Raw genomic sequence first — 57,671 nt, forward strand, 5'->3', positions numbered from 1 at the left:
GCCTTTGTTCCGAAGGGGACTGATCCGGATTGGATCATCAACTTGGCGAATATCCATCTCTGGCTTGGCGCGCTTTGCTTCTTTCTCGGAGCTGTACTGATGATGCACGAAAGCCGACAGGTCAAAACCCTGGGGAAATCGGCGTGACGATGAAGATCGCATCATGCGTGTCGGGGACGAGATTACATCAACCTCATCAATCAAGTGCTCGCCCGGTTCTTTGCGGAAACTGCTCGGGCGCGCAGTAGGACTTGCTCACGCATTGCTTGAAAGGAACCACCTCTCGAGCCTCGAATGTTGAGCCTCGCTGCGCTGTTTCTGGCGGCGTCCTAAGTGGCCGTACCAGCCTAAGCTGAAGAGCAAATTCTGAGGCGAGTCGAAGCTGGAAATGCTCCGATTGGCGGAGCCTCAGTGACCGTATAGCGGGCGGGGTCGGACGCACCGACATACATTATCGCGGTAGTGAAGAAGGATGATAGTATTTGGGCCTCCAACCCGGTCGGCAGCACGATTTCCGTGCTGGACTGCAAGACCGGTGAACCGCTTTCGCCGGAGACCGGATTCAACTTCGACGGCAAATTGGGTCAGATGCAAGGCGTCGCCATCGCCTCGAACGGAGATGTCTGGACAGTCGACATCGGGCACAGCCAGATCGTCCACATTCCCAAAAGGGAGCCATCCAAAGGGTACATACTAGGCCCAAGGTTGGAGGGAAAACCCACGAACGGTACCTTCAAGTTCAAAAATACGTTCGGCATTGCCATCAATCATCATGATCGTATTTGGGTGGGTGACGGTAGCTCCAATACCGTAACCCGCTGTCCGGCGAACGATCCCAGCAAGGCCGAGGATTTCGAGGTCGGCTGCGGTCCGCATGGCATCGCATCCGACAGCCAAGCCAATGCGTGGGTCGCCAACCTTGTGGGCCATCCGGGCACAGCGGAAAAACTGGCCCTGATCAAGCAGAAGATCGATGCCGAAGCCGATGAGAGGCAACCTTTTCTTGCTATCACCTGTAGGCGTTTGGATTGCAAAACCTTGACCAACTGTCTGACGGTGCAAATGCAATTACATCTGACACTTAACCATCTAACACGGCCCGGCCTTAACCCTTCGGAGATTAACTACCGAACGCCATGACCACGAGGCCGGCCACGATCAGAGACAGTCCCGCCACCCGAGCGTAGGTCAGAGTTTCGCCAAGGATCAGAACAGCCGATGCGGTGACTATGATAAAGCTCATTGCGACGAACGGATAAGCAAGTGAAAGATCAATCCGTTTCAGGGCAAACAGCCACAAAACGGTCCCGACGGCATAAACGGCAAGCCCCGCCATGATCCAGGGAGAGGTTAGGAAACCGATGACCTTTCCCAGGATCGAAGCACCGTCGACAAAGCGTGCCCTCCCCACTCCGGTCTTGAACAAGGTCTGCCCCATCGCAGACAAAGACACGCTCGCAAGGATCAAGGAGAAGGCGCTTGGGGTCATGGTTGGTTTGGCTCCATTGAAACGTGACGTGCGAAGAGAACGAACATTTGAACATTCCCTACCCATTGACCGATACACAGCGCATCGACCAAGCCGCGCCTTGAGTATAGAACTGTTTCGCGTATCAAGCTGACTGTCTCGTCGGCCTCACGACGTATTACGCGCGTTTCATCATGAGATTTGGCAAAATTCTTCGAAGCCGCTGACAGATACTCGGCGAAATCGGCGTTTAAGGTCAAAATCTCTGCCCGCATCGACATGCGCATTGAAGAGGCACGCTTGAGGCACGTCAGGCTCCATAGTACCGCACCCTTCGAGCCCGCCCATGTCCTGATCTTCGAAATCAGCAAAACTTGCACCTGACCGGACCGCAGATTGGTTCCGCGCATCCAGACGTAATGCGACAAATCTGCAGCAATTCTGGTTTGAGACGGCGTCCCCACCGCAGGTGGGGGCGTGTATAAATTTCTATCATCCGCGAGTTCCTATCTCTGTAGGCAAGGGATTGATGCAAAAAGTTTGAGCGACTAACACTAATACCAATTTAATTAACGTCCTAAAATGTGGAACGTCATTTCTTGTTAAACCATCAAACCAAGTTTTTCCTAACCATTTTTTACTGCCTGGCGCTATTCCTGCTGGCTTTTGTCCTACGTGCCCAAGGAGCCGACTATGGCTACTTTCACGGTGACGAAAGGATTTCGGACGCCGCAAAGGTCCTGACAGGGGATCTGGTGCCGGGTCAGCACTTTTATCCACCGCTCATAAATTACGTGAACGGCGTCGCATTCGGCGGTCTTTTCGCAGTCGGCTTACCTCTCGGTTGGTGGGATGGTGTCGGCTCTTTTCGCGCCCAGTATTTCGACGATCCAACGGTTTTCTATGTAACCGCGCGGCTGGTCACGGCTGGCCTCGGGGCGCTTCTCGCCCCTCTCTTCTATTTCTGTGCGCGCCGGCTCGGATTTGGGCAGGTTTCGTCGCTGGTGACGGGCCTTTTCGCGGTCGTCTACCCACTTGCTGTTTACCAATCACATATCGCCAAGGGCGATGTTGCCATGGCGAGCTTTATCGTTGCAGCCATCGCTGCGACGCTGGCGCGCGTTGATACCCAGACGCCTTTTCGCTGGGATGTTCTTTTGGGTGTCGCGGTCGTGCTCGCCGTCAGTTTCAAACACTCGGCGGTCTTCATACTCGCGCCACTGGTATTCGGACATCTTGCGGTACTGGCCTATTACGAGGGGTTGAGCGCCTGTGGAAAAGCCATTCTTCGCGGACTCCTATCTGTTGCAGTTCTATGGCCGCTCCTAAACATCGGCACCTTGCTCGACTTCAAGACGTTTCTGGAATATCAACAAATTCAGTCTGTTATGTCCGTTCGCGGCTCAGATCAACCGCTCAGCGGGCTTGTCACCCTTACTGAACGCGTCCCGCAGGCTGTGCTGGGCATGAACCCGGTTCTCGGGCTCGCGGCCCTTGTGTTTCCAGCGTTTCTCCTGACGCAAATATGTGACCGGCAGTACAAACCACTGTTGATGGTCGTCTGGGGTGCGTTGATGATCGGCACAGCCGCCACCGCCATTCTGGTTGGTCCACGTCAGCCCGAACACCTCTGGATCGGAAATTTCGCCGGTTTCTTGCTCCTTGCCGGATTGGGGCTGATCGGACTGTTTCAAGTCGCGCGCCCCGGCCTACGACACCTCTATGGACTAGTCATCGCCGCCGGCTTGGGGCTTTCGGTTTGGGGTGCGTTGCAACCGATCATACAAGCCCTCGCAGACCCAGTTTATCGTGAAACCGACGCGATTCTGCGCGACCGCTATGCCGATGCACGCGTGCTAAGCATGGCAGATACAGAGATTCCCATCGTACAGGCCGCGCGCGACATGCAGCATGCAAGATGGGATCATCTGGCAGAAAAATACGGTGTGACACTGCCTGAAATGGCCGAGGAGCGGCTGAAAGAGATTGCTTCGCCGGATGCTCAGTTCATTTACCCGATGCCCGTGGCGATGTACGGGCTAGAACATGTAGACGAAGACGCCGAGGGCTACACGGTTCAGGCCCACGCCTGGCCATTGCAGTCAGAGGAATGGCAGTTGAACTACTGGCTGGAGCGCGGATTTAGCGCTGTACTTCTCAAAGATCTGGACTATCTGCGCAACGAAGTCGGCTCTCCACTTATCCGCAACTTCGCGGCCGAGGTGCTGGAGCGCTGTGCGTTCATAGACTCGGTTGCCCCGAGAAAACCATTGTTTCTAGAGCGGGAGGTCAGTGTCTTCGATTGTTCTGAGCTACCGTAAGAATCAATCGGCTTGAAACTGCCTTAGTAGTGCTGTCAGAAAGTCCCGTATCGTTTGGCGTATCAGGCGATCCTAGGAGCACCCCCATCTCGTCTGCACCTTCTTCTGATATTCGTTTTGAAATGATAATTTCATAGATCACGAAAGTTGACGGGCAAGATCACTAACTCGACCTGGGCATTCGGCTCATAACGGAATCCGCACGCTTCTAAGCGTTTTCGCTTCGACGCCAGGAAAGTGATAGCCGGTGGCCTGACGACAGAAGATCGCCGGACTGCTTCAAAGGACTAATGCTCCACATCGTGTCGAAGCGGAGGATACAAGTCTGAAGTCTTTGATTTGGTGTAGCGTGGCGGAGAGACAGGGATTCGAACCCTGGAGACGGTCTCCCGCCTACACACTTTCCAGGCGTGCGCCTTCGACCACTCGGCCACCTCTCCGTGGGGGCGATATGTGCCGGATCATGCGACGCAATGCAAGCTGGAAAACGCTTCCGGAATCAAGTTGCGAGTCCGGAAGCTCTTTCCTCTGTTCCAGCCCTTCTGAACCGGGTTCAAGGCGCCACGCGACGCCAGTCAGGCCGAACGCCGGGATGAGAGAAGCGGGCCCGAGGCATGGACAAAACCCGAAAGGCATGGCACCCAACGGATCAGATCAACTGGAGCACGCGTTCATGTCCGACATCACCATCGTTCCCGGCCCTGACACCAGCCGCGCCTATCGCATGGCGCTTGGGTGTTTTGGCACTGGTGTGACGGTGGTCACCACCGCGACCGACGACGGACCGCTGGCAATGACGGCGAATTCGTTTGCCTCGGTTTCGCTGGATCCGGCCATGGTGCTTTGGTGCGCTGCGAAACATTCAAAGCGCTATCACGCCTTTACGACTGCACAGGATTACTCGATCCACATTCTTGCAGAAGATCAAATGGAGCTGGCGCGTCATTTCTCTCAGATCGGCACTGATTTTTCGCCGACCAACTGGCAACCGGATGACTCTGGCGTACCCATTTTGCAAGGGTGCATCGCGCGGTTCGATTGCCGCCAAACGGCGCTGCATGACGCTGGCGATCACACCATCATCGTTGGCCTGGTCCAGCGTGTAATGCGCCGTCCCGGCACCGGCCTCTTGCACAAATCCGGCCAGTATGGCGGGTTTTCCGGCTTCGGCGACGAGGGTTAATCGTCAAGAGTGCCGTGAATGGCGAACTGATCGATCCCTGCCGCCTGCGCCTTGATCGTACGGTAGGCTTCGCGCACACCTGCTTCGGATAGTTCGCGGGCGACCGTAATCAGCGTGTTCGCATCATGGTCCTCGCACAAGTCGGCCATATGGGCGATTTCGCTTTGCGCAACGCCGCTCGCCTCTTCGACCGAAGGTGCCCCGTAGAGATCGACAAAGTGCTGCGCCAGCGCCTCAGTCAGCGCGGCAACCTCGCCCGGTTCGACCTGCGTGACCGCAACAAATGTGACCCGGCCAAATGTCTCCAGGCCCAGCCAGCCATTGGCAAAGGCCTGCTGTGCCTTGCCGCTCAGATCGGCCTCGGTCCAGTTGGAAAATTCGAACCCGCCGGAAATGCACCACTCACCGGTGCGCGCCGGGTTGTGAAACACGTTCTGGTCGCTCTCATCAAAATGAATGGCCCGTGCCAGCTTCATGCAGTCTCTCCCAACAGGGTACTCATCGGCACCAGATGTGTCGTTTCACCGTCCCGGATCAACATCCCGAACCGTTCGTCGGTGCCGAGGAATGTCCCACTTCGCCCCGCGCGAGTCACCGTCTCGCCGGTTCCGTGCAACAACCCCGACCACGCGGCATGCAGAGGTGCATTGCCCTCGTCACTCCAGCGATTGATCCAGACCAGACAGTGCCGTGTCCAGCTTTCCAAAAGGTGCGTTGGATCGACTTCGGCACAGCCTTCGTCATAGAGCGCGGTCACATCCGGGTTTTCCCCGGGATCGTCTCCGGTTTGAAGGATCGGCACCTCCAACCCGACGATCATCCAGTCAGGTATCTGGTCCACCGCCCCCGCTGCGGCAACGCGCAAACCGCCACAATAAGCGCCGTTGAACCGAATACCGCCGTCCCATTCCAGATGGACAGCCACTTCCGGAGGGGCAAGCGCTCCGAATGCGTTCTGAAACCCGACACCACACAAAGGCAGCATCGCCATTGCGTCCTCTGTCGTCACCTCGGGCGCAAAGACAATCGCCGCCCGCAAACGGTCGGCCTGTACGTTGTGCACAACCGTGCCACCTTCGCAGCCCCGCATCGCCATGGCACGGGCCGTTTCAAACGGATCATCCGCGCCAACGACCGCCACGCCAGCCATCAAGGGTGGAAAGCGTGGTGACCGGGTCATGCAAGCCCCTTGGCGATCAGGTTGCGGGCCACATGGCGAAACGCCTCGGCCTGCGGGCTGTCAGGTTTACTGACGACAATCGGCGCGCCACCATCCGCTGCGAGCCGAATATCCAGATGCAGCGGGATCTCGGACAACAACGGCACACCCAGCTTTTCGGCCTCGGCGACAACTCCGCCATGCCCAAACACATGCTCTTCATGACCGCATTTTGAGCAGATATGCGTGCTCATGTTTTCGATCATGCCAAGGATCGGCGTTTTCAACTGGTTGAACATGTCGATGCCCTTGCGCGCATCCAGCAGCGCCACATCCTGCGGTGTGCTGACAATGATCGCGCCATCAACGGCGAATTTCTGGCTCAGCGTCAGCTGCACATCTCCCGTACCCGGCGGCAGATCTACGATCAGCACATCCAAGGCGCCCCATTGCACCTGCATCATCATCTGCTGCAATGCACCCATCAACATCGGGCCACGCCACACCACCGCCTGATCGTCGTTGGTCATCAGACCCAGCGACATCATCGTAACGCCGTGATTGCGCAGGGGCAGTATCGTCTTGCCATCCGGGCTTGCCGGCCGTCCTGAAACGCCCAACATGCGGGGTTGGCTGGGACCGTAGACATCCGCATCCAGCAGGCCGACTCGCCGACCTTCGACGGCGAGTGCGCAGGCCAGGTTGGCCGCCACGGTCGACTTGCCAACGCCACCCTTGCCCGAGGCAATCGCGATGATCCGGTCCACCCCCGGCACTTTTTGCGGACCCTGCGGTTCCGCTGCCTTAGCCGGTTTCAGATCGGGTGGCGCCTTTTGGCTGTGCGCGGTCATCATTGCCGACACGTTGCCCACGCCGTCCAGCGCCTTGACCCGCGCTTCTGCTTCGGCGCGGACCGGCTCCATCGCCTTGGCATGCGCCGGGTCGATTTCCAGCACGAACCGCACCGCGCCGTCCTCGACGTTCAGCGCCCTCACGATCCCGGCGGACACAATGTCTTGCCCGCTTGCCGGGTCGGTGATCTGTTTCAGTTCGGCCAGAACCGACTCGCGCGTTGCCATCTGTTATTCGGCCCCTTTGATGGTGCCCGTCACCACATGCTCCACATCCAGACCGTCGACGGTCAGAACCACTTTGGCCTCATAGCTCTTGCCCTTGGTATCGCCCGCCTCACGCAAGCCGTCTTCGATCGCCTGCTGGCTGGTCACACCGACCTGTTTCAGAAATTTACGCATCGACATGTTGAAATCGTCGCTCATGGTCTTTCTCTCCATCCGCTACCGGCAATTGACGCAACACACCCTGGCCCCGTAGGATCTGCAAGATGCGTGCGCTGCTTCTTTGCCTCACTCTGCTGCTGAGTTCCAGTCCGGTCGCCGCTCAGGACAGCCTTGGCCTTGCGGTTCCGATCACCGTGGTCGACAGCGGTTTGCTGAAACACATCCTCCCGCGCTTTTCGCTCAAGACGTCCATTCGCGTCACCCCGGATGCATCCGGGCCAATGCTGCTTGCCCCCACCCCGCCCGGCGTGCCGGTGTTTCAGGGCGATGGCGTTACCTATCATCTGCGCATTGCGGACGATCCGCGACAGCAACGATTTCTTGACTGGCTGCTTTCCGACACCGGCAAGACCACAATCGAGAGTTTTCAACGTGACGGGGCTCATCCATTTTCGGCGCAATTTGCGGTAACGGAAGCGGCCAAGGCCCCGGTTGTCGATGGCTATACCACACGCGGCGCAGAACTGTCGCGCCTGCATTGCGGTCGCTGTCACGTGGTTGGTCCCGAAAACCGGATGAACGGTCTTGGCTCCACACCTTCCTTTGCCGTGCTGCGCAGCCTGCCTGACTGGATCGAACGTTTCGAGCAGTTTTTCATACGCAATCCTCATGGTGCCTTTACCCAGATCATCGACGTCACCCCGCCGTTCGATCCGGAGCGCCCGCCGCCTATCGTGCCGGTAGAAATGACGATAGACGATATCGATGCCATTATTGCCCATGTCGCGAGGACGCGCGCCGCAGACCTCGGCGCGCCGCTGGCGCTTCAGTGATCCCGTCGTTTTGACAGATAGTCGTCGGTTGTCCGCACCCGTGGCTTTTCGGCCCCTGCAAACGGATTATCCTTGCTTTGAAATTGCGCGTTCACCCGGCAGTCATCGCACATTTGTATGATGCGCGCCTGCTCTGAGCTTGCGAACATCGGATGACTGTCTGCAAGCTTTTCCATGATCCGCTCGACAGTGGATTTCACACCATAAAGCGCGCCGCATTCGATGCAGGCAAAGGGTTCTTCTTCGTTCAGCACCCGCTGTGACAGCGCCGCCTCGCTGGTATCCATCTGCGGCGTCAATGTGATCGCGTTCTCCGGACAGATCGTACGGCAAATCCCGCATTGCAGGCAGGCATCTTCCTGAAACCGCAGTTGCGGCATATCCGGATTGTCGATCAACGCACCCGACGGGCAAAGCGACACGCAAGACAGGCACAAGGTGCAGGCATCCGTATCGACAAGAACCGCGCCATAGGGCGCCCCATCCGGCAAAGGCAACGGCGCATCTATGTCCGGATTTAACGCCTGCGCCGACAGCCGGGCGATCTGGCGGCGATTGCCAAGTGGCAAGACTGGCGAAGATGTGACCGGTTTCGTTTCGGCCATGTAAAGTGCATCACTCATCAGGTCAGGGTCTGCCTCATCAAGCAATGTCACACGTCCCGGCCCGGCCATGGCCTCTGCCAGCGCTTGCTCTCGCAACAGAGCGTCCCGTTCCGTCGCGGCGCCGATCAGCACATCGACTTTGGCAAAACCATGCGCCAATGCCCCCAGCATCTCCGCATGGCCAAAACCGGATACAACAACTAGTTCCAGCGGGATTACATCAGCAGGCAAACCCCGACCAAACCGTGCCGCCAACCGGATCATTTCGGCGCCATGCGCATCATGCATCAAAAGGCGCGGCGCTGTACCACCCGCCGCCTGAAAACTCTCGGCCAGTGTGCGGACCCGCGACAGAACATGCCCCACCGGCGGATCCTCGTAGGTGATCGCCGTCGATGGACATAATGCAGCGCAAGCGCCACAGCCCGCGCAGATCATAGGGTCGATGGCCACCTGATCGCCATCCGGTGTGATCGCACCGGTCGGACAGATATCCAGACAGTTCGAGCATCCAACCTGCCCGGCGCGGGAATGCGCACAAAGGGTCTCATCCAGCCGGACATACAGCGGCTTTTCAAAGGTTCCGATCAATTGCACCGCTTCGAATGCGACGCTTTGCACCGCCAGTTGATCGCGGGGGTCCGCACGCAGATACCCTTCGCGTTTTTCCGGAGCAGGGGCCATTGACGCATCCCCGGTCACATCGATCACCAGATCGCAGGTTGACCGTGCGCCATCCTGCGGCGCGCTCCATCCGAACGCTCCTCGTCCGCCCGGCGCGATTTGTTGCAGCGCATCGATCAGGATCTCAAACCCTCCGAGCGCTCCGCTCACACGCCTTAGCCTGCCGCGCACCGCGTCAAACGAGCGGCTCACTGGCGGCTCGGCTTCATCGGTAATCAGCACCGTGACCGTCAGCGCATCGGCCAGTTGTTCCGCCAGAGGCAGCGCAACGTCACCCGGCCCCATGATGAAGCAAATCCCTTCAGACACGACATCAAGACTGCGCACCGCTGTCGCTGGCAACAGTGCTTCGGCCACGAGCGCTGCCATTTTCGGCGCGGCATCGGCACCCTGCTCTGACCAGCCTGCCCGGTCACGCAGATCGACGAACCCCGGCGACTCAACCCCGATTTCCTCAGCGAATTCCTCGAACCGGACACGTTCCTGTTGGCAGGCGATGATCGTGTCGCCCTCTTCCATCAGCTTGGCCGCTGACATGATCTGTGTTGTGCAAAGCGCCGTATGAACCCGGGAACAGGCCACGTCACAAACACCCGCAATCGCCTCCGGATCGACGGTTTGCGTGCCCATGCAGTCACACAGGATCAATGACTTGGCCATGAATACCCTCCCCGGCTCCGCGTCGCTGCGCAGCCGAAACCTAGGCCGAGCATGCAGTCGAGGTAAAGCGATTACATCCAGACAACCCGCATCCTGCCAAAGAACAGCCACTAAAATACACCGGTATAAGTTCACCTGTATGGCTGCCGGGCGGAACAGCTACGACTTTGGTCGCAGGAAACCTCCGGACCCCACCCAAAAAACTTGGCGAAGAGCCAATTTTATCCCATACTCGGTGAACGCGCGCGGGAGGAAATGTGTCAAGAACTGCCGGACAAAAGGTTGAAATGCCCCTTGGGGTCGTCGTTCGCAAGACGCCTGGTGTAACCCGCTGGGCCAAGTGGAACTGGTCGGCTGTTGCCGTTCTGCCCGGCGCTGCGCCCGCGCATTGGCTCGAATTGCGCCGCGAGGGAAAGGCTGTCGAATATCATGCGGCTACTCTGACATTGACGCTCTGGGCCACTGACAGCGAATCCTACTTGGCAAACCTTTCTGACAGTTGCCCATCGGTATACGTGGTGATGCGTGACGAGGGCACCGACGATCCGCTTAACATGTTGCTGCTGACGGCCTCGCCATACGAAGGTCAGGACTATGCCGACAATGGCGAAGATATCGTCGAAAAAGTGCCCATGCCCGAGGGGCTGGTCGCCTGGGTGCGGGATTTTGCGCTGACCCATCATGAACACGAAGCCTTTGTGAAACGCCGCCGCGACCACGAGCGGGTTGATCTGAAGCAAGACGGCAAGGGCGACGCACGTATCCGCCAGACCTCAGACGTCTACCGTGCGCCAAACCGGGGGCTGGTATGACCCGCGAGCACGATTTCTGGTCGCGCCGCCGGGCGGCAGTCGAAGCCGAGGCTGGCGCCGAGGCGGAGGCCGAAATCGAAGCGAAACGCGCCGCATTGGAAGCGCGTGAGGATGCCGAGGTCTTGCAAGAATTGAACCTCCCTGACCCTGATACACTCTGCGCTGATGACAATATCAGCGCGTTCATGGACCAACTCGTGCCAGACCGCCTCCGGCGCCGGGCGCTGCGGCGGTTCTGGCGACTCAATCCTGTGTTGGCGAATGTGGACGGGCTGGTTGATTACGGCGAGGATTATACTGACAGCGCAACCGTCGTCGAGAATCTGCAAACGGCGTACCAGGTCGGCAAAGGCATGCTGAGCCACATCGAGGCCATGGCTGCCGAGACCGAAAGCGAGACTCCCGCGCCAATGGACGAGCCCGAAGAAGAGATCAATGTCGCCGCTCTCGCGGAGGAGGCTGCGCCCGCAGCCGACACAGGCAAAGAGGCGGTCCCCATCGGGGACCCCGATGAGCCTGTCACCCAACCGACCCCACACCGCATGCGGTTCGACTTTCCCCAAGAGACCGCGAGTGAGAGAACCTGAATGAACAATGCTGCCGAAACCGCAACCAAAGTTCCTGCCGAAGATCGGTTGCGTGCGGATTTCTACAATTTTCTCGGACTGCTGCTTGCCGGTCCCCCTGATCAAATCGTGCTCGATCAAATGGCGGGCCTCACCGGCGACAGCACCGATCTGGGACAAGCCATCGGAGGCATGGCCCGCGTTGCCAGAGTCACCAAACCGGCGACCGCCGAACGCGAGTTCAACGCACTTTTCATCGGGCTTGGCCGAGGCGAGTTGCTGCCCTATGCGAGCTATTACCTCACGGGCTTTCTCAACGAGAAACCTCTGGCGCAGCTTCGCGCTGACATGGCCGCGCGGGGCATTACCCGCGCGCCGAACGTCTATGAACCTCAGGACAACATCGCCAGCCTCATGGAAATGATGGCAGGAATGATCGTCGGGCGTTTCGGTGCTCCTGCCCCGCTGAACGACCAAAAAACGTTCTGGACGCGCCATATTGGCCCCTGGGCCGGGCACTTCTATACAGACCTTGAGGCTGCCGAACACTCGGTTCTCTATGCTTCGGTCGGTACCGCCGGTCGTGTGTTCATGGAGATCGAGCGCGATGGCTTCAGAATGACTGCGGGTTAGACCCGCCTTTTACCGCCCCTGCACCGGGGCAAACCGCATAACGGACAAGGAGACACTCCGATGCGCAAACCCAAGGAAGACGGCACCAGTCGCCGCAATTTCCTGAAACTCGCCGGAACTGCAGCCCCCGCTGCCGTTGCTGCCGCCGCTCTCGGCGGGTCCGAGGCCGAGGCCGCCGACCTTCCGGTCGACGAGACCCGCATTCAGGACACGGCGCATACCCGCGCCTATCTCGACTCGGCCCGTTTCTGAGGTCGACCACATACCACGATTGCGCCCGGTAATCTAAATCGGACGACATCCCCCAAGGCAGACGGTGGCGTGACGCCCTGACGCCGGATCAGAGACACCCAGCCAGCCACCGCTTTGGCCAGCACGGAAGGAAATGAACATGCTTAGGAAAAAGACCAACGGGGTTGCACGACGCCCCCAGCGGGCAAGTATCCTGTCTGACGTGACAGAAAAATCGGTGGATCGCCGCGCATTCCTGCGCGGATCGGGCCTTGCCATTGGCGGCCTCGCCGCAATCAGCGCCACAGGAGGCACCGTCACCGCCGCCAACGCCCAGACGGCCGCCGGGGCTGCGGTCGAGACGATCAAATCAGTCTGCACCCATTGCTCGGTTGGCTGTACCGTGGTTGCCGAAGTGCAGGACGGCGTCTGGATCGGTCAGGAACCCGGCTGGGACAGCCCATTCAATCTGGGCGGACATTGCGCCAAGGGCGCCGCGGTTCGCGAACACGCCCACGGCGAGCGCCGCCTGAAGTACCCGATGAAGAAAGAAGGCGGTGAGTGGAAGCGCATCAGCTGGGAACAGGCCATCGACGAAATCGGCGACGGCATGATGCAAATCCGCGAGGAAAGTGGGCCCGACAGCGTTTATTGGCTCGGTTCTGCCAAATACAACAACGAACAGGCCTATCTGTTCCGCAAGTTCGCCGCCTATTGGGGCACCAACAACGTCGACCATCAGGCGCGTATCTGCCATTCGACCACCGTTTCGGGTGTGGCGAATACATGGGGCTACGGCGCCATGACCAACAGCTACAATGACATTCACAACAGCCAGGCGATGTTCCTGATCGGCAGCAACCCTGCCGAGGCGCATCCTGTCTCGCTGGTCCATCTGCTCAAGGCCAAAGAGCAGAACAACGCCCCCCTGATCGTCTGCGATCCGCGCTTTACCCGCACGGCATCGCACGCGGATGAATACGTCCGCTTCCGGCCCGGCACCGACGTGGCGCTGGTGTGGGGCATTCTCTGGCACATCTTTGAGAACGGTTGGGAGGACAAGGAGTTCATCCGCACCCGTGTCTGGGGCATGGATCAAATCCGCGAAGAAGTCGCCAACTGGAACCCTGAAGAAGTCGAGCGTGTCACCGGCGCGCCAGGCAGCCAGTTGCGCCGCGTCGCACGGACGCTGGCCAACAACCGGCCCGGCACGGTCATCTGGTGCATGGGCGGCACCCAGCACACAAACGGCAACAACAACACCCGCGCCTATTGTGTGCTGCAACTGGCACTTGGAAACATGGGCACCTCCGGTGGTGGGACCAACATCTTCCGTGGCCACGACAACGTGCAGGGCGCGACCGATCTTGGCGTTCTCTCGCACACATTGCCGGGCTATTACGGCCTGTCGGCGGGGGCATGGGGTCATTGGGCCCGTGTCTGGGAAGAAGACCCAGAATGGCTCTCTGCACAGTTTGCCAGCATTGCTGACAGCGAGGGCAAAGAAACCTCGCTTCAGAACCTGACGGGTATTCCGGTCAGTCGCTGGATCGACGGTGTGCTCGAAGACCCGGACAATATGGACAACCCCGACAAGGTGCGCGCCATGGTTCTGTGGGGACACGCCCCCAACAGCCAGACGCGCGGCAAGGAAATGAAGACGGCGATGGAAAAGCTCGACATGCTGGTCGTGGTTGATCCCTATCCCACCGTCTCGGCCGTGCTGCATGACCGCACCGACGGAGTCTACCTGTTGCCAGCCTGCACCCAGTTCGAGACCCGTGGCTCTGTCACCGCCTCAAACCGGTCCCTGCAATGGCGCGACCGGGTGGTCGAGCCACTGTTCGAAAGCTTGCCGGACGAGGTCATCATGGCCAAGTTCGCCAACAAGTTCGGCTGGGCCGACCGGCTGTTCCGCAATATCGAGATGGAAGACAGCGAAACCCCTGTCGTCGAGAGCATCACCCGCGAGTTCAACAAGGGTATGTGGACTGTCGGCTATACCGGTCAGTCACCCGAGCGGATCAAGCTGCACATGGCCAACCAGCATACGTTCGACCGGACGACGCTGCAGGCGATTGGCGGACCTGCAGATGGTGATTACTACGGCATGCCGTGGCCCTGCTGGGGCACGCCCGAGATGAACCACCCGGGTACACCCAACCTTTATGACATGTCCAAACCGGTGGCCGAGGGTGGTCTTACCTTCCGCGCCCGGTTCGGCGTAGAGCGGGATGGCGACAACCTGCTTGCCGACGGGGTCTATTCCGTTGGGTCCGAGATTCAGGATGGGTATCCAGAGTTTACCTACCAGATGCTCAGGGATCTCGGCTGGCACACCGATCTGACGGACGAAGAACGGCGCGCCATTGGGCGGGCCGCCTCACTGGAAGGTTTCAAGGAAGTCGGCGAGGCCGGGATGTCTCCTTTCCCGTCCGATTACGATGATCGTGTCAGCAGCGTGAACTGGAAGACCGACCTGTCCGGCGGGATCCAACGGGTTGCGATCGCTCATGGCTGTGCGCCCTTTGGCAATGCCAAAGCACGGACAGTCGTCTGGACCTTCCCTGATCCAGTACCGGTCCACCGCGAGCCGCTGTATACACCGCGGCGCGATCTGGTGGCTGATTATCCGACCTACGAGGACCGCAAGTTCTATCGACTGCCAACCATGTATGCGTCGATCCAGAGAAACGACTTCTCTCAGGAATACCCGATGATCCTGACATCCGGTCGGCTGGTTGAATACGAAGGCGGCGGCGATGAAACCCGGTCCAACCCCTGGCTGGCCGAGCTACAGCAGGACATGTTCGTCGAGATCAACCCGAGAGACGCCAATAATCTGGGCGTCCGCGACGGTGCGCAGGTCTGGGTCGAAGGTGCCGAGGGGTCAAAGGTCAGGGTGATGGCCATGGTGACCGAACGGGTCGGAGCGGGTGTGGCCTTTATGCCCTTCCACTTTGGCGGCCACTTCGAAGGCAAGGACCTGCGGGACAAGTATCCGAGCGGGGCCGACCCCTACGTTTTGGGTGAAAGCACCAACACCGCCCAGACCTATGGATATGATTCCGTCACACAAATGCAGGAGACCAAGGCCACTCTCTGCAAGATCTCAGCAGCATAAGGAGTAAGAGACATGGCAAGAGCAAAGTTTCTCTGCGACGCCGAACGCTGCATCGAATGCAACGCCTGCGTCACCGCCTGTAAGAACGAACATGAGGTGCCTTGGGGCATCAACCGGCGGCGGGTTGTAACCATCAATGATGGTAAACCCGGCGAAAGGTCGATCTCGGTCGCCTGCATGCACTGTTCCGACGCGCCCTGCATGGCGGTCTGTCCGGTCGACTGTTTCTACCAAACCGAAGAAGGCGTGGTGCTGCATTCCAAGGATCTGTGCATCGGGTGCGGATACTGTTTCTACGCGTGTCCGTTCGGTGCGCCGCAATATCCACAGGCAGGCAATTTCGGATCGCGCGGCAAGATGGACAAATGCACCTTCTGCGCCGGTGGCCCCGAGGAAAACCATTCCACAGCCGAGTTCGCCAAATATGGTCGCAATCGGATCGCGGAAGGCAAACTGCCGATCTGTGCCGAAATGTGTTCGACCAAGGCGCTGCTGGCCGGTGATGGTGACGTGGTATCCGCAATCTATCGCGAACGCGTGGTTGCCCGCGGCTTTGGTTCGGGCGCCTGGGGTTGGGGCACCGCTTACGATCAAAAGGGCGGCTAGGTCTTTCACTGATTTGGGCGGCCCGTTACCGGGTCGCCCGCGCCCTTTTGATGGGTTTTGAACTGACAATAGGACACGCAACATGCGCTTTCGCCTACTGACGCTGCTTGTCGGCCTGCTTTTGCCGCTATCACTCGCCGCGCAGGATGCGTCGATTCAGCAATTGACCGAGCCCCTGACGGTCGATCCGGGCGCGGACTCTACCGGAGGCACCGATACACGTGCGGCCACCGGCGGCGCGCAGACGCTTGACGATATTCTGGCACGCCAACGCGGCGAAAAGATTGATGACAGCTTTCGCCGCGATGCCACCGGCGATCCAGACAGCGCCAGCGCGATCGCCTCGCAACTGGGTACGCTTGGCGGTGCCTCTGATCCCGAACTGTGGCGCGCCATGCGGTATGGCAGCGCCGATATCACCGTCAGTTCGCGCAGCCCCGCCGCCGATGTGATCATGCAGGACGGCGGCATGTGGTGGCTGCAGTTCCGACAAGGTCCGCTGGCGACCTACGGGGCATATCTGCTGGGCGGTACGCTGGTCCTGTTGGCCCTCTTCCTTTTGCTCCGAGGCCGAATTCGTATCGAAGGTGAAAAGTCCGGGCGCACGCTCACCCGGTTCAGCGGCTTTGAGCGATTTGGTCACTGGCTGTTCGCTGGCAGTTTCCTGATTCTCGGGGCAACCGGATTAATCACGCTTTTTGGCCGTACCGTCATGATCCCGATGTTTGGCAAAGATATGTTCGCCACACTCGCGCTGGCCAGCAAATGGGTTCACAACAATGTTGCTTGGGCGTTCATGGCCGGGTTGATCCTCGTGATTCTGAACTGGACCCTGCACAACATCCCCAACAAGCATGATCTGAAATGGCTGGCCATGGGCGGCGGGCTGTTTTCCAAAGGGGTTCACCCCCCCGCCCGGAAATTCAATGCCGGGCAAAAGATGATCTTCTGGGGATGCGTTGTTCTGGGCCTGTCGATCAGCGCCTCAGGTCTGTCGCTGCTCTTTCCGTTTGAATTGCCGATGTTTGCCAAGACCTTTGCGCTGATCAACGATACCGGCGCCCCCGGCTGGGTTGGCATGCAGCCCCTGCCCGAGCAGCTCGCCGCGCAGGAAGAAATGCAGTTCGCACAACTCTGGCACGCGGTTGTCGCGTTTGTATTCATGGCGATGATCTTTGCGCACATCTATCTCGGCACCGTCGGCATGGAAGGTGCGTTCGACGCCATGGGGACCGGCGAAGTCGACGAACAATGGGCGCGTGAACATCACGGATTATGGGTAGAGGAGGTCAAAGCCAAGGAGGCGGCTGCCGGAACCACCGCCCCCGCCGAGTAGACGTGCGGCGCGCTGCGGTCCTGATGTTGGCCCTGTTACCGTCGTGGGCGGCAGCGCAGGAGTTTTTCACGCTCAAAGGCCATGGCGGGCCAATCATGGGCATTGCGGCCTCCCCGACAGGCCAGATCGCAACCGCAAGTTTCGACAACGCCGTAGGTGTGTGGACGGGACAAACGCCACACTGGCTCGAAGGTCACCGCGCTGCCGTCAATACCGTCGCGTTTTGGAACGACGAAACGCTCGTGTCTGCCGGTGACGATTTTGAGATCCGTGTCTGGGATACCGTCAACGACCAAAGTACGTTGATCGGGCATCACAAGGGCAAGGTTGTCGATCTGGCACTTTCGCCCGAAACAGGGCGTGTCGCGTCGGCCAGTTGGGACGGATTCATCGGGTTGTGGTCGTTGAATGCGGATGGAACCAACATCACAGGTCAACCAACGTCTTTGCTCAAGGGACACGATCAAGGCGTCAACAAAGTTGCGTTTACAAGAGATGGCACAACTCTTTATTCGGCTTCGATGGACGGCACGATCCGGGTTTGGGACATTGATCGGATCAAGGAGCGGCAGATCCTCGTCAATCATGGTTTCGGCATAAACGAATTGGTGGTCAACGAAGACGACACCTGGCTTGCCTATGGGGCGGTCGACGGTGTCACGCGTATCATTGATCTGGCCACGGGCGCCGAAATGCATGATTTCACACTTGATCGGCGGCCAATTCTGGCTTTGGCGATGTCGCAACATGGCAACTTCCTCGCGGTAGGCGATGGTGAAGGTTACATCATGGTGATCGACACGCGAAATTGGCGGATCGCCCACGACTTTCGCGCCACATTGCGCGGCCCGGTCTGGGCGCTGGCCTTTTCACCCGACGGGTCCAACATTCATGCAGGCGGGCTTGACGAGGCGATGTACAGCTGGCCCGTGGCAAGCCTTGGCAATCATACGCCGATGGAAGGCAGCGAACATAGCTATCTGAAAGACCCCTCCGAGATGAGCAACGGAGAGCGGCAATTCGCCCGCAAATGCTCCATCTGCCACAGCCTGACCCCCGGCAGCGCCCGGCGCGCGGGGCCGACGCTGCACGGATTGTTTGGCCGGGCGGCCGGAAGCGTCCCGGACTATACATATTCCAACCGCCTGAGCGGCTCAGACATCATCTGGAACGCCGACAGCATAAATGCGCTTTTCGATCTTGGTCCCGACCATTACATTCCGGGAAGCAAGATGCCGATGCAACGGATCACCAGCCCGGATGACCGGGCGGACCTGATCACCTACATGCGCCAAGCCACAGCCGGAGAACCGACCGAATGAAAGCCATGCTGAGCGCCTTTGTCGCCATCGCTCTGATTGCAATTCTGGCCTGGTACGGGCTGGAAAGGGGTGGCTTTTCAGCCGCCCAAAGTGGCAGCGGACCAGACGTCCGGCTGGACGGAGGATGAGCGACTACCTCACGACACGAGAACTCGCTGATCTTTTGCGCATTGGCGAACGCAAAGTTTATGACCTTGCGGGCAATGGCGAGGTCCCCTGTGTGCGGGCCGTTGGCAAACTACTGTTTCCCCGCGCTGAAATCACGGCCTGGCTGAATGCCTCGCGCAGCGGGCCGCAAGTTGCCGAACCGCCCCTCCCACCGATTATCGCCGGCAGCCACGACCCCCTGCTCGACTGGGCCCTCCGCGAAAGCCGCTCGGAACTCGCCAGCTTTTATGACGGGTCTTATGACGGTCTGCTGCGCATCGCTGCGCGTTCGGCTCAGGCAGCCGGTCTGCATATCCGCGAAGGAGAGGGGTGGAATTGCAAGGCACTGCGCGAGGCAGTCGGAGAAGCCCCGGTGGTCCTCGTGGAAATCGCCATGCGGCAGCGCGGCCTGCTGCTGGCACCGGGAACCAACGGCATCGCCGGCTTCGCAGATCTCGCGGGCCGCCGCGTCGCATTGCGCCAAAGCAGCGCCGCCAGCCAGCACGAGTTCGAAACAAGGCTCACCGCAGCGGAGCTGACCCTGAAGGATATCGCCCCCCTACCCACACGCGCCCGCACCGAAGAAGAACTCGCGATCACGCTCCATGACGGCAAAGCCGAAGTGGGCTTTGGGCTCGGCGCGCTCGCGGGGCTGTATGGCCTCGACTTCATCCCACTCGCAGTCGAACGGTTCGATCTCGCCGTCTGGCGCCGTGCCTGGTTCGAACCACCACTTCAAAAACTCATGCACTTCCTCGCTTCACCCGCCTGCGCGGCGCGCGCAACCGAACTCCCCGGCTATGATCTAACAGGTCTGGGAACCATTCATCACAATGGCGCCAGCGGATAGGCTCCGCTACCACGGATCCGCGTTCCCTCCTCTTCATCTTTGTAAAAATACTCCGGGGTGTCTGAGGGGCAGCGCCCCTCAGCCTTGCTCATTCCACCTAGTATGGATTCTTCGGTGAACGGTCCGATGACAGACTGTCTTGCCGAGCCAGAACCAGATCTTCGATGGCATCCGCCAGGTGAATACGATCGATATGGGGATCTCCTCGCTCCACACGATGCCGATGCGCCCGGATCATGACGTCCGCATGGCTGCATCCAGAGGGTGGCTCGAACCGGTAACTTGCCAGTTCGATCAACAACCCAAGCGGATCCTTGAAATAGATCGAATCCATAAACCCGCGATCCTTTGGACCAAAATGCTTGATGCCGCGTTCGTCCAGCCGCTCGACCGCCTGCCAGAACGTTGCCTGGCTGACCGAAAACGCCAGGTGATGGACACAGCCTGGCTCCGTAGGGGTACGGTTCGGCGTGCCACTGCGATTTTCGTTGGTGAACACCGTGATCAGACGCCCATCGCCCGGATCAAAGTACACATGTCCTTCGTCCGGATTATCAAGATTTGGCTGATCAAACACAAAAGGCATTCCCAGAACGCCCTCCCAGAAATCAATGGTGGTCTGGCGATCTGCGCCCGTCAGGGTGATGTGATGCACCCCTTGGACCTGCAATTTACGCATGTGTAATCCTCCCCTTTCGCAGCAATCTGCCACGCGGCTTCCCGCCTGTCACGTTCTCTGAATTCGGCAGACCATCGCCGAGCAGATTGCCCGGACGCGACATGGCCGATGATCGTACCTATCTCTATAGAAAGGAGAACGAACCATGCGACTGACTTACCTGATCCCGGCATTGGGCTTTTGCGTGGCCATGCTGGCTTCGGCATTTGCCGTCGACGCGAAAGACAAGGTGAACCACGCAGGTAACTGTCCTCCGGGTTTGGCCAAAAAACCTCCAGCCTGCGTTCCGCCGGGACAGGCCAAGAAGATCTATCCGCAATATCGGATCGGCGACCGAGTAACCGGCGACTATGTGATCGTCGATGGGCCAGGGCGCTACGGACTAGACCCCAACCAGACCTACTTTCGGGTGGGCGACAACATCTTTCGGGTAGACCGCCAAACCCGCGAAGTGCTCGACTTCATCGGGGCTGCTTCTGCGTTGCTGAACTGATCTGGCGCAGAGCTACTCTGCCGCCAACCGTTCACCCGACAGCATCTGTTTAAGGTAACGCCCGGTGTGGCTTCGTTCTTCTTCGGCAACTTTTTCCGGCGTGCCGGTGGCAACAATTTCGCCGCCGCCATCGCCGCCTTCGGGGCCAATGTCGATAAGCCAGTCGGCTGTCTTGATCACATCCAGATTGTGTTCGATCACCACAACAGAATTGCCCTGTTCGACCAATTCATGCAGCACTTCCAACAGCTTGCGCACGTCTTCAAAATGCAGCCCGGTGGTCGGCTCATCCAGAATATAGAGCGTCCGCCCGGTCGATCGCTTGGCCAGTTCCTTTGACAGCTTCACCCGCTGCGCCTCGCCACCCGACAGGGTGGTCGCCTGTTGACCGACCTTGATATAACCCAGCCCGACCCGCATCAGCGCGTCCATCTTTTCGCGGATAGACGGCACCGCCTTAAAGAACTCCTGCGCATCCTCGACCGTCATGTCGAGCACATCCGCAATGCTCTTGCCCTTGAAACGGATTTCGAGCGTTTCCCGATTGTACCGCGCCCCATTACAGGTCTCGCAGGTGACATAGACATCTGGCAGGAAGTGCATTTCGATCTTTATCAGCCCATCGCCCTGACAGGCCTCGCAGCGCCCCCCCTTGACGTTGAAGGAAAACCGCCCCGGCTTGTAGCCGCGCGCCTTGGCCTCGGGCAGCCCGGCAAACCAGTCACGTATTGGGGTAAAGGCGCCCGTGTAGGTCGCCGGGTTGGATCGCGGCGTACGCCCGATGGGGCGCTGGTCGATGTCGATCACCTTGTCCAGATGCTCCAACCCCTTGATGGTTTCACAGGGCGCAGGTGTCTGGCGCGCACCATTCAGCCGCATTGACGCGGTTTTGAACAGGGTCTCGATGGTCAGCGTGGATTTTCCTCCGCCCGACACACCGGTCACACAAACGAATTTGCCCAGCGGAAAATCAGCAGTCACGGATTTCAGGTTGTTGCCCGTCGCCTTGACCACCTTAATCGATTTGCTCTTGCCCTTGCGCCGTTTGGCGGGGATCGGGATAGACCGGGTGCCGGACAGGTATTGTCCGGTGATGCTAGCCGGGTCTGCGGCAATCTCGGCCGGCAGGCCTTTGGCGACGACCTGCCCACCGTGTATTCCTGCGCCCGGACCGATATCAAAGACATAATCCGCCTCGCGGATCGCCTCCTCGTCATGCTCGACGACGATCACGGTGTTGCCCTGATCGCGCAGGTTCTTGAGCGTATCAAGCAGCCTGTCATTGTCACGTTGATGCAGCCCAATGCTGGGCTCATCCAACACATAGAGCACCCCGGTAAGGCCCGAGCCGATCTGGCTGGCAAGACGGATACGCTGGCTTTCTCCGCCACTAAGCGTGCCGCTTGCGCGGGACAGTGTGAGGTATTCCAGACCGACATTGTTCAGGAACCCCAACCGCTCGCGGATTTCCTTGAGGATCGCGCGGGCAATCTCGTTCTTTTGGTTGCTCAGGTAGTCCGGAACATTCTGGCACCAGGCATAGGCCTCGCGAATGCTCATCTGCACCACCTGCCCCACATGCAGCAGATCGCCCGGTTTGCCCTTGGCAGGGCCAATTTTGACCGCCAACGCCTCTTCGCGCAGCCGATAGCCATCGCAGAACCCGCACGGGCGGTTGTTCTGATAGCGCTCGAATTCTTCGCGAATCCAATTGCTGTCAGTCTCGCGATAGCGCCGCTCCATGTTCGGGATCACACCCTCAAACACCCGCGTCACCTGATAAACACGCCCGCCCTCGTCATATCGAAACGGGATTTCTTCGTCGCCTGACCCATAAAGGAACACCTGCTGCACATGCTTTGGCAGGTCTTTCCATTTGGTATTGCGGTCAAATTCGTAGTGTTTGGCAATCGCTTCGATGGTTTGCAGGAAATACGGGCTCTTGCCCTTGCGCCAAGGTGCCAGCGCGCCGTCATAGATTTTCAGGTTTTGATCCGGCACCACAAGACGTTCATCGAAAAACAGTTCCTTGCCCAGCCCGTCACATTCCGGACAGGCCCCAAAAGGCGCGTTGAACGAAAACAGCCGGGGTTCGATTTCAGGAATCGTAAAACCGCTAACTGGACAGGCAAATTTCTCGCTGAAGGTGATGCGTTCCCCTTCGCCATCACGCGGTGCGGTTTCCAGAATGGCAATGCCATCGGCCAGATCAAGTGCTGTGCGCAGGCTGTCGGCAAGGCGGGTTTCAAGCCCCTCGCGCACAACCAACCGGTCTACCACAACGTCGATATCGTGGCGGTACTTCTTGTCCAGCGTCGGCGGCTCATCCAATTCATAGAATTCGCCGTCGACCTTGACCCGCTGGAAACCCTGCTTGCGCAGTTCGATGAACTCCTTGCGGTACTCCCCCTTGCGGTCGCGCACGATCGGCGCGAGCAGATAACCACGAGAGCCTTCTTCCATCGCCATGATGCGGTCGACCATATCCTGCACCTGCTGTGCCTCGATCGGCTGGCCGGTTGCCGGCGAATAGGGCGTACCGGCACGAGCAAAGAGCAACCGCATATAATCGTATATCTCGGTCACTGTCCCAACGGTCGAGCGTGGGTTCTTGGAGGTGGTCTTTTGCTCGATGGAGATAGCTGGGGACAGACCGCTGATATGATCAACATCCGGTTTTTCCATCATATCCAGAAACTGACGGGCATAAGCCGACAGGCTTTCGACATAGCGGCGCTGACCTTCGGCATAGATCGTATCAAAGGCGAGGCTGGATTTCCCCGAGCCTGACAGGCCGGTAATCACCACAAACTGATCACGCGGAATGTCCACGTCGATGCTCTTGAGGTTATGTTCGCGCGCGCCGCGTACTTCAATATTCTTCAGTTCAGCCATCATGCCCTCGATTCACGGTTAACACATAGTGACCTCGGACCGAGTCTCCAACAGAAAAAGAAGAACATTACAAGAACATATTGCGGCACGATCCAGAAAGATTGTCGCGGCGGGGCCTGCAGTGACGGCACAGCGGCCGATGCCGGTGGATCGGTGCGAACAACCCGCTAGGATCACATCATGGATTCTTTTGCCCGCCTCATTCCGGACGCCCGTGCCTTTCTCGGCGAACTTGCTGCAAACAACAACCGCGCGTGGTTCACCGCGCACAAGAACCGGTATGACTCCGAACTAAAAACCCCGGCCACGTTGCTTGTCGATCAAATTGCCCATGATATCGGACGCGATATGGGACTGACCCTGACCCCAAAGCTGTTTCGTCCGCATCGCGACGTGCGGTTTTCCAACGACAAGACGCCTCACCATACGCACCTGCACATGCTCTGGAGCCTTGATTTGCAGGGCTAGCAATAGCCGGGCTTATTCTTTGGTATCGCGCACGATTACGTCACGGTTGGCGGTGGCAAAATAGGCTTTGACAAACCCGGTCCTGGTGACTGGCGGCAATCGGTCGATGGCCCCTTTGGCGAGGAGTTTCAGGGGCTCCGCCCTATTTTGTGACCGTCGCAGATTTTGACAGGCCCTATGCGGCGCGACTAGGCTCTACCGGTGCGAATGTACCAACGCCGCTCCCTCTGAAAGCGAAAGGGTTTCTTTGATGCCTTCACTCTATCTGGTCGCGAACGAAGTCTTTTTCACATCCTATGGTCATATCCAGTTTGTCTATGACGCCGATGACGTTTTCGACAACGGTGACGAGAAGGAAATCGAGGTTCAACCCACCTCGCTTGGCTTTGGCGACTGGGATGTCAGCCCGGTGCAGGATCTGGATATTCCGTTCGGAGTGGATGATCTCGCCGTCCGGCTGGATCTGCCCGCCGGGCGCGACGCCGCCGATCTGTGGGATCTACTGGTGAACGTGCGCGATTTCTTTGCCGGAATCACCGTAGATTACCGTCTTGGCATCACCGGATCGCTGGAAGGGCAGAACAGCAACACCTATATCACCACCCTGGGGCATATTGTCGGGATCGACATCGCCCCGGCGATCGCAACGTTCCTTGCCTCGTCCGATTTCGGCTCGTTTCCCGGTATCGCCCGCAATGTGCTTTTCGACCACGTTGCACCTGACGACTCGCAGCTACCCTCGATTGCCCTCACCGTGGCGGGATCAGACGGCATTGATGTCATCGCCGGTGGCAACGGGGCAGATACGCTCAGCGGTGAACTGGGCAAAGACACGCTCTATGGCTTTGGCGGAAATGATCTCTTGAGCGGTGGAAACGGGCGCGATTTCATCTTTGGCGGCGACGGCGACGACACTGTGAACGGCAATAGCGGCCGGGACAGGATCGAAGGCGAAGATGGTGACGACATCCTGTTTGGGCAGGGGCAGGACGACCGGCTGATTGGCGGCGCAGGCCACGACACGATGCGAGGCGGCAGCGGGTCTGACAGGCTGATCGGCAGCGGCGGCAGGGATATACTCTGGGGAGGCCAAGATGATGACTACCTTCAAGGCGGCGGCGGGCAGGACGAGTTATCCGGTCAGGGCGGCAATGATCTGCTGGAGGGAATGAAAGGCAACGATAGGATCAGCGGCGGCAGCGGTGCCGATGTCTTTCTGTTTGACGGCTTGACGAACGAAGGACGCGACGAGATCACAGATTTTCTGATCGGCACCGATACTCTGCGCATCGAAGGATTGGACTTTGCGGATATCATCATCGATGGCGATACCACCGCCGTCATCTCGCTGAACGGCATGACCGAGATTTCGCTAAGCGGAGTGGCCGCTAATGGCATTGGTGTAAGCGATTTTGATTTCGTCTGAGCGGTTCCACCCACCCGTTCCCGTGTAATTGCAGAACGACCCAACTGACCCAGCAGGCCCAAGCGACCCTTTATCCACTCTTTGGCTTGCGACCTGCCTTGGCGCCCACTCGCGTGAAACGCGAGCGTATACCTGAAGCCCGTTTTTTGATACAATGCCTGATAATTTCAGACCATCTGCCAAATATTATGGCCCATTCGACAATTTGATGGAGGCGCGTATGACGACCATCCACAGCACCATTCCCAACGATGTTTTCCCGACCGAACTGACCGATCCCAACAAAATCGTCACCGAATATCACTCCTATACGCTGATCCCACGTCTGGGCCCATTGTCCTACGCATACATCAAGAAGGCCGCCCGCCGACGCCTCTGGTACATGAACCGGGCACTTGTCCTGCTCAAAATGGTGGCGACCTACAAAGCCACTTGGAAGGTCAAACCGGACCTGCAAACGCTCGCGTTCGGCGCGATGGTCACGACCGACCGCACAGTCACAGGCGCCAGTACTGGTACAGCCGCGGTCGGCCGTGTCCCCACCTCTGACGAGCGGCGTATAATCGGCCCGCAGGTCCTGATGAACACCGTACGCCGCCTGCCAACCAGACCGACAGCGGCCCCTGTCGAAGAAGCCATCGTCGCCACGGCGGCGACCGACCTGAGAGAAAATCTTCAATCTGAAAACGACCGCGATATTCTGGGCATCTTCCGCGAATCCAACCCGGTTATTGACCGGCTTGTGGCGACCGGACGATTGCTGGACGACAAGGGCGACATCAACGACGAACTTGTCGACCTTGACCCCCAGGGGCAGCTTTCTGCGATCATGGAATCCGCGCCGGCAGCCGAAACCGAGACCAGCGCCTTTATCAAATCGGTATCGAAATCCGTTACTGTGGACGCGCTGGCGCAGAATCGCTCGCTGACACCGGTCGCCAAGGTCGCAAAAGCCAACAGCAGCCTGCAGGACCGGATCGTTTCCTCGGTCGCGGACTCCGTCGCGCAACTTGGTATGCTGGTTGGGGTCGCGACATTCGATGATGCCCCGATCGTCGACAGCCGTGAATGGGCGTTTCTGCGCCGCGAACGGGTTGAAATTCTGCTATCACCTCCAAAATTTCGCGGTCCGCTTTCCGTCAACTCTGTCGCGCCCAACAGCGAACTGACACTGACCGACAGCCAGACCACGACATCTCAGACCTATGAAATCAACGCCTCGCAATCCGCACGCACGAGCGGGCAGAACCTGCTGATCTCTAACCAGATCCGGGAAAAACTCGGCACGCTTCACGATTTTGGCTCTAATCTCGGCCAAACGATGAGCGAACAGGGCTATGAAAAGGACAACTCAACGGGCGAGAAACGCGCCATCATCGAACAAACCCTGAGCGAGATATCCGAAACCAACGCCGCAACGACCATATCCGCCACAACGAGAGACGCCAGCAGCCTGCGCGAGTACAGGACGCGCGGCAATGACACCAATTTTGCAACCACCGAAGTGTCGTTCGAAGTCTTTTCTCCGGTGCATGTCACGCACTATCTCGACGGAATCGGGGCGGTCTGGTGCCCGAGGATCAAGAACCCCTACGGCATGTTGCGTCAGACCATCGACGATTTCGAAGTGCAGGTTCGGTCAGACTATATCATCGAAAACCACGTGGTTGACCCGGCCGAACCGCTGCCAACCTATGAGGGCTTTGAACCCAAGACCGGCAATGCAACGAAAGTGTCTGGCGATGATATTGAGGATGACACCGAATTTACCGACGAGGTGACCATCCGGCTGTCAGACCAGGACATAGCCCAAGGATATTTTCTGGAAGACGATGTGACGTGCGAGCTCATACAGAAGTCCGAGTGGGACGAAAACGAACTCGACGCCGACCAGTATGACATCGCCGCACCGGCCGTGCTGGTGTATGTGCCAAATTCGCACATCACGATCAGAACCAAGCTGAAGGTCCACGAAGAACCCTGGGGCTGGAACCCAAGCTGGGTCTGGATCCGGGTCACGGTAAACAAATTCAAATACACGGCGACGTATCTTCAACAACTTGAGGACTATATGAACACCGTCGGCCAGCTGAACCCCGCGCGGCGTGCAGCGGTGGAAGCACAGGCCATGCGGTATGCCCGGTTGAAAAAGGAAGAGCTGATCCGGCGATATGCCAACAATCCGGCGGAACTGCGCGAATATACGTTCATCGCGCTGATGCGGCAGATGTTCGGGAACGGCAAGAACTGGTCCTATTATCACGGGATCATCAAGACCTGCATCAATTGGGATCGCGCCCAGATACAGGCCGAACCAGCCAAGCCCGAACACCTTGCAGCAGACGGATTATCGCCCTTTCATTTTCTCAACGTGGTCGCGGTGCGATTTTTCCTCCCGATCCACGAAGGCTCGGAAGAAGCGTTTTTCGAAGCGGTCAGCAACACGCTCGACTCCGACTGGAAACAACTTTTTGCCAAGGTCGAATCCTATATCGACCTACAGCGCGGCAAGGTCGAGACCATGACCGAACGCATGAACGAGGGTGACATTCAGGAACTAACCTTGGATTCCTATTCCTCTGAACTTGTCCTCGGCCGACACCTCGAAGCTGTGCTGAGCAAGACAACTTTTCTTGAAACGTGACCGGTTCGGTCGGCAGCGCAGATCTGGGTCAGGCGGCGGTCGCCCCCACGCCTGAAGACGGGGTTATTGAAAGTGCAACGGCAACGCTCGCGCCGGCCAAATACCCCAATCGGTTGAACGATATCGCCGTGGTCGGGCGAACGGGTGCGTGGCGTCGCACTTTCATGCTGCGGCCCAAATACGGCGGGCGGTATCTGTTTCTCTTGTACCCGAGCAAGGGAATGTCGCCGGAAGACGTGCTGACCGAACCCGTGCATTTCCCGAATTTCAACAGCACCCCCAAGGTTCTGGAATTTCGCATACCACAGGAACAGCGTGTGCATCGTGAATGGGACTGGCGACTGGTTAAGACGACATTTGCCGACACCGAGGATGCCGATCACGAAATCCGTGATCTCGCGCAACAACCTGGCGACGGGATGCTCGCGGGCTGGCCGGCCGCGTCGCTGGCAATGGCCGCCGCGAATGACGGCGCGCTGTCACATCTGATCTTCGAAGCCCGCGCGGCGGCCAAAGGAACAATCCGGTTTTCCGAAGAACTGGATACAGAAGTGTCACGCACAATCGCCTGGTCCTGTCATCAGCCTTATGAAGCCCGCAATGGCAATCCGGCGGTCAAGAATGATGTCGGTGAGATTCTGAATTGGCTCCAGTCTCGCGCCGAGACGTTTGATCCGCATCGGATTTGGGCCTTGGGCGACACCATCTATTCCGATGGCACGGGATCGTTGAACTTTGTCAAACAGGTCTATGACAAGACCGGGTGGCACAACAATTGGGATCTGCGCAAAGACCTGCTGTCGCTTTTCCGGCTCTGTTATCGCCATCACTGGAGCTTTCCTGCGATGCAGGCGCTTATGCGCAACTATCCTCATATCGCGATGTGGGACGACCATGAAATCCGTGACGGGTATGGCAGTGACACGGTTGATTTCAAAGCGGAGAACACGGCGATGAAGGATATCGCCAGTCAGGCCGCAGAAGAGTACCTGTTTTCCTGGAACACGCGCGTCCGCAGCGAAGCGGGTCGCAACACCAATATCGATAAACACTATGCCTATGTCGATGCCCCGGTGGCGTCCTTTGTCTTTGACGGCCGCAACAATCGCAGATACGGGGATGACGTCCCCCTGCCCCCGGATATCCCGCTGTTTGCTTCGATCCTCATTGGCGTGACCGGCATTCTGGCGACTGGTGGCGCGCCTTCGGCAATCGCCGCTGCCGCGTCTAGTACCGCAGCCACCGTCGCGATCGAAAAGGAACTGCTGGAACTTTATCGCTGGCACAATCCGGGCGAGGTGATTTCAGATCAGCAACTCGACGATTTTCGGCGCTATTGCATTCATATTCGTGGGCTTTCGGGCGTGCGATACCTGCTGCTCGGCAACAGTGTGCCGTTTATCTATGTGAACGACGTTATCGAGGCACTTGCGTCCGAGCTCGAGATCACCGCCACCGACACCGGCCACAATGTCCGCGACGATATCCGTGACAGCTGGCATTCACCCGGCAACCGCCGCCAGTTGCTCCGGCTGATCGATATTCTGCGGGAATTGCACACCGCCCGCCCGGATATCGAAATCATCAACCTCTCGGGCGATATCCACATCTCCAACGCCTTTACCGCCCAACCCGAGGGGTTTTCGAAGCCAATCTTTCAGGTTACGTCGTCAGCGCTCACCAATCGCCCGTCCATGTCCGGTAGTGTTGCTAATCTATTGAGCGTCGATGGCAAGCTGGGTTTTCTCGACACTGGCGGCGACTTTGGCGAAGTTCAGCGCCTGTGGCACGAAGGCACGTTTCGAAACTTTCTGTCGATAGAGGCACGCGAGGCGCAGATCGCACTGCACCTGCATGTTTATAATACCAACGACACCGAACCTTTGGGCAAGCGTGACCGCACGCTTATCATCCGGCCTCAGGGTGGATTTGAAGTCCGCGAAGGCTGATCATGGCCTTGCTTTTGCAATGCTGTGCTGCCCGTTTTTGGCGGGCCGAAGTTTCCCCCGACCCGCGCGTTTCGCTTATGTTCTGCAATATCTTGTGGCGGATCAGGCGGGCGCTTCAACCAAGATCTTGACCTGCGATTTCTCGGCAACCAAAGCGTCAAAGCCCTCGGATACGATGTCATCCAAGGCAATCCGCTTGGTCACCAACCGGTCGGCACTGAACCAGCCCTGACGCATGAGCTCCATCACCGCCGGATAGATATTGCGGTAGGCGATGGTTCCCTTGATCGTGCGCTCTTTGAGCACAACCGTGTTCGGCTGAAAGCCTGCCTCGCTCTCCCAGATGGATACAATCAACGCCTGCCCTTCGTGTCGGGTGGCGTCGATGGTCTGTGCCAGAACTTGCGGCACGCCGGTAACTTCATACGCCACGTCCACTCCGATGCCCGTTGCCGACCGGATCGCTTCGACCGGATCGGTGTTGGTCGGGTCGATAACACTGGTTGCCCCCAGTTCCAATGCGCGCGTCCGGCGGGTTTCGGATGGTTCCACCACATGAATTTCCGAAGCACCCGCAACGCGAAGAGCCTCGAGCACCAACAGACCGATGGGTCCCGCCCCAAACACCGCCGCCTTGTCGCCGGCCTTCAACTGGCTGATGCGCACCGCATGCAGCGCCACGGCTGCAGGCTCGACCAGCGCACCTTGCTCCAGAGACAGGCCTTCGGGCATCTTGTGTGCCATGCGTGCTGGCACCACCGAATAGGCGGCGAAACCGGCATTGCCACCAGACAACCCCATGAACCCCAGCTTCTCACAGAGATTATAGAGCCCGTCCCGACACGGGGCGCAGGTACCACAGGCAAAGATCGGTTCGATTGCGACCCGATCCCCCACTTTCAGCCCCTCGACACCTTCGCCGAGTTCGGTGATTTCGCCGCAATACTCATGACCCATCGTTATCGGCGCCTGCGCATGGCTAAGTGGATGATCCTCGCCAACAGGCACAAAGATCGGGCCAGCAAGATATTCGTGCAGATCACTGCCGCAGATGCCCGTCCACGCCACCTTCAGTTTAACTTCTCCGGCCCCAGGAGATGGCTCTTCGATCTCTTCAACGCGGATATCTTTGGCACCATGCCAACGTGCTGCTTTCATTGAAACAATCCTTTCTTCAGGCTGTTGTGAGAATATCAGCGATAGACCATGCCACCGTCGATCACGACGGATTGACCGGTCATGTAATCGCTGTCCGGCCCTGCGAGCCAAGACACGAAATTCGCCACATCTGTCGGTGTCTGCGACCGGCCAAGTGCGATGCTGCCGACGAATTCGTCAAAGGTCGCACCCACCTTGGCACCCGTCACCTCGGCAAAACGCTGATCGATCTCTGTCCACATGTCTGTGCCGACCACACCGGGGCAATAGGCGTTCACCGTGATGCCATCCGGGGCGAATTCCTTGGCAGCACTTTGGGTCAACGAGCGCACAGCAAATTTTGTCGAGCAATAGGCGCCCAGCATGGGATAGCCCTCATGCGCGGCGATTGATGCAGCTGATATGATCTTGCCCCGCGTGCCATCCGCCTTGAACCGGGCTGCGGCTGCTTGCATCCCCCACAGCACACCCTTCACATTGACGGCGTGGATCTTGTCCATCTCGTCTTCCGTGATCTCGGCGATGGGTTGAACCTGTGCGATTCCGGCATTGTTGATCATGATGTCAAAGCCGCCCAACTGTTCGGCAGCTGTGTCGATGGCAGCAAAGACCTGAGACCGATCAGCGACATTCGCCGTGATCGTGCAGACCTTCGCGCCTACCTGAGACAACTGATTTTCGGCCTCTGCCAGTTGGTCGGCGCTGAGATCGACCAATGCAATGGATGCGCCATCCGCGGCCAGACGTTGAGCAATGGCCAGACCAATTCCTCGTGCGCCGCCGGTGATGAGCGCGACCTTTCCGTCAATAGACATGACGTTCCTTTCCTATGACTTGATTTCCGATGGGGCGCCCGGATGCAAACCAACCGGGCGCCGCAAGCTTCACGACAGGTGGTGTACGTCCTGAAGGCCAAAGACGGGTGTATCCAACCCCTCCAGCCGCGCCTTGAGTTGCAGCGCAAGATACAGGGAATAGTGCCGCGACTGATGCAGGTTGCCGCCGTGCAGCCAAAGGTTCTGCTGCTGCGTCGGTTTCCACATGTTGCGTTGTTCGCCTTCCCATGGGCCGGGATCCTTGGTGGTATCTGACCCCAGCCCCCAGACCTTGCCGATCTTGTCCGCAACCTCCTGGCTGATCAGATCTGCCGCCCATCCGTTCATCGATCCATAGCCGGTGGCCATCACCACCAGATCGGCTTCCAGTCGGGTGCCGTCGGACAACACAACCGCGTCTTCCTCAAAATGGTCGACCTGACCTTTGATCAGCTTTACCTCGCCATCAATGATCAACTGGCTGGCACCCACGTCGATGTAATAGCCCGATCCGCGCCGCAGATACTTCATGAACAGGCCCGAGCCGTCGTCGCCCCAGTCCAGCTCAAATCCGGCCTTTTCCAACCCGGCATAAAACTCGGCATCCCGTTCGCGCATCTGATCGTACAGCGGAATCTGAAACTCGTGCATGATCTTGTACGGCAGCGAGGCAAAGATCATGTCGGCCTTTTCGGTGGTCACGCCATTGGCCACGGCCTCTTCCGAGTAAAGCCCGCCAAGGCCGATATCCATCAATGTTTCGGACCGCACAATATGTGTCGACGACCGCTGAACCATCGTCACATCAACATCGTGCTCCCAAAGCGCGGCGCAGATATCGTGGGCCGAGTTGTTAGAGCCGACCACGACCACTTTTTTACCCTCCCATTCGTCAGGACCGGCATGTTGAGAGCTGTGCTGGATCGTGCCCTTGAAATCATCCATGCCGGGAAACTCGGGAACATGGGCCTTGCCCGACATGCCGGTGGCAAGCACCAGTTGCGTCGGCTTCAACACGACCTTTTCGCCATCGCGGTTGACCTCGACCGTCCATTCGTTGGCCGCCTCGTCAAAGCTGGCCTTGGTCACTTCGGACCGGGTCCAGTAATTCAACTCCATCACCTTGGTGTACATTTCCAGCCAGTCGCCAACCTTGTCCTTGGGCGTAAAGACCGGCCAGTTGTCGGGGAACTTGATGTAGGGAAGGTGATCGTACCAGACCGGATCGTGCAAGCTGAGTGACTTGTAGCGTTTGCGCCATTGGTCGCCGGGGCGGTCGTGTTTGTCCAGAACGATGGTTGGCACCCCAAGCTGGCGCAGCCGCGCACCCAGAGCAATGCCGCCCTGACCGCCGCCGATTATGACGGTATAAGGTTGGGTGTCATATCCGAGCGTCGCAGCTTCGGCATCGCGCTCTTCTTTCCAAGTGGCGCGGTTCTTGCCCGCACCGTGTTTTGCGCCCATTGGCCGGCGTGTTCGGCGCGGCTCCTCATGACCCTTCAATTCCTGCAATGCGGTCAGTAGGGTCCAAATCCGGTCATCTTGCAGTCGGATCAGACCCCAGCCGCGTCCGACTTCTGTTTCGAACGTGATCCATGCGGTGATGACTCCACCCTCCTCGGTGGGCATCTCGCCGTCCTGCAGTTTGAAACCCGATGGTTTCACCGCCGCCATCTGGCTTTCCAGCATTTCGCCGATCTGGTCCGGCCCCTCTGCCGTCTTGAGGTTCCAGGTGAAGGCCACCAGGTCCCGCCAATAGCTGTCGGTTGCAAACTGTGCCTTGATCCGGTTCACGTCTCCGGCGGCAAAGGCTTCGTTCAGCGTGTCCAGCACCTCCTGCGTGCGGGTTGTCACGGTCGTATCAAGCATCGCGTATCCTCCTCATGCGCGTCTTCAGGCACTGTTATCCGGCACAGATGGCGGTTTGCGCCAGCATCTTGAGGGGAATTCGAGGGAGAAAAAGCCGAACGGCAGGCAAGGCGTTGCGTGCGCAACAACGCGCAACAGTGCCGGTCAACTGGGTGGGATCACGCCAGCGCGCCGCATCCGGCGCATCACGGTCGACCGATTGACGCCCAGTCGCCGCGCCGCCTGAGCCATGTTCCAGCCGCAAGCCTCAAGCACATCTTCCAGCGAGTCTTCGTCTGACGTTTCGGTTACGGTTTCTGCAGGTGGCGGCAGGTCCGGCAGGTCAATGACCCGGCCATCACACAGCGCAATCGCCACATCGAGAACGCGCTCCAATTCGTGCAGATTACCCGGCCAGGCGCGGCCGGTCAGGTCGGCCCGTGCGGCAGGTGACAGGCGCAACTCGTCCGGTGCCCGACGCCGCAGCAACCGATCCACGAGCCATCCCAGATCCCGTCGCTTGCGCAAGGGCGGAAGACTAAGCGTCGCCCCGGAAAGCCGGTAGAACAGGGGCTTATGGAACCCGCCGCCCCGAACGGCTTGCCCCAGATCGACACAGCTGGTCGCAAACGGGCGAAGTCCGGGGCGTTCGTCCAACAAAGCTGTCAGCAATGTCTGTACCTCTGCGGGCAATTCCTCGACCCGACGCAACACCAGCGTCGCGACTGTCGTTCCCGGCGGACCCAAGAGCGCGATCAACCTTTCAGGAGTCTGTGCAGCGCATTCCACGGTGATCAGCTTGCGGTCCTTGCCATTGGTGACGTGGAGCGCGCGTGCCAGCCGCAATTTCCCCACGCCCGTCTCACCGGACAGGATCAGCGGCACATGTGTGGCTGCCAGCCGCTCGGCCTGCAACAACAGACGTTGCATTTCGGGGTCGTTTCCCGCCAGCGCATCCAACGATCCGCCCCGCTTGCGCACGCGGTCGGTCACCGGGCGGGACGATCTTGGTGTCTGCGGAGCGATGGCATGCCCAAAGAGCGCGCCACCATCCGGCATATTGACGACGCGGTCCTCGGTCGGTCTGTCGCGCATCAGATCGGGCAGATCATCCAGTGAAAGATCAAGAAGGGAATCAATGCGCTGACCCAACAGCGCACCATCCGCGCCACCGAACATTTTGCCCGCAGCGCGGGTAAACCCAATGATCCGGCCAGAACCGTCAAGCGTGACCGCCGCTTCGGGATCAACATCCAGAAACTCGGGACTCGCCGACAGGCGCAACACCCATTCGCGTCGGCTTTGTGCCATCAGGTTGGCCATCTCGACCCGCCGGGCCGAGGCCGTGACAAGGCTCATCGCCAGATTCTGGCTGGATTTCGGCGACGGGGATTGCAACAGCGAAATGTCCAGCACCGCCGCCAGTTGGCCCATGCTGTCAAAGATCGGCGCCGCAGTACAGGACAGCGCAGTATGCGCATTTCCAAAATGGTCATCCTGATGAATCGTCACCGGTTCTCCGGTCACGATGCAGGCACCCGCAGCAGACGTCCCGGTGAGTTCCTCTGACCAGTCCGCCCCCATGAACAGCCCCGAACCACGCAGCTCTTCTTCAAAGTCCGGATCGCCAAAAAAGTCGACACAGACGCCTTTGGCATCGGTGAGGAGCACTGTGTAATTCTGACGCGCGACCTGCCGAAAGAGGCTTTGCAGCCCCGATCGCGCCGATGCAATCATCCGCTCGGCCTGCATCCGATGATCGCGCAACTCTGCCTCGGTGACGATATGCGCGGGGTCGGCGCGTGTCGGGTCCATTCCATAGATCTCGACACACCGTTTCCACGACGCGGACACCTGACTGTCCCGCCCCGTTGCGCACCCATCCAGAACGCGTTCAATTTCCTCAACATGATGGCGTGCGATCATTTCCTCCCCTCAATGCCGCTGCATCAGCAAACTTAGCACAGAGGAGATGAAAAAACGACGCGCCAAAAGGTCGAACGCCCGGAGCGCGACTATTCCTTGATAATCCATGCACCGCCAACTGCGACGTCACCCGCCGCAGTTCGGATTTCAGGCCTCGTCAAGCACCTTGCGCGCGACACGAAAGCACTCAAGAGCCTGTGGCACGCCGCAATAAATGCCCACGACGTGAATAATCGCACGGGTTTCCTCGCGCGTAACGCCGTTGTTGATCGCCCCCCGGCAATGGATTTCCCATTCGTGCATCTTGCCCAGCGCACCGATCATTGAAAGGTTCATCATCGATCGCGTCTTGGCGTCAATAACGTCGTCCCCCCAGCCAAAGCCCCAGCACCACGCTGTCATCGCTTCTTGAAAGGGACGGCTGAAATCATCCGCCGCTGCGAGGTTCTTTTCAACATAGGCCGCGCCCAGAGTTGCCTTACGTTGCTCCAGCCCTTTGAGGAAAAGGTCCTCATCGAATTCGCTCATGTCTCTTCCTTTCGACTTTGCATTGAAATGCCCGGCGTGGCCCAACAGTTCTGCAGGCGACACCTGACGGGTCCTATCGATCATCCGGTCTTAGCCGCCCACCAACAAGGCCCAGTTTCAACATCTGTCGGTCGGGCGTCGGCGCCACAAACGCAGTCATGTCAGGAAGGTAGATCGGTTCAGCATGAGGACCCGGTCAGCTGGGCGAGCAATCTCAAGCATTGTTTCAAAGTCTTACGACACAAAATCGTAACGTTTTTCCCGATCAAATACGGCTGCAGCCAACAGGCTGCTGCCCGCTCGCAGCGCGATGACCAAACAAATTTTCGCAAATCCAAATTTTCTGCGACGGAAGCACAGCACTCGCGCGTTTCACTTCTCAAAGAGGCTGAAAAGGTGAGGGCCGCGCGTAAAACATACGCGTCGGTGCTAATTTGGGTGAAACCATGACACAACCATCTTTGAATCCTACCCGAACACATATTTCAGACGTGAAACATCGAATTAGAAGGGAAACCGCTTAGTGAGACGCGTTTCAGCAAAGAGATCAGCAACTATCGTCGCAAAGGCCACCGTGGCGATTTCGATCCTCGCGGCATCCTATGTCCTGTCCTTCGGCGTCCCCGCCTCGGTGTCCGATTATCTGGGACTGGATCGCGCCGAAACGTCCGCCACGGCCACAAACGGGGCGGGCGGGCCAAGGCGCGCTGGCGGCAACAGGTCCACTGCTGTCGTTCTCACGCCGCTTGTAGAGGAACCCTACGAAGATGTTTTGCGTGCAGTCGGGAGCGCCACGGCGCTGCAACGTGCGGATGTAACTGCCACAGTTTCAGGCGAAGTAGTCCACACAAATCTGACGGCAAACACCACGGTCAACGCGGGTGACATACTGCTTGAACTGGATCCCCGCACACAGGAACTCAACCTCGAGATCGCGCTCGCGGAACTTGAACAGGCCAGCGACACTGTTTCACGCTATGAGCGTCTGAATACCACCGGAAGCTCGACCGTGACCGATGTCACCCTTGCTGAGGCGAGAGTGGCGGAGCGGCTTGCCGAGGCAAATGTCGGTCTTGCGCAGATTGCACTGGACGACAGGTCGATCCGTGCGCCCATCTCGGGTCGCCTCGGGCTCAGCGATATTGAGGTCGGCGACATCATATCCGCAAACAGCGTTGTCGCCACAATCGACAATTCCGACGCGCTGTTTGTGGAATTCGAACTGCCCGAGCGCTCGATCGGGGTGCTGTCACGCCAACACGAAGTGCTGGTCAGCACGCCCAGCCTTACCGGGCGGGTGTTCACCGGAGAAATCGTTTCTCATGACAGCCGTATCGACAGCAGCACACGCAGTGTCACGGTCAAGGCGCGCGTCGAAAACCCGGACGGATTGCTCTGGCCGGGTATGACATTTTCCGTGCGCACGATCGAGCATACCGACCCCATGCCGGTTGTTCCCGCCACCTCGATCATTTGGTCGCGCAACGGCTCGACCGTGTGGCTGGCACAAGACGGGGCTGTTGAGCAGGTCCCTGTGACCATCCTGTTTCGACGCAATGAAAGGGTCTGGATCGACGCCGACATCGCGACCGGCACGATGATCGTGAGCGAAGGGGCGCAGAAGCTGCATGCAGGCTCACAGATCGACCCTGTAACGGAACAGGACACCGACACACCCCGGCAAGCCCGACCCAATCTGGGATCGGCGGACACGCCATCCCTTACCCGTGCGGAGCAACCGGCATGAACACCCCCGCTTCAAAACCCGGAAAACCCGGTATGGCGAGCCTTTTCGTCGCGCGACCGATCTTTGGCATTGTTCTCAACCTTCTGATCCTGATTGCCGGCCTTGCCGCGCTGGCGGCGGTCGACGTCCGCGAGATGCCCGATGTGGATCAGCCCGTCCTGTCCGTTCGGACCAGCTATGAGGGCGCGGTTCCTGAGACAGTTGATCAGGAAGTGACACAGGTGTTGGAAGACGCGCTGAGCGGGCTGGATGGGTTGGCCTATATGGAATCCAGCTCGACCACAGGCGAGAGCCGGATCACTATCGACCTGTCCGAAGGCACGGATGTCGATGTTGCCGCAAACGAAGCGCGCGAGATCGTTGCCGCAACATTGCGAAATTTGCCCGACGACCTCGATGATGATCCGGCTGTGACAAAGAGCGACAGCAACGCCGATGCGATCATCCGACTGGCAATCATGGGTGACGCCACGCTTCAGGAATTGACGGAATTGGCCGAGGGTCCGATTTATGATCGGCTCTCGATGATCGACGGTATCGCCGAGGTGACGATACGCGGCAACCGCGCCAACGAATTCCGCGTCACTCTCGACATGCCCTCGCTCCTTGGGCGTGGGTTGACGATATTTGACGTGTCCGACGCCCTGGCCGCTCTGCGCGATGACACTCCGCTGGGTGCGCTGGAAACAACGTCGCAAAACCTTGCTTTGCGTGTCGGCAACGCCGAGGTCACAGCAGAAAGTATTGGCGATATTCCGATCGGAAACTCCACCCGAGTTTCGGACGTCGCCTTTGTGCAGGTGGTCCCCGAAGAAAGCGATGTATCGTCACGAGTGAACGGGCAGACTGCCATCGGGCTGGACATTACCCGGCAATCCGTTGGCAACACATTGGAAATTTCTCAAGCCGTGGGGGAGGCAGTCGAAGAGCTACGCACTGGTCTGCCGCAGGGCGTCGAACTTTTGATCACCTCTGACGACGGGGTGTTTATCGAAAGCTCTATAAGCGAAGTGGTGAAATCCATCGGTCTGGCCACTGTCATCGTGGTTGCGGTGATCTTTGCGTTTCTGCGTTCGCCGCGGGCAACGATCATCCCGGCGGTCACGATCCCGGTGGCGCTGGTCGGAACTGTCGCGGCGATCTGGCTGACCGGCTTTTCGGTCAACACCATCACCTTGCTCGCGCTGGTTCTGGCCACCGGCATGGTGGTCGATGATGCCATCGTGGTGATCGAAAACATCGTGCGAAAACGCAAACAGGGCATGGGTGCATTCGCGGCAGCTGCAGAGGGCACAAACGAAGTGTTTTTTGCCGTGATTTCCACCACCGCGACCCTCGCTGCCGTCTTTATCCCGATCTCGTTCCTGCCGGGTCAGGCCGGGGGGGTCTTTAGCGAATTCGGGTTTGTGCTTGCCTTTTCAGTCACCCTGTCATCGCTCACCGCCTTGACGCTGGCGCCGGTTCTTGCTGCATTCCTCGACCCGGGAAAACCGGATGAAACCGACGCGACGCCTGCCCGCGAACCGGGCGCATTGGCCCGTTGGTTCGACCGGGTGATGGACCGTGCGATCCGCGAACCAATGCTTGTTCTGGCCATCGCTGGAGGTTTTGCCCTTGTCGCCTTGGGGGCCGCCGGGACATTGACGTCAAGCATCACGCCAAGTGAAGACCGTGGGTTTTTCTTGATACAGGCGCGCGGGGCATCGGATACATCAGTCGAATACCTTGAGACACAAGTCGCGCAGGTCGAAGACATCCTTGCCCCCTATCGCAGGAGCGGTGAAATCGACACGGTGCAAAGCATCATCGGTGTCGGCGGTGGCACCAGCGCCTTTATCATCGTCCGCCTGCCCGATTGGTCCGAGCGCGAGCGGACGCAAGGTGAAGTAGTTTCCGAAATCAGCCGCCAACTCGGCAAAGTCCCGGGTGTACAGGTCAGCGCGCGCGCGACCAACAGCCTGAATATTCGCGGCGCAGGGCAAGGTCTGCAATTTGCGGTGACCGGCACTAATGTTGATGCAATGACCGATGCCACCGAAGAATTGGTGACAGCCATGGCCCAGGACCCGATCTTTCTGAACCCGCAGCTTTCGAACGATACGGTGCAGGCCCAGTTCGAGGTTCGCGTGGACAATGACATGTTGGGTGTGTTCGACCTGAGCGCAAAGGAGATCACAGAAACGATCAGCGCCATGATACAGGGCAATATCGCCGTCAGCGTGTTTGATGATGACACCGAAGTGGACGTGAATGTTGTGCCGGGCGGCCCCCCGATCAACGACCCAAGCGACCTTGAATCCATCTTTCTTAGGTTGCCGGACGGGTCCTATGTTCCGTTGTCTTCTGCCGCGTCCCTTGTTCCGGTTGTCAGCGTGTCCGAAGTTGAACGGCAGGGTGGCTCCCTCGCGGTTTCGGCGCAGGCCAACCTTGGCGAAGGCGTCGATCTGAGCACGGCTATGGATCGTCTGACAGAGATTGCACAAGAGACCCTGCCCAGCGGGATGGGCATTCAGTTCACTGGCGAAGCGGCGACCCTGACTGATGGGCAGGCTGGCATGTATATGGTCTTTGGTGTGGCGTTCCTTGTCGTATTCCTGGTCCTGTCAGCCCAGTTTGAAAGCATCGCCAGCGCGTCCGTAATCATGCTGACAGTCCCGTTTGGTCTGGCCGCCGCCTTGATGGCGATTCTGCTGACTGGAGGCTCGCTGAATTATTACAGCCAGATCGGTCTGGTGATGCTGATCGGGGTGATGGCAAAGAACGGCATCCTGATCGTCGAATTCGCCAATCAACTGCGCGAATCCGGGCAAGATATCGACAGCGCGATACGCGACGCGCTTAGGTTGCGCATCCGACCGGTGATGATGACGATGGTCTCGACCGTTTTTGGTGGGCTGCCGCTTATCCTGACTTCGGGTGCCGGCGCAGAGGCGAGAATTGCTGTGGGTTGGGTGATTGTCGGCGGTCTGGGTTTTGCCACCGTATTCACGCTGTTTCTGACCCCGGTTTTTTATCGGCTGATCGCTTCGTGGGGTACAGAGCCCGGAATGGCATCCAAACGTCTGCGGCTCGAAACGGCGGCAATCACGCACAGCGCATAACAGGCGTCATCTGGACAAGTTGAGAGTGGCTGGCCAAACGGCCAGCCACTCTCAACACAAACACGTATTAGGCGGGTCGATCAAACGGTTCAGGCAGCCGTACTTATCGGCTCCCCGAAACGATTGTATCGCGTAGGGCCTGCACAGTTTTGCGCACGTCACTTCGCTGGAACGTATTGCGTCCAAACATGAATCCACGCGCGCCGCTATCGACACCCGCACGCACCACATCGGTCAGCTCGTCAAGGCTTCCGGACTTGCCGCCACCGGCAATCGCAATCGGGGCCAGCGAGTTTTGCACGACCTTTGCGATCCCCTCGGCACCGCACCAATCCGTCTTGACGATATCCGCGCCAAGTTCACTGGCGATACGGCAGTTCATCAGCACGACCTCCGGGTCATCCGCGCGCGCGTGACCCCCATTGGCGGCCATCGCTTCGACGACATGAACGATACCATTGGCTTCGCATTGCTTTGATATCTCGCCGTTGATTTCGAAACATCTGGTCTCTTCGGCCGGATCAAGATTGCAGGTAAAGAGGTAGGTAATCACCGCCTCTGCGCCCAACTGGACCGCAGCGTTCACGTCGGAAACGAGGCGTGTATAGGTCGTCTCATATCCGAATGGGCCACCGGTGCGCCACATCGTCGTTTGGTCCATGCGCAGAATGACCGAGGGGATGCGTTCAAGCTGTTTGTGATACCGGCGCATCAGTCCGGGGTTCACGATAATCGAATCCGCGCCCCCATCGGCGATCTCGCCGATCAGCCGGTCAGGATCAGACAGGCCGTCAATCGCACCAACCTGCATGCCGTGATCGATCGGGATGCACAGCATGATACCCGTATCGGCATTGAACATCTGGCGCATGCGGCGCGATTTTCCCGGTGTAGTCATTCCGTTTCTCCAAACTGTTATGCAAGTTCCAGCTTCACACCCGCCTGTGTCAGGGCGTCGATGTGGCGCTGGTCGGTGTCCTTGGACACGATGACGTGGTCGAAATCACGCAGGTCCGCGACCTTGTTGAGGGCCGAGTATTCAAACTTGCTGGAATCGATCAGCAAGATGGACGTGTTCGCCGCTTCCAGCATCGCGCGCTTGATCCGCACCACATGTTCGTCCTGCGTATAGAGGAAATTCCCCTCCACAGTGGTCGAAGACATCAGCGCAACATCCACGCGATAGCTCTTGATCGCCTGCTCACACTGGATTCCGAAGAATCCGTTAAAGCCGCGATGATACTTGCCGCCCAAAGCAATCACTTCGACGCCCGGTTCCGTGGCGAGCCGATCAAGAACAGGCAGACCATTGCTCAGCACCGTGATCGGGGTGACGTCGCGAATGAATTCCGACACCTGAAAAACCGTGGTGCTGTCATCCCAGACCACGGCCATACCCGCCGAGATATGCTTGATCGCGGCCTGTGCCAGACGCCGCTTTTCGGCGACATGCTTTTGTTCGCGGTAAAGATAGCTGCTTTCGAACAGAACCGATTTCTCTGCCGAAATCGCACCACGGACACGGGTGATAGCACCGTTTGCCTCAAGATCAGCAAGATCGCGGTGAATCGTCATCAGGCTGACATCAAGTTGCTTGGCCAGGTCCTTGATCACCAGTTGCCCACCTCCCAGCAACAGCTTGAGAATCTGACTCTTTCTGATGTCACTTTTCGATCTGTTCTTGGGCGCTGACGAAGCTTTGGGCATGCCGCTGGCCTTTCCCGTCGATAGAGTTGGCGCGTTCGTAATACACATCTATTGGGCAGAATCTCTCAAAAGTATAGCTCTTTTTTGGGATGATTAACAATATTTATGATATTTATGGATGATTTTCGCGCAAACGGCAATTCAATCGTATGAAAATAAAGCAAAATACAGTTTTTTAACAAAAATGTTGATGAATATAACGGAATATGCGTTCATATTGGTGCCGCAGGTCAATCGATTCGGAGGAAATTGACGCCTGCGCCTTGGAGGAGGAAATCATGAGAAATTCACTGACTCTGCTGTCATCAGCGTCCGCAGCGGTTCTCGCACTTGGGATGTCATCGGCGCAGGCCGATACCGAATTGACGTTTGTCTGGCACGCCGGGACCTGTGCTGACGCATTGCTTGAAATCAGCAAGGATTATCCCGACACATCCGTGACAATTGTTCCGGCACTGGTCCCCTATGGCCCCGAATGGCACAACAAGATCGCATCCGAATTCGCCATTCAGGGTGACGGGTTCGACTTTGCGATGTGGGACAGCCAATCCACCGCTGAATTTGCTGGTGGCGGACATGCAGTCAACCTGAACGAAGTCTTTGAAAATTCTGCTGTGCTCTCAGCAGACCTGTTCCCATCCGCCTCGCTCTCGCAGTACGGTGAATATCCGGACAATTCTGGCCAGTTTTACGGCCTGCCGATGAACCAGGACGCCTATGGCCTGATGTATCGCCGTGATCTGTTTGAAGACCCTGACGAACAGGCGGCGTTCAAGGAAAAATACGGCCGCGATCTGACCGTTCCGGAAACCTATCAGGAGGCGATGGAAGTCGCCGAATTCTTTACCCGCCCGGACGAGGGTCTGTATGGCTGGGGCCAGATGGGCGGACGCGAGTACGATTTTGCGACGACGGCATCCAACTCATTCCTGTGGTCCTTTGGCGGCGAACTCTACAACCCCGAAACATTCGAGGTGCAGGGCTATCTGAACTCGCCCGCATCGATCGAAGGTGTGCAGGCCTATGTCGACATGTTCAAATACGGCCCTCCGGGTGCCGGCAGCTGGGGCTTTGACGAAGTCAACGCCGCATTCCAGCAAGGCCAGTTGGCGATGGCGATGCAGTGGTTCTACTTCAACGGCTCCAACGCCGATCCTGAGGTCAACCGCTTTGCCGACAGCACCGCCTTCGGCATCCTGCCTGGCGCAATCGGCAGCGATGGCAAGTTCCGTCGCCAATTCTCGGTCGGTGGTCAGGGCATGGGGATCAACAAGTATTCCGAGAAACTGCCAGAACTCGTTGCCTTTATGGAGTGGTACTTTCAGCCCGAACAACAGGCGCGGTATGCCGCTGTTTGTCAGACCGGCCTGCAAAGCGTTCTTGAAAGCGCGGACTGGCAAGGCTTGAACAGCTATAACGCCCAGTTCTCGACCGCGTTGCAGTATCTGAACGACTATTGGCACCTGCCGGAATACCCAGTGCTGCTTGACCAGTTGCAGGAAGAAATCAGCAACGCCATCACTGGCACCAAGACCGTCGAAGAAGCGTTGACGGATGCCGCCAACCGGCATGAAAGAACGCTGCAACGGGCCGGATACGAGATCAAGCGCGGGGACAGCACACCCGACGTGCCTGATCAGATGATCACGCCCGTTGGGATGGACAGCGTCGTTCCCGCGAACTGACCTTTCCGCCCAAAGATCCGCGTGCGCACGCAAACTCTCCCCTGAGCGAGCACACGCGGATCTCTACGGCCAGCGCATATGCACTGGCTGACCAAACTCCTGAATGGTGATGTCATGCACGATGCAAAACAGGCCCGATCCCGCCATTTGTCCCGCTGGCTGATGTTGGCGCTGCTTGGCGCGTATACATTCTTTAACCTCGGGCCAATCTTCTGGTTGATCATTTCATCCCTCAAAGGTCGCGCCGACCTGTTCGCGATGCCGCCCAAATGGGTGTTTGACATCGACCTGACGGGATACCAGAGCGTTTTTGGCGTGGGCGCAGCGCGAGGGACTGCTTCGGCCTATGGGGTCACCGATGCCCTGATCAACAGTGTCATCGTTTCCTGCAGCGGCACGTTCATTGCCGTTCTTCTGGGCACGCTTGCGGGCTATGTCTGCTCGCGGTTTGATTTTCGCGGCAAAGGCGATTTCCTGTTCTTTGTCCTGTCTACACGGATGCTGCCCCCAGTCGCGGTGCTGGTGTTCTATCACCTGATGTTCGCGCGGCTTGGTCTGGCAGATACCAAAACCGGCCTGATCTTTGTCGCAATCTTCGCCAATGTTGGTCTGGCAACATGGATCATGAAGGGCTTTTTCGACGGCGTCCCCAAACAGGTCGAACAGATCGCGATGGTCAGCGGCTACACCCGCATGTACGCCTTCATTCGCCTTGTCCTCCCGATGGTACGCGGCGGTATCGCGGCAACGGCGGGGTTCTGCTTTATCTTCGCATGGAACGAATTCGCATTCGCCTCGATCCTGACCACCACCAAGGCCAAGACGCTGCCGGTCAAGATCTCTGCCGCATCGGGCGCGACGGGCATCGAATGGACCCAGATCATGTCGGCGGGCGTTGTCCTTATCATTCCGGTGCTGATCTTTTTCTACCTGATCCGCAAACACCTGTTGATGGGGATGACCTTTGGCATCCTGGGCCGGAGCTGAACCATGACCCAGACTTCCTATTCAGACACTTCCATGGCACCGCTCAAATCCCGATCCAGTGGCCGATTGATGATCTTCGGATTTCTGTCGCCAACCCTGATCATCCTGCTGTTTATGGTCGCCTACCCGATCTTTTCCCTGATCTGGTACAGTTTTCACCAGTTCTCCGCACTCAAGCCGAACCAGGGTTTCCAATATGTAGGGCTTGAGAACTACACGTACCTCCTAGACGATCCCTCGTTGTGGAAACGCTTCATCTTTACCGGAAAGTTCGTCTTTGTCTGCGTCAGCGTGCAAATGGTCCTCGGCATCTTCGTCGGCTATCGCCTGCAAAAGGCATTTCGGGGACGTGACCTGATCTTTACCCTCTTGATGATGCCGATGATGCTGTCCCCCGTCGTTGTCGGATTTCTGTGGCGCTATATGCTGAATTCAGAATGGGGGATCGTGAACTACATGATCTCGCTGACCGGGCTGGAAAAGGTCAGCTGGCTCAGCCAGACCACACCGGCCCTGTTCGCGGCGGCGGCGGCGGACACATGGATGTGGACCCCGTTCATCATCCTGTTAGCGACGGCAGCGTTCCGGGGCATCCCCGACACGATCTATGAGGCCGCCGAGGTGGATGGCGCCAGCCCTGCCTATGTCTTCTTTCGCGTCACCTTGCCGATGTCGGCGCCGGTGCTGTTCATCGCACTGATCCTGCGCCTGATCGATAGCTTCAAGCAATATGACCTGTTCTTTGCACTCACCGGCGGCGGGCCCGGGTCGAGCACCGAGACCGTCTCCTTTGCGGTGGCAAAACGGGCCTTCAACTATTTTTACACCGGTGAAGCTTCGGCGCTGGCGGTGATCCTGCTGTTCATCATCATCGGCCTGTCGATGATCCTGGTGCGGCACCTCAACAAGATGGGGGAAAAGTACTAACCATGGCCAAGGTTGAACTCAAAAACCTGACGATCAAATTCGGCGCGTTCACGGCGGTAAAAGATGTGAACCTGACGATCAACGATGGCGAATTTGTCGTTTATCTTGGCCCATCCGGCTGCGGTAAGACGACAACGCTGCGTGCCGTCGCCGGCTTGCAGGGCACCACGACCGGCGACATCCTGTTTGACGGGCAACGGGTGAACGACCTGACGGCCAGTGAGCGCAACATCGCGATGGTGTTTCAGTTCGTGTCGCTCTACCCGCATCTCAGCATTGCCGAAAATATCGTGTTCCCGCTCAAGGCGCGCGGCCTCAAACGCGCCGAGATTGCCCGAAAGCTGGATTGGGTCACTGAAATCTTCAAACTCGGCGACGAGTTGAAACGCTATCCCGGCGCATTGGCCCCCGGCACAACGCAAAAGGTCGCGCTGGCACGTGCGGTCGTGCGGGAACCAGCGGTTCTGCTACTGGATGAGCCCTTGTCCGCAATTGATGAACAATTCCGCGAGGAAATGCGGTGGGAACTTGGCCATCTGCAAAGGGAGCTCGGCGTCACCACGATCTATGTGACCCACGACCAACGCGAGGCGATGTCGCTGGCAGATCGGATCGTGCTGATGAACGACAGCAGGATCGTGCAGGTCGATAAACCGCATGACCTGTTCTTTGATCCAAATTCGGTTTTTGCAGGGCAGTTCATCGGCTCTCCCAGCATGAACTTTATGGATCTGAACCCGGTGTCGGGCGGATACAGGCTCGGCAACAGCGATATCATCCTGTCGGACAAGGCTGTGCCGGATGTCGTGCGGCGGTCACACAACCCGGTGCGGATGGGGCTGCGCCCACGCGACTTGCAGCTTGTCGACGAACCGCCAGAAGTTGGTATAGATGTGACGGTGGATGACATTTTCTCGGTCGGGCGCGAGCGTTACTTTTCGTTTCGGGTTGGCGACGACATTGCTCAGGGCATCGACGTGCGATCCGACGCAGCCGGACAGGGTCACAACATCGCAATCCGCCCCGAGGGGCTGGTGTTCTTTGACGGAAAATCCGGTGATCGGATCGCGACATTGGGAGCAGGCGCATGACCGAAAGCCTGCTGAAACTTCAAGGCGTGAAGAAAGCCTACAAGGGTCTCCCCGCCCTGCGCGGCATCGACCTCGAAGTACATCGCAACGAAATCTTTGCCCTGCTTGGGCCAACAGGCGCGGGCAAGAGTTCAACCATACAGGCGACCGCCGGTTTGTTGGATCTGGACGCGGGCGAGGTTTTTCTGGGTGGGCGCAACGTGACCGATGCGGACCCGTCGGCGCGGGATCTTTCGATTGTGTTCGAGGGCTTTAACCTGCTGCCGGTCCTCAATGTGTTTGACAACATCGCCTTTGCCCTGCGCTCGCCTACCTACCGCGAAGACGAGGCCGAGATCACGCGCCGGGTGCAGCACACAGCCGAACTGCTGCGGATATCGCAACATCTGGATCGTGATGTCGAAACCCTGTCAGGCGGTGAGAAGCAACGGGTGGCGATTGCCCGCGCCCTGGTGCGGCAACCCAGCATGTTCCTGCTGGATGAACCGCTTTCCGCGCTTGACCTGAAGCTGCGCGAGGGGTTGCGATCAGAGCTGCGGCAAATCCATCGCGAGCAGAATTCGACCATGCTCTACGCCACGCACGACTATCATGGTGCCATCTCGATCGCGGATCGTATCGGCATCATCAACGATGGTCGGATCCTGCAATCCGGCACCATAGAAGAGATTTTCGCCGCCCCCGCCAGCGCCGCCGTCGGGCGCCTGATCGGCAGCCCTGCCATGGCGTTCTTCGACGTTCGCACCGAGGGCGACGAGATCATGATAAAGGGCTGCGACCAGCGCCTGCACCTTTCGCAATTTGGTCGGACAGGCCCTGGGGCAAGCGAATTCGAGCTGGGCGTCTGGCCCGAAGACATTGAACTGGTGGATGCCGGGGCCGCGAGGTCCAACAACGCCACGGTCTATGCCGTCGACAACCGCGGGTATGAATCTGCTGCCCAGATCCAGTTCTCCGGAGGGGTATTCCGCAAGGTTCTTGCCGAAGGGACAACCCTGCATCAGGGCGAAGCCTGCGGGTTCCGACTGGCCGAAGGTGCCGGTTTCCTGTTCGACAAATCCAGCGGCGTCCGCGTGTCGCAAGTAAACGAAGGGGCCCCTCATGGTGTCTGAGACGCATCTGACAATCGCCTATCGCGTGGTCATCACCTTGATCCTCGTCGGGTTTGCCATGCTGTGCCAACCCTTTTCGATGGCATTGTTTTCATTGGGGTTTCCGATTCTGATGGTCGGTGTTGTGGGCTTTATGATTCTGGACCACATCCCCTCGAAACCCCCTATCAATCAGGAGAATTGAGTTGGCTCACGGACCCAAGAAAATTCTGAACGACCCGCGCAACGTTGTCGAAGAGATGCTGGAAGGGCTGACACTGGCCTATGATGGAACAGTAGAGCGGTTGCCCGGAACCGATGCTCTTGTCCGCACCGACCTGCCCGATGAAAAAGTGGCCCTGTTGATCGGCGGAGGCAGCGGGCACGAACCCATCTTCCACGGCTTTCTCGGCAAGAACATGGGCGACGGCGCCGCCTGTGGACAGGTGTTCGCAGCTCCATCACCCGACACGATCATAGAAGCCGCCAAGGCCGTGCATCGCGGCAAAGGCATCCTGTTTCTGTACGGCAATTACGCTGGCGACAACATGAACTTTGATATCGCCGCCGAGTTGCTGGACGAAGACGACGGAATCGACGTGCGCACAGTGCGCGTTGCCGACGACGTGGCCGCCGCGCCCCCCGAACGCGCCCACGACCGGCGTGGAATTGCGGGCGACGTCTATGCCATCAAGATCGCAGGAGGGGCCGCACAGGAACTGGACACTCTGGACGAGGTCGAACGGGTTGCCCGCAAGGCCGTTGGCAATCTGCGATCCATGGGCGTTGCGGTGACGGCGGGGTCGATCCCTGAAACCGGGAAACTGACCTTTAAGCTGGCCGATGATGAAATCGAAATCGGCATGGGCGCGCATGGCGAAGCCGGGATCGCCAAACAAAAGATCACCACCGCGGACGAGATCGCGGATCAATTGATGGAGAAGATCCTCGCAGATATCGAACTCGCCTCGGGTGACGAAATCGCGCTGCTGATCAACAACCTCGGCGCAACAACGATGATGGAAATGCTGATCGTCAATCGCCGTATCCGCAAGATTCTGGACGAACGCGGCATCAAGGTGCACCGCACCGATGTCGGCACCTGGCTCACGGTTCAGGAAATGGCCGGTTTTTCCGTCACGCTTCTGAAACTTGATGACGAGCTGAAACACTATCTGGACATGCCCGCACGCTCGCTGGGCCTGTCAAACTGCTAGGGGCACGACATGAGCACGGAACTGACCAACTCCCAAGTCAACGAGATGCTGCAAGCGGTTGCGCAGGCCGTCATCGACAATGTGGATGTGCTGACCGACGCCGATCTGGCGACCGGCGACGGGGATCACGGCATCGGAATGCGGCGCGGTTTTGAAGCGGTGACTGAAACGCTGCAAACGGCACCCGATCTGTCGGTGGAAGATGCGTTCAAGAAGACCGGCATGGCGATCATGTCCAAGACCGGTGGCGCCGCCGGCGCAGTGTTCGGGACGCTGTTTCGCGGCGGGGCCAAAGCCTTTGCCGGTCACGATACGCTGAATACGGTCCGCTTCGGTGAATTCCTGACTCTGTCCTGTGCCGCCGTGGCGAAACGGGGCGGCGTCGAGGAAGGCGCCAAAACCATGCTGGATGCTCTGGCTCCGGCAGCGCGTGCGGTTTCTGAGACGCAATCGGATGATCTGGTCGAGGCGTTTACCGCCGCCGAAACAGCCGCACGCGGTGGCGTTGAGGCGAGCAAGGCGATGATCGCCACGACTGGCAAGGCCCGATCATTGGGAGAACGCTCGATCGGGTATCCTGACCCGGGCGCGATCTCTGTTTCGATTATTCTGGGCGCGATGCGCTCCTATGGCGCCAGCCTCTAGCAGTCAAAGACCGAAAGGAACGATCATGGCGGATCTCGACGATATCAAGGACGGCAAGGATTGGGGTGCAGACAGCCCTGCGGATACCAGTCAGTTCTTTCTGAAAGGCGCAGCGCATCACGACTGGGGCATGAAGGCACGGTTGTCGCAAATCTTCCGCCCTGAAACAGGCCGCACGGTGATGCTGGCGTTTGATCACGGGTACTTTCAGGGGCCGACTACCGGGCTTGAACGGATTGATCTGACCATCGCGCCTCTGGCGCAGCACACGGATGTGCTGATGTGCACGCGCGGAGCTTTGCGGTCGGTGATCCCACCCGACGTGAATAAACCCGTGGTTCTGCGATGCAGTGCCGGTAACAGCATTCTGACCGAACTGTCCAACGAACTGGTCAGCGTCGATATCGAAGATGCGATCCGGCTGGGTGCATCCGGCATGGCGGCGCAGGTCTATATCGGGGCCGAGTTCGAGCACAAATCCATCGCCAATGTGGTCAAGCTGATCGACACCGGAACACGCTATGGCATTCCGACCATGGCCGTCACTGGTGTTGGTGCCGACATGGTGCGGGATGCGCGGTATTTTGGTCTGGCGACCCGCATTGCCGCCGAGATCGGATCGCAGTTCGTGAAATCCTATTTCGTCGAGGACGGGTTTGAAAAGATCACGCTGGGATGCCCTGTGCCAATCGTGATTGCGGGCGGCAAGAAACTGCCCGAACGCGATGCTCTCGAAATGGCCTATCGCGCAATAAATCAGGGCGCTGCCGGGGTCGACATGGGGCGCAACGTCTTTCAGTCGGAAAACCCGGTTGCCATGCTCAAGGCGCTAGAAGCGGTGGTGCATCATGATGCAACGGGCGCCGCAGCCTACGAACTGTTTCAGGATTCGGGCGCATCCTGACGCCTTCTTTCCAGCCAGCTTTGGCCGATGGGGCCCCCAGAAATTCGAGGTACGACCATGCAGAACAGATGGAGTGACCAGGAGGTCGCATCTCACACGTGCGATCTGTCCCTGCGGGCCTATACATCGCGGCTGATCGGGCTTGATCCCGCGCTTGTGTTGCATGGCGGCGGAAATACCTCGGTCAAGGCCAGCCACACCGACCGGTTCGGCAATACCCATGACGCTATCTGGGTCAAGGCCAGCGGATATGATCTTGGCCAGATGTGGGTCGAAGGGTTCACGGGACTAAAACTGGCCCCCTTGCTGGAACTGGCAGAACTTGAAACCTTGTCAGACAGCGACATGGTAAACGAGGTAAATTGCGCCCGGTTGAATTCGGCGGCTGCCGCCCCGTCGATCGAAGCCATCGTTCATGCCTTGATCCCGTTCAAGTTCGTAGATCATAGCCACGCGGACGCGGTCCTGACCCTGTCCAACTCTGTCGGAGGATGGGAGTTGCTGAACGAGGCGTTTGGTGACGACGTCTTGGTTCTGCCCTACGTGAAACCGGGGTTCGACCTCGCTCGGCAATTTCGCGAGGCCCTGCAGCAAGGTCTGTTCGCGGATCATGATACGATCATCCTTGGGCATCACGGGGTTTTCACATTTGCCGACAGTGCAAAGGCATCCTATGACCGGATGATCGCGGTCGTGGATCAGGCCGAAAAGTTCCTCTCCAACCGCTTTGGTTCGCTACCTGCAATTTCTGCGGGCGATCAGGACCCGGAAATGATTGCAAAATCCCGCAAGGCGGTCTGCGACGCCGCCGGCAAAGCTGTTCTCTCATTGCCTGCGGATGACACTCCCGCCGACCGATTGACGGTTCTGGCAAAGATGGCACGAAAAGGCACCCTGACGCCCGAGCATGTCATTCACAACAAACCGTTCCCGGCGCTGTTTCACAACGATCCCGACGCGGCGGTGTCCAGCTTTACCACCGAGTATACAGCATATTTTGAGCAGTTTGGCGATGACAGCATGACGATGCTCGCGCCCTTCCCTCATTGGGCGATGTTCGACAGCGGCCATACGCGCAGTTTTGGGCCGAACTTGCGACGGGCCAGCGTGTCGCGGGATGTGGTCAATGCAACGCTCAGCGCCATGCGCAGGGCCGAGATCATTGGTGGATGGCAAGGGCTCAAACCCGAGGATCTGTTCGCTCTGGAGTATTGGGAGCTCGAACAATCCAAACTGAAACGCCAAAAACCCGATGCGGTCCTATCAGGCAAGATCGCGGTCGTCAGTGGAGCGGCCACCGGCATCGGCCGCGCCTGTGCCGAAACCATGCGTGCCAAGGGGGCCGTTGTCGTCGGGCTGGACATCAACCCCGAGATCAGTTCGGTGATGAATCAACCGGATTTTGCGTCATTTGTCGTCGACCTGACCGATGAAGCACATGTCCAGAACTGCCTTTCAGAGGTGGTAAGACGCTATGGCGGCATCGACATGCTTGTGTCCAATGCAGGGGTTTTCAAGACTGGCGATACCGTGGAAAACATGCCCGATGACGTTTGGGACAGCACGCTTGCCGTGAACCTTACCTCGCATCGCAAACTGGTCCAACACGCGATCCCGTTCCTGCGACACGGGGTCGATCCGTCAATTGTCTTTGTCGGATCGAGGAACGTTCAGGCCCCCGGTGCCGGTGCCGCGGCCTACTCGGTTTCCAAGGCGGGACTGACCCAACTGATGCGCGTTCTCGCGCTGGAACTGGCACCCGAGGGCATATTGGTCAACGCGATTCATCCGGATGCAGTGTTTGATACCCGTCTCTGGGATCAGGAAACCCTGCAAAAATCTGCGGATCGGTATGGTCTGACAATTGATGAATACAAGACCCGCAACCTGTTGCACGCAGAGGTCACGTCACGAGATGTCGGGTTGGCCGTCGCTGCATTCATGGATGGAACCTTGTCCAGAACCACCGGCGCACAACTCCCGGTGGACGGGGGTAACGACCGGGTGATCTGAACACCTGCGCAGATAGGTGCGTGCTGACGCAGGCTTGAAGCAACTGACGCTCATGCCAGTCTCTTTCGCTTGCCTCAGGAACCGGTTCGCGCCGGCAGAACCAACTGAACGGCAAATCCGAGCAACAGACAGATCAAATGCGCGCTGTCCGCGATCAGATCCAGATCATAACAGATCTTGACCCCGATTGCGGCAACCACCGCCCCGAGCAAAAGCCATTTCTTCGACCAACTCGCAAGGATCGCACCGATCAGGCCGAACCCGCCAGCCGACATGCCGACATCAAGCGTCGCCCTTGCATCGGAATGTCCGATCTCCGGTATCGCAGTGACAAGCGGCACGACACCAAAAAGCACGATCATCGTACCAGCCAGGTCGATTGCAAAAAATGTGGTCGCAGTGCACAACGTCGATGTGCGCCATTCGAAATAGCCAATGACGGCAGCGGCAAAGATCATTTGCCGAAGGAACATTGCCAAGTCATGAGACAGAAATGTGGCGGTAAACAGCCGCGTAAGATCGCCACTGACAACCATTTCGTGACTGATACCCCAGTCAGCAAGTGAGTCCGGTGGCAACGTGCCGCCCAATGTCCCCGCAAACCAGTTCGCAAGAACCATGACCGACAGAAACAGCAAGGTGAACGGGATGCGCCGGAGGACGCTCATTGCGAGCTCACATGAATGCCGAACGCCGCGATCAACCCGAATAGCGCGGCGATCAGCACAAGCAGGAACGCATTGGCCGACAAGGCATTATCGTCAACAAGCTCGGTCGCCGCAATATTCTTGCGGATGTGCTGCATCCTGAGAAACGCCAGCAATATCACCAGTGCGCCCGCCGCCAGCATCAGCATTTCAGACCACAGCGCAGCCCTTTCCTGCCCAAGTCGCGCGGCAGCCAGCCCAAAACCGACAATCGCGATGACGGTGCGCACCCAGGCGAGAAAAGTGCGTTCATTTGAGGAATGATCCGCGTAATTCTCAATCATCGGTGCCTTACCCTACCAAACCCTTGATCCCGCCCGACACCAGAACATTGACCTCGTAAAGAATGCGCGGAGCAGCCAGACCGCCGGGGCTTGCCAGATAGTTGGGCGTCCAGTCGGGATCGAATTTCTGTTTGAAAGACCGCAGCCCCTCAAAGTGATAGACGTGTTCGCCGTGTTCATAGATGAAGCCGCCGATACGGTTCCAAAGTGACGACAATTGATGGTTTTCAATGCCTGAAAACGGGGCCGCCCCGAGCGAGAACCAATGGAACCCCTGCTCGGCTCCCCACAGCATGAGTTCGGCAAAAAGGGCGTCCATCGCGATTTTGGGCCCTTCGGGATCGTAACGCATCAGGTCAAGCGACAGTTCGTGTTTGTTGGCTCCCTGAAACAGATTGGCAAAGGCGACGATGCGACCGGTTTCGACATGGCGTAGTACTGCGTGGTCAAAGTTGGAAAGATAGGTGTCGTCAAAATAGCCAAGCGAAAAACCTTTCTCTTCGCCTTGCTTCTCTTTCATCCAGCGGTCCGAAGTACCACGCAATTCGCCAAGCATGGGTGCCAGTTCGGCCTTGGGGATGATGGCAAATTCATAACCATCGCGTTCGGCCCGACTGCGGGCACCGCGAAATTTCTTTTTGCTGGATCCGTCCAGCGTAAATCCCTGAAGGTTCACGCGCGCGACCTCGCCGATCTTGAGGATGGACAGCCCAAGATCAAGATAGGTGGCGAGGTATTTCGGCGAGACCGCGTAAAAGGCACATCGCTTTCCGGCGTTGTCGGCCATCTCACGCAGCTGCCAGATCAGCTTGCGCCCCGCAGCCTCATCGCCCACGGGTTCCCCTTTGGTGATCAGTGACCCACCCGTGTCGCAATAGGCGATGAACGCGCGATTGTCCTCGGAGATCAGGAACGTCTTGTCACCAAGCAGATCAAGCTGGGCCTCGGTATCCTCGCTCTGTGCGATCAGTTCGCGCACGACATCCGGTATGTCGTGTGGGCCACTGACAGCGCCCCGCCGGTTGAGAAGCGAATTCAGGGCGATCCCCAACAGGACCAGCGCGACGACGACACTGGCCCGCAGGAACCGGGACGCATCGCTGTCAAACGCGAACTGCCACCAGAGCGCATCGCGATATTGAACATGGCTGTAGGCGAACAGCCCGATCCAGAAGATGGCCACCAAAAGGGCAAGAATGCTGACGAGCCAGGTGCCGTTGAGGCGAAAGACCGACGCCGCCTCGACTCTGTAGAACGCCGAACGGAACGCGCCGAGCACGGCGAGCGAAACGAGCATGCCAACGGCTTCTTCCCAATCGAGACCTTTCGCCAGAGAAGTGACAAATCCGACGATCATCAACCCCATCGCGATCAGCCACGCACGGTGGAGCTTGCGGTAAAGCCCGCGTGCGATCACGATCAGCAACAGACCAGCAACGCTGCCTGCCAAATGCGATACCTCGACAAACGGCAATGGGATGATATCGCGCAACACGCCGAAACGTGCGCTCTCGCCCGGCAGGTTTCCCGAGATCAGCAGGATTGATCCGGCCAGCAACGCAACCCCCGACGCGGCCAGCGGGACAAGCGGGCGGACCAACCGATAGGCCCAGTTCGAACTCTTGGCGATCGCGCCGCGTTGGGTCACGGCCCATGTCAGCGCCAATGCCACCACCGCAACCGCAAAAGGCAGGACCGAGTAGATCACGCGATACAGCAAAAGCGCCGCCAACATGTCGGGCCGCCCAGCAGCGCCCAGCCCCGCGATCAGGGTTGCTTCGAACACGCCCAACCCGCCGGGAGAGTGGCTCAGAATGCCAAGCGCGGTCGCGCCCATGAAGATGACAAAGAAATAGACAAAGTTGTCGGCCAAATCTGCTGGCAGCAGAAAGTAGAGCGTCATCGCCGCGCCCATCAGGTCAAAGACGGCGACCACCATAAGCGAGATCGCCAATCGCCCACCGGGCAGCGGCACTCGAAAGCCCTCGGCTAATAGACTGCGGGGTGACCGCGAGAGCCAGATCAACAGAACGACCAGCCCGCCCAACAGCGCCGCGCCAACGATTGTCTCAAGCGTCCCGTCAAGCGGCAACACCTGCGACAGCCCCACAGGATGTGCCAACAGCAATACGCCCATGATGAGCGTCAGCCCCAGCCAGAAAGCGATCCACGAGACCGCAATAATCCCGGCAACACGCGCAAGATCGACCCCAAGAGAGGCGTAGATCCGATATCGCACGGCCGTCCCTGTCAGGTACGAAAACCCAAGAAGGTTGGAGATCGCCGTGCCGGTCCCCCCTGCATAGGCGGCGATCCGGTCAGGCACCTGCCCTTTCGCAAGGTTGCGCACCGCAAGGACATCATAGAGCGACAGCGCAAAAAAGCTGACAGCGGTTGCGGCAATGGCAAGTGCAATCGCGGTCAGGCTACTGTCGGCAACATCAGCCTTTACCGCGCGCCAACTGACCTTGGAGGACAGCTCATGCAGGACATAAAACGTGATCGCCACGATCACCAGCGGCACCGCGACACGAATAGCAGGATGCGCAATCAGCCGCGATATGCGCCCCGGCGAGGTTGGCGCGTCGATCGGCGTTTCACTACCGGCCATTCGGTCGTTCCTGCAGAACCTCGTTCTGAATGTGCTGCATCTCTGCCAATATGCCCATTGCTGCGCCAGCTGTGCGAAAGTTTAGCCCAATCCGAAAGCCAAGCTTCGAACTGGCCGATCTCCTCACGACCAGCACTTTAGTACATCGGTGAAATTTGTCAGGTCCAATCTCCACTCAATCCCGAAAATCACAATAGCAGCATACACTCGCACCAATCAAACGGTCGTACATCAGGGATTTTTCTAGGAGCAGGCGTTCGGCGATCAGGCACCAATTGCGGAGCACAGCCCCAGACTGCCAACACTTATGCAGGCACACGCAGCCCAAGAATTTCGCGCGCCTGTCG

The 57,671-nt window shown here is 58.5% G+C and carries 50 protein-coding genes and 1 tRNA gene (1 of these 51 running past the window's edge); 31 read left to right on the forward strand and 20 right to left on the reverse strand.

Annotation, left to right across the window (positions count from 1 at the left end; all coding sequences use genetic code 11):
• Positions 1–462 precede the first annotated feature (462 nt).
• The gene (locus ABJO75_RS16125; RefSeq protein ID WP_348127099.1) at positions 463–1,140 is read left to right on the forward strand and encodes a hypothetical protein; all 678 of its coding nucleotides are present in this window, start codon (positions 463–465) and stop codon (positions 1,138–1,140) included.
• On the opposite strand, the gene ABJO75_RS16130 is transcribed toward ABJO75_RS16125, so the two are convergent.
• On the reverse strand, positions 1,121–1,489 hold the full coding sequence (locus tag ABJO75_RS16130) for a hypothetical protein (protein WP_348127102.1): 369 nt from the start codon (positions 1,487–1,489) through the stop codon (positions 1,121–1,123). The two genes, ABJO75_RS16125 and ABJO75_RS16130, sit on opposite strands and share 20 nt — an antisense overlap.
• Positions 1,490–2,067: 578 nt before the next feature.
• Between ABJO75_RS16130 and ABJO75_RS16135 the strand changes: the two genes are divergently transcribed.
• Positions 2,068–3,789 carry a phospholipid carrier-dependent glycosyltransferase gene (locus ABJO75_RS16135; protein ID WP_348127105.1) on the forward strand — a complete coding sequence of 574 codons (1,722 nt, stop codon included), beginning with the start codon at positions 2,068–2,070 and terminating at the stop codon, positions 3,787–3,789.
• A 350-nt stretch (positions 3,790–4,139) separates the two neighbouring features.
• Here ABJO75_RS16135 and ABJO75_RS16140 read toward each other — a convergent pair.
• Positions 4,140–4,229, reverse strand: a tRNA-Ser gene (locus ABJO75_RS16140).
• A 233-nt stretch (positions 4,230–4,462) separates the two neighbouring features.
• Here ABJO75_RS16140 and ABJO75_RS16145 point away from each other — a divergent pair.
• The gene (locus ABJO75_RS16145) at positions 4,463–4,972 is read left to right on the forward strand and encodes a flavin reductase family protein (protein WP_348127108.1); all 510 of its coding nucleotides are present in this window, start codon (positions 4,463–4,465) and stop codon (positions 4,970–4,972) included.
• On the opposite strand, the gene ABJO75_RS16150 is transcribed toward ABJO75_RS16145, so the two are convergent.
• From ABJO75_RS16150 to ABJO75_RS16165, 4 genes are read right to left on the reverse strand one after another with little or no spacing between them, the layout of a single operon-like run.
• Positions 4,969–5,448 carry a DUF6505 family protein gene (locus tag ABJO75_RS16150; RefSeq protein ID WP_348127111.1) on the reverse strand — a complete coding sequence of 160 codons (480 nt, stop codon included), beginning with the start codon at positions 5,446–5,448 and terminating at the stop codon, positions 4,969–4,971. The two genes, ABJO75_RS16145 and ABJO75_RS16150, sit on opposite strands and share 4 nt — an antisense overlap.
• Entirely contained in the window at positions 5,445–6,152 is a 708-nt protein-coding gene (locus ABJO75_RS16155; protein ID WP_348127114.1) for a DUF4444 domain-containing protein, read from the reverse strand. Before ABJO75_RS16155 ends, ABJO75_RS16150 begins: the two co-directional genes overlap by 4 nt.
• Positions 6,149–7,210 carry an iron-sulfur cluster carrier protein ApbC gene (gene apbC, locus ABJO75_RS16160; protein ID WP_348127117.1) on the reverse strand — a complete coding sequence of 354 codons (1,062 nt, stop codon included), beginning with the start codon at positions 7,208–7,210 and terminating at the stop codon, positions 6,149–6,151. The genes ABJO75_RS16155 and apbC overlap by 4 nt, the downstream gene beginning before the upstream one ends.
• A 3-nt stretch (positions 7,211–7,213) precedes the next feature.
• Positions 7,214–7,408, reverse strand: a complete 195-nt coding sequence (locus ABJO75_RS16165) for a DUF6494 family protein (RefSeq protein WP_348127120.1) — start codon at positions 7,406–7,408, stop codon at positions 7,214–7,216.
• Between the two features lie 65 nt (positions 7,409–7,473).
• Here ABJO75_RS16165 and ABJO75_RS16170 point away from each other — a divergent pair, with 65 nt between their 5' ends.
• Positions 7,474–8,202, forward strand: a complete 729-nt coding sequence (locus ABJO75_RS16170; RefSeq protein WP_348127122.1) for a hypothetical protein — start codon at positions 7,474–7,476, stop codon at positions 8,200–8,202.
• On the opposite strand, the gene ABJO75_RS16175 is transcribed toward ABJO75_RS16170, so the two are convergent.
• A complete protein-coding gene (locus ABJO75_RS16175; protein ID WP_348127125.1) occupies positions 8,196–10,151 on the reverse strand; it encodes a 4Fe-4S binding protein in 1,956 nt (651 codons plus the stop codon). The genes ABJO75_RS16170 and ABJO75_RS16175 overlap by 7 nt on opposite strands.
• A 287-nt stretch (positions 10,152–10,438) precedes the next feature.
• Here ABJO75_RS16175 and ABJO75_RS16180 point away from each other — a divergent pair, with 287 nt between their 5' ends.
• The 10 genes from ABJO75_RS16180 (at position 10,439) to ABJO75_RS16225 (ending at position 19,778) form a co-directional block, all read left to right on the forward strand.
• On the forward strand, positions 10,439–10,963 hold the full coding sequence (locus ABJO75_RS16180) for a DUF3305 domain-containing protein (RefSeq protein WP_348127352.1): 525 nt from the start codon (positions 10,439–10,441) through the stop codon (positions 10,961–10,963).
• The gene (locus ABJO75_RS16185) at positions 10,960–11,550 is read left to right on the forward strand and encodes a DUF3306 domain-containing protein (RefSeq protein ID WP_348127126.1); all 591 of its coding nucleotides are present in this window, start codon (positions 10,960–10,962) and stop codon (positions 11,548–11,550) included. The genes ABJO75_RS16180 and ABJO75_RS16185 overlap by 4 nt, the downstream gene beginning before the upstream one ends.
• Positions 11,551–12,162 carry a molecular chaperone TorD family protein gene (locus tag ABJO75_RS16190; RefSeq protein WP_348127128.1) on the forward strand — a complete coding sequence of 204 codons (612 nt, stop codon included), beginning with the start codon at positions 11,551–11,553 and terminating at the stop codon, positions 12,160–12,162.
• Positions 12,163–12,222: 60 nt separating this feature from the next.
• Positions 12,223–12,414: a twin-arginine translocation signal domain-containing protein gene (locus ABJO75_RS16195; protein WP_348127131.1), complete on the forward strand. Its 192-nt coding sequence runs from the start codon at positions 12,223–12,225 to the stop codon at positions 12,412–12,414.
• 139 nt (positions 12,415–12,553) lie between these two features.
• Complete coding sequence (locus ABJO75_RS16200; protein ID WP_348127134.1) at positions 12,554–15,517, forward strand: formate dehydrogenase subunit alpha; 2,964 nt, start codon at positions 12,554–12,556, stop codon at positions 15,515–15,517.
• Between the two features lie 12 nt (positions 15,518–15,529).
• Entirely contained in the window at positions 15,530–16,123 is a 594-nt protein-coding gene (fdh3B, locus tag ABJO75_RS16205) for a formate dehydrogenase FDH3 subunit beta (RefSeq protein ID WP_348127137.1), read from the forward strand.
• Positions 16,124–16,205: 82 nt separating this feature from the next.
• The gene (locus ABJO75_RS16210; protein ID WP_348127140.1) at positions 16,206–17,459 is read left to right on the forward strand and encodes a formate dehydrogenase subunit gamma; all 1,254 of its coding nucleotides are present in this window, start codon (positions 16,206–16,208) and stop codon (positions 17,457–17,459) included.
• Positions 17,460–17,482: 23 nt separating this feature from the next.
• The gene (locus ABJO75_RS16215; protein ID WP_348127142.1) at positions 17,483–18,781 is read left to right on the forward strand and encodes a c-type cytochrome; all 1,299 of its coding nucleotides are present in this window, start codon (positions 17,483–17,485) and stop codon (positions 18,779–18,781) included.
• Positions 18,778–18,909: a hypothetical protein gene (locus ABJO75_RS16220; RefSeq protein ID WP_348127145.1), complete on the forward strand. Its 132-nt coding sequence runs from the start codon at positions 18,778–18,780 to the stop codon at positions 18,907–18,909. The genes ABJO75_RS16215 and ABJO75_RS16220 overlap by 4 nt, the downstream gene beginning before the upstream one ends.
• Entirely contained in the window at positions 18,906–19,778 is an 873-nt protein-coding gene (locus tag ABJO75_RS16225; RefSeq protein WP_348127148.1) for a helix-turn-helix transcriptional regulator, read from the forward strand. Before ABJO75_RS16220 ends, ABJO75_RS16225 begins: the two co-directional genes overlap by 4 nt.
• Positions 19,779–19,875: 97 nt before the next feature.
• Here ABJO75_RS16225 and ABJO75_RS16230 read toward each other — a convergent pair whose 3' ends face one another.
• On the reverse strand, positions 19,876–20,457 hold the full coding sequence (locus ABJO75_RS16230) for a VOC family protein (protein ID WP_348127150.1): 582 nt from the start codon (positions 20,455–20,457) through the stop codon (positions 19,876–19,878).
• Positions 20,458–20,602: 145 nt separating this feature from the next.
• Between ABJO75_RS16230 and ABJO75_RS16235 the strand changes: the two genes are divergently transcribed.
• On the forward strand, positions 20,603–20,950 hold the full coding sequence (locus ABJO75_RS16235) for an excinuclease ABC subunit A (protein WP_348127153.1): 348 nt from the start codon (positions 20,603–20,605) through the stop codon (positions 20,948–20,950).
• 12 nt (positions 20,951–20,962) lie between these two features.
• On the opposite strand, the gene uvrA is transcribed toward ABJO75_RS16235, so the two are convergent.
• The gene (gene uvrA, locus ABJO75_RS16240) at positions 20,963–23,845 is read right to left on the reverse strand and encodes an excinuclease ABC subunit UvrA (RefSeq protein ID WP_348127156.1); all 2,883 of its coding nucleotides are present in this window, start codon (positions 23,843–23,845) and stop codon (positions 20,963–20,965) included.
• A gap of 180 nt (positions 23,846–24,025) precedes the next feature.
• Here uvrA and ABJO75_RS16245 point away from each other — a divergent pair, with 180 nt between their 5' ends.
• From ABJO75_RS16245 to ABJO75_RS16260, 4 genes are all read left to right on the forward strand, one after another.
• The gene (locus ABJO75_RS16245; RefSeq protein ID WP_348127158.1) at positions 24,026–24,313 is read left to right on the forward strand and encodes a DUF2461 family protein; all 288 of its coding nucleotides are present in this window, start codon (positions 24,026–24,028) and stop codon (positions 24,311–24,313) included.
• A 250-nt stretch (positions 24,314–24,563) separates the two neighbouring features.
• Entirely contained in the window at positions 24,564–25,739 is a 1,176-nt protein-coding gene (locus ABJO75_RS16250; protein WP_348127161.1) for a calcium-binding protein, read from the forward strand.
• A gap of 220 nt (positions 25,740–25,959) precedes the next feature.
• Positions 25,960–28,383: a hypothetical protein gene (locus ABJO75_RS16255; RefSeq protein WP_348127163.1), complete on the forward strand. Its 2,424-nt coding sequence runs from the start codon at positions 25,960–25,962 to the stop codon at positions 28,381–28,383.
• Positions 28,380–30,332, forward strand: coding sequence for an alkaline phosphatase D family protein (locus ABJO75_RS16260; RefSeq protein WP_348127166.1), 1,953 nt, complete (start codon positions 28,380–28,382; stop codon positions 30,330–30,332). Before ABJO75_RS16255 ends, ABJO75_RS16260 begins: the two co-directional genes overlap by 4 nt.
• A gap of 102 nt (positions 30,333–30,434) precedes the next feature.
• Here ABJO75_RS16260 and ABJO75_RS16265 read toward each other — a convergent pair whose 3' ends face one another.
• From ABJO75_RS16265 to ABJO75_RS16285, 5 genes are all read right to left on the reverse strand, one after another.
• Positions 30,435–31,490 carry a 2,3-butanediol dehydrogenase gene (locus ABJO75_RS16265; RefSeq protein WP_348127168.1) on the reverse strand — a complete coding sequence of 352 codons (1,056 nt, stop codon included), beginning with the start codon at positions 31,488–31,490 and terminating at the stop codon, positions 30,435–30,437.
• A 35-nt stretch (positions 31,491–31,525) separates the two neighbouring features.
• Positions 31,526–32,305, reverse strand: a complete 780-nt coding sequence (locus ABJO75_RS16270; protein WP_348127170.1) for an acetoin reductase — start codon at positions 32,303–32,305, stop codon at positions 31,526–31,528.
• A gap of 69 nt (positions 32,306–32,374) precedes the next feature.
• Complete coding sequence (locus ABJO75_RS16275; protein WP_348127171.1) at positions 32,375–34,174, reverse strand: NAD(P)/FAD-dependent oxidoreductase; 1,800 nt, start codon at positions 34,172–34,174, stop codon at positions 32,375–32,377.
• 144 nt (positions 34,175–34,318) lie between these two features.
• On the reverse strand, positions 34,319–36,079 hold the full coding sequence (locus ABJO75_RS16280; RefSeq protein WP_348127174.1) for a sigma-54-dependent Fis family transcriptional regulator: 1,761 nt from the start codon (positions 36,077–36,079) through the stop codon (positions 34,319–34,321).
• 147 nt (positions 36,080–36,226) lie between these two features.
• Complete coding sequence (locus tag ABJO75_RS16285; protein WP_348127176.1) at positions 36,227–36,607, reverse strand: carboxymuconolactone decarboxylase family protein; 381 nt, start codon at positions 36,605–36,607, stop codon at positions 36,227–36,229.
• A 523-nt stretch (positions 36,608–37,130) separates the two neighbouring features.
• On the opposite strand from ABJO75_RS16285, the gene ABJO75_RS16290 reads away from it, so the two are divergent.
• Together ABJO75_RS16290 and ABJO75_RS16295 are read left to right on the forward strand one after the other, a co-directional pair.
• Positions 37,131–38,354 carry an efflux RND transporter periplasmic adaptor subunit gene (locus ABJO75_RS16290; protein WP_348127178.1) on the forward strand — a complete coding sequence of 408 codons (1,224 nt, stop codon included), beginning with the start codon at positions 37,131–37,133 and terminating at the stop codon, positions 38,352–38,354.
• Complete coding sequence (locus tag ABJO75_RS16295) at positions 38,351–41,455, forward strand: efflux RND transporter permease subunit (protein WP_348127181.1); 3,105 nt, start codon at positions 38,351–38,353, stop codon at positions 41,453–41,455. The genes ABJO75_RS16290 and ABJO75_RS16295 overlap by 4 nt, the downstream gene beginning before the upstream one ends.
• A 103-nt stretch (positions 41,456–41,558) precedes the next feature.
• Here the strand turns inward: ABJO75_RS16295 and ABJO75_RS16300 are convergent, their stop codons facing one another.
• The gene (locus tag ABJO75_RS16300) at positions 41,559–42,353 is read right to left on the reverse strand and encodes a hypothetical protein (protein WP_348127183.1); all 795 of its coding nucleotides are present in this window, start codon (positions 42,351–42,353) and stop codon (positions 41,559–41,561) included.
• Between the two features lie 17 nt (positions 42,354–42,370).
• Positions 42,371–43,162, reverse strand: a complete 792-nt coding sequence (locus tag ABJO75_RS16305) for a DeoR/GlpR family DNA-binding transcription regulator (protein WP_348127185.1) — start codon at positions 43,160–43,162, stop codon at positions 42,371–42,373.
• 278 nt (positions 43,163–43,440) lie between these two features.
• Between ABJO75_RS16305 and ABJO75_RS16310 the strand changes: the two genes are divergently transcribed.
• The 10 genes from ABJO75_RS16310 to ABJO75_RS16355 all read left to right on the forward strand — a co-directional run bounded on the left by ABJO75_RS16310 (position 43,441) and on the right by ABJO75_RS16355 (position 53,722).
• Entirely contained in the window at positions 43,441–44,847 is a 1,407-nt protein-coding gene (locus ABJO75_RS16310; protein ID WP_348127188.1) for an extracellular solute-binding protein, read from the forward strand.
• Positions 44,848–44,925: 78 nt separating this feature from the next.
• Entirely contained in the window at positions 44,926–45,834 is a 909-nt protein-coding gene (locus ABJO75_RS16315; RefSeq protein ID WP_348127191.1) for a carbohydrate ABC transporter permease, read from the forward strand.
• Between the two features lie 3 nt (positions 45,835–45,837).
• Positions 45,838–46,761, forward strand: coding sequence for a sugar ABC transporter permease (locus ABJO75_RS16320; RefSeq protein ID WP_348127194.1), 924 nt, complete (start codon positions 45,838–45,840; stop codon positions 46,759–46,761).
• Between the two features lie 2 nt (positions 46,762–46,763).
• The gene (locus ABJO75_RS16325) at positions 46,764–47,852 is read left to right on the forward strand and encodes an ABC transporter ATP-binding protein (RefSeq protein WP_348127197.1); all 1,089 of its coding nucleotides are present in this window, start codon (positions 46,764–46,766) and stop codon (positions 47,850–47,852) included.
• Positions 47,849–48,964, forward strand: coding sequence for an ABC transporter ATP-binding protein (locus ABJO75_RS16330; protein WP_348127200.1), 1,116 nt, complete (start codon positions 47,849–47,851; stop codon positions 48,962–48,964). The genes ABJO75_RS16325 and ABJO75_RS16330 overlap by 4 nt, the downstream gene beginning before the upstream one ends.
• Positions 48,954–49,148, forward strand: coding sequence for a hypothetical protein (locus ABJO75_RS16335; protein ID WP_348127203.1), 195 nt, complete (start codon positions 48,954–48,956; stop codon positions 49,146–49,148). Before ABJO75_RS16330 ends, ABJO75_RS16335 begins: the two co-directional genes overlap by 11 nt.
• Before the next feature lies 1 nt (position 49,149).
• On the forward strand, positions 49,150–50,160 hold the full coding sequence (locus tag ABJO75_RS16340; protein WP_348127205.1) for a dihydroxyacetone kinase subunit DhaK: 1,011 nt from the start codon (positions 49,150–49,152) through the stop codon (positions 50,158–50,160).
• Positions 50,161–50,169: 9 nt separating this feature from the next.
• Positions 50,170–50,805 (forward strand): dihydroxyacetone kinase subunit DhaL, encoded by a 636-nt coding sequence (dhaL, locus tag ABJO75_RS16345; protein WP_348127207.1) that lies wholly within the window; start codon positions 50,170–50,172, stop codon positions 50,803–50,805.
• Between the two features lie 25 nt (positions 50,806–50,830).
• Entirely contained in the window at positions 50,831–51,709 is an 879-nt protein-coding gene (lsrF, locus tag ABJO75_RS16350) for a 3-hydroxy-5-phosphonooxypentane-2,4-dione thiolase (RefSeq protein ID WP_348127210.1), read from the forward strand.
• A gap of 57 nt (positions 51,710–51,766) precedes the next feature.
• Entirely contained in the window at positions 51,767–53,722 is a 1,956-nt protein-coding gene (locus ABJO75_RS16355) for an SDR family oxidoreductase (RefSeq protein ID WP_348127213.1), read from the forward strand.
• Positions 53,723–53,796: 74 nt separating this feature from the next.
• Here the strand turns inward: ABJO75_RS16355 and ABJO75_RS16360 are convergent, their stop codons facing one another.
• From ABJO75_RS16360 to ABJO75_RS16375, 4 genes are all read right to left on the reverse strand, one after another.
• Positions 53,797–54,390 carry a hypothetical protein gene (locus ABJO75_RS16360; protein WP_348127215.1) on the reverse strand — a complete coding sequence of 198 codons (594 nt, stop codon included), beginning with the start codon at positions 54,388–54,390 and terminating at the stop codon, positions 53,797–53,799.
• On the reverse strand, positions 54,387–54,713 hold the full coding sequence (locus tag ABJO75_RS16365; RefSeq protein WP_348127218.1) for a DUF202 domain-containing protein: 327 nt from the start codon (positions 54,711–54,713) through the stop codon (positions 54,387–54,389). Before ABJO75_RS16365 ends, ABJO75_RS16360 begins: the two co-directional genes overlap by 4 nt.
• Before the next feature lie 7 nt (positions 54,714–54,720).
• The gene (mprF, locus tag ABJO75_RS16370) at positions 54,721–57,324 is read right to left on the reverse strand and encodes a bifunctional lysylphosphatidylglycerol flippase/synthetase MprF (RefSeq protein ID WP_348127221.1); all 2,604 of its coding nucleotides are present in this window, start codon (positions 57,322–57,324) and stop codon (positions 54,721–54,723) included.
• Between the two features lie 305 nt (positions 57,325–57,629).
• Positions 57,630–57,671 carry the end of a 3-keto-5-aminohexanoate cleavage protein gene (locus tag ABJO75_RS16375; protein ID WP_348127224.1) on the reverse strand. Its footprint extends 795 nt past the window's final position, so only the last 42 of its 837 coding nucleotides appear in the window; its start codon lies off the right edge, out of view; it ends in the stop codon at positions 57,630–57,632.

It is taken from the genome of Sedimentitalea sp. (genome assembly GCF_039973035.1).
Classification (GTDB): domain Bacteria; phylum Pseudomonadota; class Alphaproteobacteria; order Rhodobacterales; family Rhodobacteraceae; genus Sedimentitalea.

Bases quoted from the DNA above. Each gene is read 5' to 3' on its own strand.
- dhaL (WP_348127207.1), top strand. From the start codon at position 50,170: ATGAGCACGGAACTGACCAACTCCCAAGTCAACGAGATGCTGCAAGCG.
- ABJO75_RS16305 (WP_348127185.1), bottom strand. From the start codon at position 43,162: ATGCCCAAAGCTTCGTCAGCGCCCAAGAACAGATCGAAAAGTGACATC.
- ABJO75_RS16275 (WP_348127171.1), bottom strand. From the start codon at position 34,174: ATGCTTGATACGACCGTGACAACCCGCACGCAGGAGGTGCTGGACACG.
- ABJO75_RS16365 (WP_348127218.1), bottom strand. From the start codon at position 54,713: ATGATTGAGAATTACGCGGATCATTCCTCAAATGAACGCACTTTTCTC.
- ABJO75_RS16230 (WP_348127150.1), bottom strand. From the start codon at position 20,457: ATGCGTAAATTGCAGGTCCAAGGGGTGCATCACATCACCCTGACGGGC.
- ABJO75_RS16255 (WP_348127163.1), top strand. From the start codon at position 25,960: ATGACGACCATCCACAGCACCATTCCCAACGATGTTTTCCCGACCGAA.
- ABJO75_RS16245 (WP_348127158.1), top strand. From the start codon at position 24,026: ATGGATTCTTTTGCCCGCCTCATTCCGGACGCCCGTGCCTTTCTCGGC.
- ABJO75_RS16315 (WP_348127191.1), top strand. From the start codon at position 44,926: ATGCACTGGCTGACCAAACTCCTGAATGGTGATGTCATGCACGATGCA.
- ABJO75_RS16215 (WP_348127142.1), top strand. From the start codon at position 17,483: ATGTTGGCCCTGTTACCGTCGTGGGCGGCAGCGCAGGAGTTTTTCACG.
- ABJO75_RS16130 (WP_348127102.1), bottom strand. From the start codon at position 1,489: ATGACCCCAAGCGCCTTCTCCTTGATCCTTGCGAGCGTGTCTTTGTCT.
- ABJO75_RS16220 (WP_348127145.1), top strand. From the start codon at position 18,778: ATGAAAGCCATGCTGAGCGCCTTTGTCGCCATCGCTCTGATTGCAATT.
- ABJO75_RS16170 (WP_348127122.1), top strand. From the start codon at position 7,474: ATGCGTGCGCTGCTTCTTTGCCTCACTCTGCTGCTGAGTTCCAGTCCG.
- ABJO75_RS16320 (WP_348127194.1), top strand. From the start codon at position 45,838: ATGACCCAGACTTCCTATTCAGACACTTCCATGGCACCGCTCAAATCC.
- ABJO75_RS16355 (WP_348127213.1), top strand. From the start codon at position 51,767: ATGCAGAACAGATGGAGTGACCAGGAGGTCGCATCTCACACGTGCGAT.
- ABJO75_RS16195 (WP_348127131.1), top strand. From the start codon at position 12,223: ATGCGCAAACCCAAGGAAGACGGCACCAGTCGCCGCAATTTCCTGAAA.
- ABJO75_RS16360 (WP_348127215.1), bottom strand. From the start codon at position 54,390: ATGAGCGTCCTCCGGCGCATCCCGTTCACCTTGCTGTTTCTGTCGGTC.
- ABJO75_RS16335 (WP_348127203.1), top strand. From the start codon at position 48,954: ATGGTGTCTGAGACGCATCTGACAATCGCCTATCGCGTGGTCATCACC.
- ABJO75_RS16145 (WP_348127108.1), top strand. From the start codon at position 4,463: ATGTCCGACATCACCATCGTTCCCGGCCCTGACACCAGCCGCGCCTAT.
- ABJO75_RS16180 (WP_348127352.1), top strand. From the start codon at position 10,439: ATGCCCCTTGGGGTCGTCGTTCGCAAGACGCCTGGTGTAACCCGCTGG.
- apbC (WP_348127117.1), bottom strand. From the start codon at position 7,210: ATGGCAACGCGCGAGTCGGTTCTGGCCGAACTGAAACAGATCACCGAC.
- ABJO75_RS16175 (WP_348127125.1), bottom strand. From the start codon at position 10,151: ATGGCCAAGTCATTGATCCTGTGTGACTGCATGGGCACGCAAACCGTC.
- lsrF (WP_348127210.1), top strand. From the start codon at position 50,831: ATGGCGGATCTCGACGATATCAAGGACGGCAAGGATTGGGGTGCAGAC.
- ABJO75_RS16185 (WP_348127126.1), top strand. From the start codon at position 10,960: ATGACCCGCGAGCACGATTTCTGGTCGCGCCGCCGGGCGGCAGTCGAA.
- ABJO75_RS16265 (WP_348127168.1), bottom strand. From the start codon at position 31,490: ATGAAAGCAGCACGTTGGCATGGTGCCAAAGATATCCGCGTTGAAGAG.
- ABJO75_RS16150 (WP_348127111.1), bottom strand. From the start codon at position 5,448: ATGAAGCTGGCACGGGCCATTCATTTTGATGAGAGCGACCAGAACGTG.
- ABJO75_RS16200 (WP_348127134.1), top strand. From the start codon at position 12,554: ATGCTTAGGAAAAAGACCAACGGGGTTGCACGACGCCCCCAGCGGGCA.
- fdh3B (WP_348127137.1), top strand. From the start codon at position 15,530: ATGGCAAGAGCAAAGTTTCTCTGCGACGCCGAACGCTGCATCGAATGC.
- ABJO75_RS16285 (WP_348127176.1), bottom strand. From the start codon at position 36,607: ATGAGCGAATTCGATGAGGACCTTTTCCTCAAAGGGCTGGAGCAACGT.
- ABJO75_RS16210 (WP_348127140.1), top strand. From the start codon at position 16,206: ATGCGCTTTCGCCTACTGACGCTGCTTGTCGGCCTGCTTTTGCCGCTA.
- ABJO75_RS16190 (WP_348127128.1), top strand. From the start codon at position 11,551: ATGAACAATGCTGCCGAAACCGCAACCAAAGTTCCTGCCGAAGATCGG.
- ABJO75_RS16310 (WP_348127188.1), top strand. From the start codon at position 43,441: ATGAGAAATTCACTGACTCTGCTGTCATCAGCGTCCGCAGCGGTTCTC.
- ABJO75_RS16300 (WP_348127183.1), bottom strand. From the start codon at position 42,353: ATGACTACACCGGGAAAATCGCGCCGCATGCGCCAGATGTTCAATGCC.
- ABJO75_RS16270 (WP_348127170.1), bottom strand. From the start codon at position 32,305: ATGTCTATTGACGGAAAGGTCGCGCTCATCACCGGCGGCGCACGAGGA.
- uvrA (WP_348127156.1), bottom strand. From the start codon at position 23,845: ATGGCTGAACTGAAGAATATTGAAGTACGCGGCGCGCGCGAACATAAC.
- ABJO75_RS16225 (WP_348127148.1), top strand. From the start codon at position 18,906: ATGAGCGACTACCTCACGACACGAGAACTCGCTGATCTTTTGCGCATT.
- ABJO75_RS16165 (WP_348127120.1), bottom strand. From the start codon at position 7,408: ATGAGCGACGATTTCAACATGTCGATGCGTAAATTTCTGAAACAGGTC.
- ABJO75_RS16325 (WP_348127197.1), top strand. From the start codon at position 46,764: ATGGCCAAGGTTGAACTCAAAAACCTGACGATCAAATTCGGCGCGTTC.
- ABJO75_RS16155 (WP_348127114.1), bottom strand. From the start codon at position 6,152: ATGACCCGGTCACCACGCTTTCCACCCTTGATGGCTGGCGTGGCGGTC.
- ABJO75_RS16280 (WP_348127174.1), bottom strand. From the start codon at position 36,079: ATGATCGCACGCCATCATGTTGAGGAAATTGAACGCGTTCTGGATGGG.
- ABJO75_RS16250 (WP_348127161.1), top strand. From the start codon at position 24,564: ATGCCTTCACTCTATCTGGTCGCGAACGAAGTCTTTTTCACATCCTAT.
- ABJO75_RS16235 (WP_348127153.1), top strand. From the start codon at position 20,603: ATGCGACTGACTTACCTGATCCCGGCATTGGGCTTTTGCGTGGCCATG.
- mprF (WP_348127221.1), bottom strand. From the start codon at position 57,324: ATGGCCGGTAGTGAAACGCCGATCGACGCGCCAACCTCGCCGGGGCGC.
- ABJO75_RS16330 (WP_348127200.1), top strand. From the start codon at position 47,849: ATGACCGAAAGCCTGCTGAAACTTCAAGGCGTGAAGAAAGCCTACAAG.
- ABJO75_RS16295 (WP_348127181.1), top strand. From the start codon at position 38,351: ATGAACACCCCCGCTTCAAAACCCGGAAAACCCGGTATGGCGAGCCTT.